This is a genomic window from Corynebacterium gottingense, from assembly GCF_007559235.1.
GTDB classification, from domain to species: Bacteria; Actinomycetota; Actinomycetes; order Mycobacteriales; family Mycobacteriaceae; genus Corynebacterium; species Corynebacterium gottingense.
The window spans coordinates 1-56281 of record NZ_VMHH01000009.1 but is presented as its reverse complement, the minus strand read 5'-3'; the positions used below and the strand labels follow the sequence as shown (position 1 = coordinate 56281).

55 protein-coding genes (1 of these 55 cut by a window edge) are annotated in these 56281 nt (G+C 64.3%); 16 read left to right on the top strand and 39 right to left on the bottom strand.

Translation table 11 applies throughout. The annotated features are described in order from the left end of the window. The 7 genes from rplO to FPH17_RS09795 form a co-directional block, all read right to left on the bottom strand. Nucleotides 1-289: the 5' portion of a 50S ribosomal protein L15 gene (gene rplO / locus FPH17_RS09825; protein ID WP_122084693.1), read on the bottom strand. 161 nt of this gene lie to the left of the window's left edge; the window shows 289 of its 450 coding nt (coding positions 1-289); it begins with the start codon at nucleotides 287-289; its stop codon lies off the left edge, out of view. A 7-nt stretch (nucleotides 290-296) separates the two neighbouring features. Then, nucleotides 297-482 carry a 50S ribosomal protein L30 gene (rpmD, locus tag FPH17_RS09820; protein WP_095277900.1) on the bottom strand — a complete coding sequence of 62 codons (186 nt, stop codon included), beginning with the start codon at nucleotides 480-482 and terminating at the stop codon, nucleotides 297-299. A 5-nt stretch (nucleotides 483-487) separates the two neighbouring features. Further along, the gene (gene rpsE, locus FPH17_RS09815; protein ID WP_095547634.1) at nucleotides 488-1123 is read right to left on the bottom strand and encodes a 30S ribosomal protein S5; all 636 of its coding nucleotides are present in this window, start codon (nucleotides 1121-1123) and stop codon (nucleotides 488-490) included. Between the two features lie 40 nt (nucleotides 1124-1163). Next, a complete protein-coding gene (gene rplR, locus FPH17_RS09810; protein ID WP_154880250.1) occupies nucleotides 1164-1568 on the bottom strand; it encodes a 50S ribosomal protein L18 in 405 nt (134 codons plus the stop codon). Between the two features lie 2 nt (nucleotides 1569-1570). After that, the gene (gene rplF, locus FPH17_RS09805; RefSeq protein ID WP_095535298.1) at nucleotides 1571-2107 is read right to left on the bottom strand and encodes a 50S ribosomal protein L6; all 537 of its coding nucleotides are present in this window, start codon (nucleotides 2105-2107) and stop codon (nucleotides 1571-1573) included. A gap of 18 nt (nucleotides 2108-2125) precedes the next feature. Further along, complete coding sequence (rpsH, locus tag FPH17_RS09800) at nucleotides 2126-2524, bottom strand: 30S ribosomal protein S8 (protein ID WP_095535297.1); 399 nt, start codon at nucleotides 2522-2524, stop codon at nucleotides 2126-2128. Nucleotides 2525-2825: 301 nt separating this feature from the next. Further along, nucleotides 2826-3542 carry a DUF2786 domain-containing protein gene (locus FPH17_RS09795; protein ID WP_154880248.1) on the bottom strand — a complete coding sequence of 239 codons (717 nt, stop codon included), beginning with the start codon at nucleotides 3540-3542 and terminating at the stop codon, nucleotides 2826-2828. Between the two features lie 151 nt (nucleotides 3543-3693). Here FPH17_RS09795 and FPH17_RS12115 point away from each other — a divergent pair, with 151 nt between their 5' ends. From FPH17_RS12115 to FPH17_RS09765, 6 genes are all read left to right on the top strand, one after another. Then, nucleotides 3694-4032: a DUF6457 domain-containing protein gene (locus tag FPH17_RS12115; protein ID WP_238397048.1), complete on the top strand. Its 339-nt coding sequence runs from the start codon at nucleotides 3694-3696 to the stop codon at nucleotides 4030-4032. Continuing rightward, nucleotides 4019-4861, top strand: coding sequence for a formate dehydrogenase accessory sulfurtransferase FdhD (fdhD, locus tag FPH17_RS09785; protein ID WP_154880246.1), 843 nt, complete (start codon nucleotides 4019-4021; stop codon nucleotides 4859-4861). Before FPH17_RS12115 ends, fdhD begins: the two co-directional genes overlap by 14 nt. Nucleotides 4862-4869: 8 nt before the next feature. Then, entirely contained in the window at nucleotides 4870-5334 is a 465-nt protein-coding gene (locus tag FPH17_RS09780; RefSeq protein WP_167496812.1) for a carboxymuconolactone decarboxylase family protein, read from the top strand. Nucleotides 5335-5404: 70 nt separating this feature from the next. Next, nucleotides 5405-7294 (top strand): GTPase family protein, encoded by a 1890-nt coding sequence (locus FPH17_RS09775; protein WP_244288097.1) that lies wholly within the window; start codon nucleotides 5405-5407, stop codon nucleotides 7292-7294. Beyond that, nucleotides 7281-8906: a GTPase gene (locus FPH17_RS09770; RefSeq protein WP_154880243.1), complete on the top strand. Its 1626-nt coding sequence runs from the start codon at nucleotides 7281-7283 to the stop codon at nucleotides 8904-8906. The genes FPH17_RS09775 and FPH17_RS09770 overlap by 14 nt, the downstream gene beginning before the upstream one ends. Nucleotides 8907-9127: 221 nt before the next feature. Continuing rightward, the gene (locus FPH17_RS09765; RefSeq protein ID WP_154880241.1) at nucleotides 9128-10324 is read left to right on the top strand and encodes a hypothetical protein; all 1197 of its coding nucleotides are present in this window, start codon (nucleotides 9128-9130) and stop codon (nucleotides 10322-10324) included. Between the two features lie 71 nt (nucleotides 10325-10395). On the opposite strand, the gene rplE is transcribed toward FPH17_RS09765, so the two are convergent. From rplE to rplN, 3 genes are read right to left on the bottom strand one after another with little or no spacing between them, the layout of a single operon-like run. Then, nucleotides 10396-10974, bottom strand: coding sequence for a 50S ribosomal protein L5 (gene rplE, locus FPH17_RS09760; protein WP_154880239.1), 579 nt, complete (start codon nucleotides 10972-10974; stop codon nucleotides 10396-10398). 1 nt (nucleotide 10975) lies between these two features. Beyond that, nucleotides 10976-11290 carry a 50S ribosomal protein L24 gene (gene rplX / locus FPH17_RS09755; protein ID WP_095277923.1) on the bottom strand — a complete coding sequence of 105 codons (315 nt, stop codon included), beginning with the start codon at nucleotides 11288-11290 and terminating at the stop codon, nucleotides 10976-10978. A 3-nt stretch (nucleotides 11291-11293) separates the two neighbouring features. Beyond that, the gene (rplN, locus tag FPH17_RS09750) at nucleotides 11294-11662 is read right to left on the bottom strand and encodes a 50S ribosomal protein L14 (RefSeq protein ID WP_095277925.1); all 369 of its coding nucleotides are present in this window, start codon (nucleotides 11660-11662) and stop codon (nucleotides 11294-11296) included. Between the two features lie 363 nt (nucleotides 11663-12025). Between rplN and FPH17_RS09745 the strand changes: the two genes are divergently transcribed. Continuing rightward, nucleotides 12026-12841 carry a formate/nitrite transporter family protein gene (locus tag FPH17_RS09745; protein WP_158221603.1) on the top strand — a complete coding sequence of 272 codons (816 nt, stop codon included), beginning with the start codon at nucleotides 12026-12028 and terminating at the stop codon, nucleotides 12839-12841. 42 nt (nucleotides 12842-12883) lie between these two features. On the opposite strand, the gene FPH17_RS09740 is transcribed toward FPH17_RS09745, so the two are convergent. Next, the gene (locus FPH17_RS09740) at nucleotides 12884-13681 is read right to left on the bottom strand and encodes a sulfite exporter TauE/SafE family protein (RefSeq protein WP_154880237.1); all 798 of its coding nucleotides are present in this window, start codon (nucleotides 13679-13681) and stop codon (nucleotides 12884-12886) included. A 19-nt stretch (nucleotides 13682-13700) separates the two neighbouring features. Beyond that, the gene (locus tag FPH17_RS09735) at nucleotides 13701-15002 is read right to left on the bottom strand and encodes a glycoside hydrolase family 32 protein (RefSeq protein WP_154880235.1); all 1302 of its coding nucleotides are present in this window, start codon (nucleotides 15000-15002) and stop codon (nucleotides 13701-13703) included. 24 nt (nucleotides 15003-15026) lie between these two features. Here FPH17_RS09735 and FPH17_RS12240 point away from each other — a divergent pair, with 24 nt between their 5' ends. Continuing rightward, complete coding sequence (locus FPH17_RS12240) at nucleotides 15027-15296, top strand: hypothetical protein (RefSeq protein ID WP_369825014.1); 270 nt, start codon at nucleotides 15027-15029, stop codon at nucleotides 15294-15296. Nucleotides 15297-15305: 9 nt separating this feature from the next. On the opposite strand, the gene glmS is transcribed toward FPH17_RS12240, so the two are convergent. The 15 genes from glmS to rpsJ form a co-directional block, all read right to left on the bottom strand. After that, nucleotides 15306-17174 carry a glutamine--fructose-6-phosphate transaminase (isomerizing) gene (gene glmS / locus FPH17_RS09725; protein WP_095553372.1) on the bottom strand — a complete coding sequence of 623 codons (1869 nt, stop codon included), beginning with the start codon at nucleotides 17172-17174 and terminating at the stop codon, nucleotides 15306-15308. Between the two features lie 48 nt (nucleotides 17175-17222). Then, the gene (gene nirD / locus FPH17_RS09720) at nucleotides 17223-17567 is read right to left on the bottom strand and encodes a nitrite reductase small subunit NirD (protein WP_095553371.1); all 345 of its coding nucleotides are present in this window, start codon (nucleotides 17565-17567) and stop codon (nucleotides 17223-17225) included. A gap of 34 nt (nucleotides 17568-17601) precedes the next feature. After that, complete coding sequence (nirB, locus tag FPH17_RS09715; RefSeq protein WP_154880233.1) at nucleotides 17602-20136, bottom strand: nitrite reductase large subunit NirB; 2535 nt, start codon at nucleotides 20134-20136, stop codon at nucleotides 17602-17604. 120 nt (nucleotides 20137-20256) lie between these two features. Beyond that, nucleotides 20257-21759 carry a SulP family inorganic anion transporter gene (locus tag FPH17_RS09710; protein ID WP_154880231.1) on the bottom strand — a complete coding sequence of 501 codons (1503 nt, stop codon included), beginning with the start codon at nucleotides 21757-21759 and terminating at the stop codon, nucleotides 20257-20259. 159 nt (nucleotides 21760-21918) lie between these two features. Further along, entirely contained in the window at nucleotides 21919-22203 is a 285-nt protein-coding gene (rpsQ, locus tag FPH17_RS09705; RefSeq protein WP_038588273.1) for a 30S ribosomal protein S17, read from the bottom strand. 2 nt (nucleotides 22204-22205) lie between these two features. Then, nucleotides 22206-22436: a 50S ribosomal protein L29 gene (rpmC, locus tag FPH17_RS09700; protein WP_038588270.1), complete on the bottom strand. Its 231-nt coding sequence runs from the start codon at nucleotides 22434-22436 to the stop codon at nucleotides 22206-22208. Further along, complete coding sequence (gene rplP, locus FPH17_RS09695; RefSeq protein WP_095555255.1) at nucleotides 22436-22852, bottom strand: 50S ribosomal protein L16; 417 nt, start codon at nucleotides 22850-22852, stop codon at nucleotides 22436-22438. Before rplP ends, rpmC begins: the two co-directional genes overlap by 1 nt. Before the next feature lie 4 nt (nucleotides 22853-22856). Next, nucleotides 22857-23600, bottom strand: a complete 744-nt coding sequence (gene rpsC, locus FPH17_RS09690) for a 30S ribosomal protein S3 (protein ID WP_095277949.1) — start codon at nucleotides 23598-23600, stop codon at nucleotides 22857-22859. Beyond that, nucleotides 23600-23959: a 50S ribosomal protein L22 gene (rplV, locus tag FPH17_RS09685; RefSeq protein WP_095277951.1), complete on the bottom strand. Its 360-nt coding sequence runs from the start codon at nucleotides 23957-23959 to the stop codon at nucleotides 23600-23602. The genes rpsC and rplV overlap by 1 nt, the downstream gene beginning before the upstream one ends. Nucleotides 23960-23962: 3 nt before the next feature. After that, a complete protein-coding gene (gene rpsS, locus FPH17_RS09680) occupies nucleotides 23963-24238 on the bottom strand; it encodes a 30S ribosomal protein S19 (RefSeq protein ID WP_095277954.1) in 276 nt (91 codons plus the stop codon). A gap of 16 nt (nucleotides 24239-24254) precedes the next feature. After that, nucleotides 24255-25094: a 50S ribosomal protein L2 gene (gene rplB, locus FPH17_RS09675; protein ID WP_095277956.1), complete on the bottom strand. Its 840-nt coding sequence runs from the start codon at nucleotides 25092-25094 to the stop codon at nucleotides 24255-24257. 41 nt (nucleotides 25095-25135) lie between these two features. After that, on the bottom strand, nucleotides 25136-25441 hold the full coding sequence (rplW, locus tag FPH17_RS09670; protein WP_095277958.1) for a 50S ribosomal protein L23: 306 nt from the start codon (nucleotides 25439-25441) through the stop codon (nucleotides 25136-25138). Then, nucleotides 25442-26110, bottom strand: a complete 669-nt coding sequence (gene rplD / locus FPH17_RS09665; RefSeq protein WP_095277960.1) for a 50S ribosomal protein L4 — start codon at nucleotides 26108-26110, stop codon at nucleotides 25442-25444. Further along, nucleotides 26107-26763 carry a 50S ribosomal protein L3 gene (rplC, locus tag FPH17_RS09660; RefSeq protein ID WP_095277962.1) on the bottom strand — a complete coding sequence of 219 codons (657 nt, stop codon included), beginning with the start codon at nucleotides 26761-26763 and terminating at the stop codon, nucleotides 26107-26109. Before rplC ends, rplD begins: the two co-directional genes overlap by 4 nt. 41 nt (nucleotides 26764-26804) lie before the next feature. After that, nucleotides 26805-27110, bottom strand: a complete 306-nt coding sequence (rpsJ, locus tag FPH17_RS09655) for a 30S ribosomal protein S10 (protein WP_038588232.1) — start codon at nucleotides 27108-27110, stop codon at nucleotides 26805-26807. A gap of 658 nt (nucleotides 27111-27768) precedes the next feature. On the opposite strand from rpsJ, the gene FPH17_RS09650 reads away from it, so the two are divergent. The 6 genes from FPH17_RS09650 (at nucleotide 27769) to FPH17_RS09625 (ending at nucleotide 31150) form a co-directional block, all read left to right on the top strand. After that, nucleotides 27769-28281, top strand: a complete 513-nt coding sequence (locus FPH17_RS09650; protein WP_095535286.1) for an Asp23/Gls24 family envelope stress response protein — start codon at nucleotides 27769-27771, stop codon at nucleotides 28279-28281. 2 nt (nucleotides 28282-28283) lie between these two features. Continuing rightward, a complete protein-coding gene (locus FPH17_RS09645) occupies nucleotides 28284-28586 on the top strand; it encodes a hypothetical protein (RefSeq protein ID WP_095537556.1) in 303 nt (100 codons plus the stop codon). Nucleotides 28587-28673: 87 nt separating this feature from the next. Then, complete coding sequence (locus FPH17_RS09640; protein WP_095277968.1) at nucleotides 28674-28874, top strand: hypothetical protein; 201 nt, start codon at nucleotides 28674-28676, stop codon at nucleotides 28872-28874. Further along, the gene (locus FPH17_RS09635) at nucleotides 28874-29857 is read left to right on the top strand and encodes an Asp23/Gls24 family envelope stress response protein (RefSeq protein WP_154880229.1); all 984 of its coding nucleotides are present in this window, start codon (nucleotides 28874-28876) and stop codon (nucleotides 29855-29857) included. The genes FPH17_RS09640 and FPH17_RS09635 overlap by 1 nt, the downstream gene beginning before the upstream one ends. Further along, the gene (locus tag FPH17_RS09630) at nucleotides 29841-30593 is read left to right on the top strand and encodes an Asp23/Gls24 family envelope stress response protein (protein WP_203085457.1); all 753 of its coding nucleotides are present in this window, start codon (nucleotides 29841-29843) and stop codon (nucleotides 30591-30593) included. The genes FPH17_RS09635 and FPH17_RS09630 overlap by 17 nt, the downstream gene beginning before the upstream one ends. After that, nucleotides 30590-31150 (top strand): Asp23/Gls24 family envelope stress response protein, encoded by a 561-nt coding sequence (locus FPH17_RS09625; RefSeq protein WP_095535283.1) that lies wholly within the window; start codon nucleotides 30590-30592, stop codon nucleotides 31148-31150. The genes FPH17_RS09630 and FPH17_RS09625 overlap by 4 nt, the downstream gene beginning before the upstream one ends. A 24-nt stretch (nucleotides 31151-31174) precedes the next feature. Here FPH17_RS09625 and FPH17_RS09620 read toward each other — a convergent pair whose 3' ends face one another. The 5 genes from FPH17_RS09620 to rpsL all read right to left on the bottom strand — a co-directional run bounded on the left by FPH17_RS09620 (nucleotide 31175) and on the right by rpsL (nucleotide 36756). After that, on the bottom strand, nucleotides 31175-31867 hold the full coding sequence (locus tag FPH17_RS09620) for a hypothetical protein (protein WP_095547647.1): 693 nt from the start codon (nucleotides 31865-31867) through the stop codon (nucleotides 31175-31177). A 112-nt stretch (nucleotides 31868-31979) separates the two neighbouring features. Further along, a complete protein-coding gene (tuf, locus tag FPH17_RS09615) occupies nucleotides 31980-33170 on the bottom strand; it encodes an elongation factor Tu (RefSeq protein WP_154880227.1) in 1191 nt (396 codons plus the stop codon). Between the two features lie 363 nt (nucleotides 33171-33533). Beyond that, the gene (gene fusA / locus FPH17_RS09610; RefSeq protein WP_154880225.1) at nucleotides 33534-35654 is read right to left on the bottom strand and encodes an elongation factor G; all 2121 of its coding nucleotides are present in this window, start codon (nucleotides 35652-35654) and stop codon (nucleotides 33534-33536) included. 256 nt (nucleotides 35655-35910) lie between these two features. Beyond that, complete coding sequence (gene rpsG / locus FPH17_RS09605) at nucleotides 35911-36378, bottom strand: 30S ribosomal protein S7 (protein WP_095277982.1); 468 nt, start codon at nucleotides 36376-36378, stop codon at nucleotides 35911-35913. A gap of 6 nt (nucleotides 36379-36384) precedes the next feature. Next, nucleotides 36385-36756, bottom strand: a complete 372-nt coding sequence (gene rpsL / locus FPH17_RS09600; protein ID WP_076598032.1) for a 30S ribosomal protein S12 — start codon at nucleotides 36754-36756, stop codon at nucleotides 36385-36387. Nucleotides 36757-37000: 244 nt separating this feature from the next. On the opposite strand from rpsL, the gene FPH17_RS09595 reads away from it, so the two are divergent. Beyond that, nucleotides 37001-38326: a hypothetical protein gene (locus FPH17_RS09595; protein WP_154880223.1), complete on the top strand. Its 1326-nt coding sequence runs from the start codon at nucleotides 37001-37003 to the stop codon at nucleotides 38324-38326. Here FPH17_RS09595 and FPH17_RS09590 read toward each other — a convergent pair. The 6 genes from FPH17_RS09590 to pgfA form a co-directional block, all read right to left on the bottom strand. Continuing rightward, nucleotides 38266-38958 (bottom strand): hypothetical protein, encoded by a 693-nt coding sequence (locus tag FPH17_RS09590; RefSeq protein ID WP_095277987.1) that lies wholly within the window; start codon nucleotides 38956-38958, stop codon nucleotides 38266-38268. The genes FPH17_RS09595 and FPH17_RS09590 overlap by 61 nt on opposite strands. Further along, nucleotides 38955-39461 (bottom strand): hypothetical protein, encoded by a 507-nt coding sequence (locus tag FPH17_RS09585; protein ID WP_154880220.1) that lies wholly within the window; start codon nucleotides 39459-39461, stop codon nucleotides 38955-38957. Before FPH17_RS09585 ends, FPH17_RS09590 begins: the two co-directional genes overlap by 4 nt. Continuing rightward, on the bottom strand, nucleotides 39458-40102 hold the full coding sequence (locus tag FPH17_RS09580) for a hypothetical protein (RefSeq protein ID WP_154880219.1): 645 nt from the start codon (nucleotides 40100-40102) through the stop codon (nucleotides 39458-39460). Before FPH17_RS09580 ends, FPH17_RS09585 begins: the two co-directional genes overlap by 4 nt. 134 nt (nucleotides 40103-40236) lie before the next feature. Further along, nucleotides 40237-44235, bottom strand: a complete 3999-nt coding sequence (locus FPH17_RS09575; RefSeq protein ID WP_154880217.1) for a DNA-directed RNA polymerase subunit beta' — start codon at nucleotides 44233-44235, stop codon at nucleotides 40237-40239. Between the two features lie 110 nt (nucleotides 44236-44345). Beyond that, nucleotides 44346-47843, bottom strand: a complete 3498-nt coding sequence (rpoB, locus tag FPH17_RS09570; protein WP_095535276.1) for a DNA-directed RNA polymerase subunit beta — start codon at nucleotides 47841-47843, stop codon at nucleotides 44346-44348. Nucleotides 47844-48250: 407 nt separating this feature from the next. Continuing rightward, the gene (pgfA, locus tag FPH17_RS09565; RefSeq protein ID WP_154880215.1) at nucleotides 48251-49189 is read right to left on the bottom strand and encodes a cell envelope lipid trafficking protein PgfA; all 939 of its coding nucleotides are present in this window, start codon (nucleotides 49187-49189) and stop codon (nucleotides 48251-48253) included. A gap of 531 nt (nucleotides 49190-49720) precedes the next feature. Here pgfA and FPH17_RS09560 point away from each other — a divergent pair. Then, the gene (locus FPH17_RS09560; RefSeq protein ID WP_167496811.1) at nucleotides 49721-54910 is read left to right on the top strand and encodes a Rib/alpha-like domain-containing protein; all 5190 of its coding nucleotides are present in this window, start codon (nucleotides 49721-49723) and stop codon (nucleotides 54908-54910) included. A 160-nt stretch (nucleotides 54911-55070) separates the two neighbouring features. Here the strand turns inward: FPH17_RS09560 and FPH17_RS09555 are convergent, their stop codons facing one another. Next, on the bottom strand, nucleotides 55071-55907 hold the full coding sequence (locus tag FPH17_RS09555; RefSeq protein WP_154880211.1) for a hypothetical protein: 837 nt from the start codon (nucleotides 55905-55907) through the stop codon (nucleotides 55071-55073). Nucleotides 55908-56281: the final 374 nt, after the last annotated feature.

The following is a 56281-nucleotide window of genomic DNA, read 5'->3' as shown; positions in this document are numbered from 1 at the left end:
TGGACACGGCACCGCCGTTCGGGAAGGCCTTGGCCAGATCGTTGACGTTCACAACCTGGAACTCAACGCGGTTCGGATTCTTAAAGCCCTTGAGCTTCGGCAGACGCATGTGCAGCGGCATCTGGCCACCCTCAAACGCTGCGGAAACCTGGTAGCGAGCCTTGGTGCCCTTGGTACCGCGGCCGGCGGTCTTGCCGCCCTTGCCAGCTTCACCGCGGCCAACGCGGCGCTTCGCCTTGTTTGCACCCTTTGCCGGGCGCAGATCATGAAGCTTGATGATGTCAGCCATGTGCTATCTACTCCCCTGCAACTTCTTCAACGGTGACAAGGTGACGGACCTTGAGCACCTGGCCGCGGGTAGCGGCGTTGTCCTTCTTGATCACGGACTGGCCGATCTTGCGCAGACCCAGAGCCTCAAGGTTCTGGATGGTCTGCGGCTTCTCGCCGACCTTACCGTGGTGCAGTGTAATCTTCAGTGCCATTGTGCTTACGCCTCCTGTCCTGCGCGTGCGCGCAGCATACGGGCCGGGGCAACGTCCTCGACGTCCTTGCCACGCTTCGCGGCGACCTCTTCGGGGCGCACCAGTTCCTTCAGGCCGGCAACGGTTGCCTGAACGACGTTCAGGGCGTTGTCGGAACCGAGGGACTTGGCCAGGATGTCCTGGACGCCTGCGCACTCGAGCACCGGACGGACAGCGCCGCCGGCGATGACACCGGTACCGGGAGCAGCCGGGCGAAGCATCACGACGCCCGCGGCTTCCTCACCCTGGACCGGGTGCGGGATGGTGCCGCCGATCATCGGGACGCGGAAGAAGTTCTTGCGAGCTTCCTCGGCGCCCTTCTGGATTGCGGCGGGAACTTCCTTCGCCTTGCCGTAGCCGACGCCGACCATGCCCTGGCCGTCGCCGACCACAACGAGTGCGGTGAAGGACATGTTGCGGCCACCCTTAACGGTCTTTGCGACGCGGTTAATGGTGATCACGCGCTCGATGTACTTGTCGCGCTCGTCGTTCTGGTTGCGGCGGTCGTCGCGGCGGCCGCGGCCACCGCGCTCGTTCTTGTTGCCTTTGTTGTTCTGGTTGTCGGCGGAGCGTCCGCCGTCACGCCGTTCACGTTCGGCCATTACGCGATCCTTCCGTTGATGGTGATGGTTGCGGTGATCATTAGAACTTCAGACCACCTTCACGAGCTGCTTCAGCAAGAGCTGCGACGCGGCCGTGGTACTTGTAGCCGCCGCGGTCGAAGACGATCGCTTCGATGCCAGCTGCCTTGGCGCGCTCTGCAACGAGTGCGCCGACCTTGGCTGCCTTGTCCTTCTTGTCCCCGTCCAGGTTGCGGACGTCCGGCTCCATGGAGGAAGCGGCCACGAGGGTGTGGCCAGCCAGATCGTCGATGACCTGCACGTGGATGTGGCGGGACGAGCGGTGCACGACGAGACGCGGGGTCTCCGGGGTGCCACGCAGGGTCTTGCGGATGCGGTTGTGGCGACGTGCGCGAGCCTCGCGACGGCGGGACGAGATGTCCTTGCCAATCGGGGTGCGCTTGGTGTTCTCTGCAGTATTGCTCATGATTACTTACCCGTCTTTCCGACCTTGCGACGTACCTGCTCGCCCGCGTAGCGGATGCCCTTACCCTTGTACGGGTCATCCTTACGCAGACGGCGGATGTTCGCCGCAATCTGGCCAACCTGCTGCTTGTCGGTACCTTCGATCGAGAGCTTGGTGTTGCCGTCGACAGCAAAGGTGATGCCTTCGGGCGCCTCAATCAGGATCGGGTGCGAGTAGCCGAGGGAGAACTCGAGGTCCTTACCCTTCTGCTGCACGCGGTAGCCGACGCCGAAGATCTCCATGTTGATCTTGTAGCCCTCGGTCACGCCGATCACAAGGTTGTTGATCAGCGAACGCGACAGGCCGTGCAGCGAGCGGTTCTTGCGGTGGTCGTCCGGGCGGGACACCACAATCTGGTTCTCCTCAACCGCAACGGTGATCGGGGCCGGAACCTCGACGGTCATGGTGCCCTTCGGGCCCTTGACCTCGACGGTCTGGCCGTCGATCTTGGTTTCAACGTTGTTCGGGATTGCGATGGGTGCGTTACCTACACGCGACATAGTCTTTTCAACCTCCCTTTACCAGACGTAAGCGAGGACTTCCCCGCCTACACCCTTCTCTTGGGCCTGACGGTCGGTCAGGAGACCGTAGGACGTGGAGATGATAGCCACGCCCAGGCCTCCGAGGACCTGCGGCAGGTCGGTGGACTTTGCGTACACGCGCAGACCCGGCTTGGAAACGCGGCGCAGACCAGCGATGGAAGCCTCGCGGGTCGGGCCGTACTTGAGGTCAAGGGTGAGTTCCTTGCCCACCTTGGTGTCCTCAACCTTGTAGTCAGCGATGTAGCCTTCCTGCTTCAGAATCTCGGCGATGTTCGCCTTGAGCTTCGAGGACGGCATGGACACGCTGTCGTGCTGCGCATTGTTTGCGTTGCGCACGCGGGACAGCATGTCCGCAATCGGATCAGTCATGGTCATAGTGAGTGACCGGTTCCTTTCTCGTTGCGGTTCCCTAGCCCACCTGACCCTGAAAGGTCGCGTTTGCCGTGTGGTCTGTCGGGGGCTACTTCACGCTCCCCACGCTCAGTAACGTGGGGCGCTCGCCGCCTCCCTTGCACGCGGTCCGCATTCTGGCGGGGGGCCTGCAACAAAGTTGGATGTACAGTTGGTCTTTCGGCTTGCGCTCCTCGCACAAGTCCGACCGATAACCCTATACCTTGCGTCCCTTCCAGGGCAAATCGCTTTTCGACGCCCACTCGCCCGCCACCCAGCCTTCACCTCAAAACGGCAACGCGGGCCGCGCAGCGACGCGCGTCTGCCCAATGTCGGAGGCATCGCCCGCTTGCTGCCCCTGGATGTACGCAGCGGGGTCAAAGGACCGGTTCGATGAGTCGGCGTGGATGTACAGGCCGTGTGCGGCGGCGAATTCCGCCTGGGCGTTGCGGGCCTGCTCGGCATCGTCGATAAGCACCAGTGCGTACTCGCTCGATGACTCGGTGACGCGATGCTCTGCCTCGGCGAGGCGTTGGCCGATACGGATGGCGTATCCCGTCATGTACGAGCGGCGTTTGACCACGATGGATTCCGCAAGACTTGTGGCCCTGAGCTGGCCAGCGCCGTCCAGCATGACTACGCGGAGTATGGAGTACAGCAGACGCACGCGCTCGAGGTGGCTCTCCAACCCGAACACCGTGACCTGGTTGACGCGCGTGGAGTTGTACACGCGCTGATAGAAGCCGACGCAGTGCAGCGCCTGCGCGATACAGAGCAGGAGTTTTGCCTGCATATCGGTGTATGTTCCGGCGATCTTAAAGATTCGATAGGTCGCCGCCTTCCCCACTTCCGGTCGCGACAGGTCGCGCTCGGAGAATCCGTACGCGGCCATCAGGTCAAAGGCCTTCGCGTAAAACGAGTCGCCTTCGGGCGTCCCCTCGCGATCTTTAGCCTGGTTGAGTAGCTTTTGCACACGCTCTTTCACCTTGGTGCTGTCTTGCATTGCCATTGCCTTTCGTTTATTTTGTGAGGTACGGTTATGTTTACTACACTGCGATTAATTCTGCTACCCCGATGGGAAACTGCGGATGGCCGGACCGCGCTCCACATTTGACGCAACGCGTTATCCTGGCTCAACACCGAAAGGAGAACTCATGGCGAAGGACGATGCACTGCACACCACCCACGAATGGCTCGCCGCCGTGGCGAAAAAACTCGGCGTCGCGCCCGAGGCGGCGCGCTCGCTGGTGGGCGACGTACTGGACCTCACCGCCGCTGTGGCCCACAACGGGCCGTCGCGCCCGGCGGCGCCCACCACGGCATTTCTTGTCGGGCTCGCGGCGGGGCAACAGCTGGGCCCTGACGCCACGCCGGACGCGACGGAGTCGGCGACCCGCAAACTCATTGAGGCGACCACGCAGCTGCTCGAGCGCTACGACAACAGCGACAAGCACGAAAACGACGGGAGTGGCGCGAGCGATGAGCAGGATTAACCAGCGCTTCGCCGTCACCAAGGTCACCCTCGGCGACGGCGAGCAGGCGGGGCGGGTGTTCACGAACACCCGCGCGGATACCGTCACCACCGAGGAGCCGTTGGAGATCCGCGCCGGCGGGGAGACGCTCACCACCACGATGCGCACCCCGGGCCACGACGTGGAGCTCGCGCACGGCTGGTGCTACGCGGAAGGCCTGATTACCGCGCCGCAGGATGTGCGCACGGCCCGCTACTGTGCAGGCGCCGTCGGATCCGGCGGTGAGAACACCTATAACCTGCTCGACTTGGAGCTCGCCGAGACGGCAAAGCCGGTCACGCCGGAGTTCATCCGTCTCACCCCCACTACCAGCGCGTGCGGTGTCTGCGGCACGCAGTCCATTAGCGAGCTGCTGCACAAAGTCCGCATGCCCATCACCCCGATCGAGCTGGACCCGGAGCTCGTGGTGAAGCTGCCTGACGCGTTGCGCGCGGAGCAGAAGCAGTTTAGAAAGACGGGCGGGATCCACGCCGCGGGCGCGTTCGACCTTGATGGCAACCCGATCGTCGTGCGCGAGGACATCGGCCGCCACAACGCCGCGGACAAGGTCATCGGGCACCTGCTGCTGGAGGGCCGCCTCCCCGCGGACGACATGGTGCTGGTGATGAGCTCGCGTGCCTCGTTCGAGCTCGTCCAAAAGGCGGCCATGGCGGGATTCCCCGCGCTGGTGGCGGTTTCCGCCGCGTCGTCGCTGGCAGTGGAGCTGGCGCGCGAGACCAACATGGCGCTCGCAGGCTTTGTCAGGGACCGCCACTTTAACCTGTACGCCGGCACCCTCGCTTCGGTATGATCCCCAGCATGACCGCGCGCGAAATCCCCCAAGAGATCATCGACATGTTCTACCCGCCCATGCAGTATATGCGGGAGAAACTCGACCCCGATTACGGGCACCTCGCCGCCGTCCGCGCCACCGCCATCAACGGCTGCACGGTCTGCACGGCCATCCACCGTCGCAATGCCCGCGAGCACGGTTGGAGCGAGGACTACATCCTCAAGGTCGAGCAGTGGACCCGCCACGCCAGCGAGTTCAGCGAAACCGAGGCGCTCATCCTCGAGCTCGCCGATACGATCACCGAGCTCGATGACGCCCCCGATTCCCTCCCGAATGACCTGTGGAACCGCGCGCTGGACACCCTTGGAGAGGAAGTCACCCGCGCGCTCATCGTGGGAATTGTGGGCGTGAACAGCTACAACCGCCTCGGCATCGCCTTCAAGCAGGACCCCCGCGACGTCGCGCGCGTCACCGACTTCGACCTTCAGTAGCCCAACAGCACCAGCAGCGCACCCGGGCAAGCACCCGGCGTTTTACCAAGGTTGTGCCAAGATAGTGGGCGTGAATACACCCCACTCCCCCGCTCCCACCGACGGGACGGATGCCGCCGCCCTGCTCGGCGCCGTCCGTGACCTCCGCGATGCGGTCGCCGACACCGACGTCCCCACCGACAGCGCTGCGGCCGCCGACGCCCGCGCCGTGGTCAACCAGTTCGACGATTACATCCTGCCCCGCCTGAGCAATCTCGACGCGCCGCTGCTGGCCGTCATCGGCGGCTCTACCGGATCCGGCAAGTCCACGCTGGTCAACGGGGTCCTGCAGGAGCACGTCTCCAACCCGGGCGTGATCCGCCCGACCACCCGCCAGCCGATCCTGGTGGCCAACCCCGCCAACGCGGACTGGTTCAACTCCCCGGAGGTCCTGCCCGGCCTCGCCCGCTCCCACGGCGCCGGCGACGAGCAGTCCACCACGCTGCGCATCGTCCGCACCGAGCGGATCCCCGAGGGCCTCGCGCTTGTCGACGCCCCCGATTTCGACTCCATCGACGACCACAACAGGGCCCTGGCCTCCCAGCTCTTGGCGGCCGCGGACCTGTGGATCTTCGTCACCACACCCGCACGCTACGCGGACCAGCTGGTGTGGAACTTCCTCAACGACGCCGCCGGCCGCGGCATCGAGGTCGTCGTGGTGCTCAACCGCCTCGACGAGTCCTCCGCCGAGACCGTCCCCGCGGACCTACGCCGCATGATGGACCAGGCCGGGTTGTCGGGCGCGACGGTGTTCACCGTCCCCTTCATCACCGGCACGGACGAGTTCCTGCCCAACGAGGTGGTCGCCCCGCTGCGCGACTACCTGTCCACCCTGGCCAACGACACCGCGGCGCGCCGCGAGGTGGCCGGCAAGACGGTCGCGGGTGCGCTGGCGGGGGCGCTCGGGCGCGTCGACAAGCTCACTGCTGCCCGCGAGCAACAGGAGGCGTTTGCGAACCAGCTGGACGCGGCGATTTCAGAGCAGTACCGCGCCGCCAGCCAGCACGTCATCGAGGCGACCAGCGACGGCAAGCTCCTGCGCACCGAGGTCATGGACCGCTGGCAGGACGTCGTGGGCACCTCGGACGTCTTCCGCGGCGTCGAGCGCTGGTTCTCCCAGGCAGTAGACAAGGTGGGCAGCTTCTTCACGGGCCAACCCGCCCCGCTGCGCGAGGTGGAAACGGAGATTGAAACCGGGCTGCACGCAGTGCTTATCGACGCCGCCGAGACCGCCGCCGCACGCTCCTGGTCCCACGTCGGCACGGTCGCCCCGGAGCTGCGCGCCCAGGCGGACCCCTCGCTGGCCCGCGCCAGCGCCACCGTCTCCGACGACGCGGCCCGCCTCGTCCGCGACTGGCAGCAGGCCATGCTGGAGCGAATCCAGGACACCGCCGGCCAGAAACGCCAGCGGGCCCGCGCGATGTCGCTGGGCCTCAACGTCCTCACCGTCGCGCTGATGCTCGTCGTGTTCGCCTCTACCGCGGGACTCACCGGCGGCGAGGTCGCCATCGCCGGCGGCTCCGCAGTGGTGGGCCAGAAGATGCTGGAAACCATCTTCGGCGAGGACACGGTGCGCCGCATGGCCGCCGAGGCGAAGGCCGACCTCAACGAGCGCCTCGAGGCACTCATGGAGGCCGAGCGCAACCGCTACCGCGACGTCACCGCCCCGCTGCACCGTGGCGCCACCGCGGACCAGCTGCGCGAGGCGGCAGGCCAGGCCCGTGCACAGGCCAGCGTCCGCTTCCCGGAGGCCCTGCCCGCCCCGGCGAACCTTCCGGCGGTTGCGGGCGGTGAGGGTGGCGTCGATAAGCAACAAAGCTCCGGCGAAGCCGACTCGAAGCTGCGCGGCCTCCTGGACCAGCTGCGCGGCTCGTTCACCCGCCCGGACGCGCAGGACGGGGGCACCGATGGCGCTGTTTAGCTCGAAGGCACCGCTCGGCGAGCGGCTCGACGCGCTCGGGCAGGCCGCGGAGATCGGCCACCCCTACCTCTCCCCCGCGCAGCGCGAGCGCCTCGAAAAGGTCGCCCGCGCCGGCGCTGAACGACGCGCCCTGTCCGCCGAACACACCGTCGTCGGCTTCTTCGGCGCGACCGGCTCGGGCAAGACCTCGCTGTTCAACGCCATTGTCGGCGAGGACCTGGGCAAGGCCGCCGCGCGCCGCCCCACCACCTCCTCGCCGCTCGCCGCGGTGTGGGAGCCCGCCGGTTCCGAGGAGCTGCTCGACTGGCTCGGCGTGGAAGACCGCCGCGCCCGCAGCGGCGAGTTCGCCCCCGGCGCGGGCCCGCTGATCCTGCTCGACCTGCCCGATTTCGACTCCGTTGAGGCCTCCAACCGGGAAATCGCAGAGCGGCTCGCCGGCCAGGTCGACGTCCTCGTCTGGGTCTCCGACCCCGAAAAGTACGCCGACAGCGTCATCCACGAGCAATTCATCCGCCCGCACGCGGACCACGCCGCGGTGACCCTCGCGGTGCTGAACAAGTCGGACCTGCTGGCCGAGGGCGACATCCCCACCGTCAGCGCCTCCTTCAAGGGCCTCTTGCTTGACGACGGCCTCTCCAACGCCCACGTCATCCCCACCTCCACCCGGACCGGCGCTGGCCTCGCCGACTTACGCGACGCCATCACCCGCGTCGCCCGCGCCCACACGGCGCAGTCAGCCCGCATCGAGGCCGACATCCACTCCGTCACCGCGGACCTGATCCCGGCCGCCTCCGGCAAGCAGCTGGCCAAGCAGGAGAAGAAGACGCGGCCGGACAAGCACGCGAAGCGCGACATGGAAGCGACACTCGCCGAGGCGGCGGGCGCCGACCGCATCGCCGACAAGGCCGCCGCCGCGTACCGCAAGCGGCTGCGCGAGCGCACCGGGTGGCTCCTGACCTCCTGGATCACCCGCTTCCGGCCCGACCCGCTCAAGCGCATGGGCGTGCGTGACCAGTCCGACGAACTCGGGGTACACCGGTCTTCTATGCCGGAGCTGGACGCCGCGTCCAAGGCGGTGGCCAACCGGGGCGTGCGCGACTACGCCGAGGCGATCGCGGCGGGGCTGCCCAACCAGTGGGCAGCGGCAGTGACCGACCGCGCGGGGCAGGCGGCCGAGCAAGTCCCCGACGCGCTCGACCGGGCCATCGCACGCACCCGCGTGCCGGCCCAGCCGTCCAATGCCTGGTCGTTGCTGACCGTCGTGCAGTGGCTCGCCCTGGTTGCCGCGCTCATCGGTGTGCTGTGGTACCTGGTAGTCGCGTTCGTCCCCGGGATTCTCACCCCGCTGCTTGGCAGCGACCTGGTCCCGGATGTCGAGGGCTGGCCCGTCCCCACCCTGCTCATCATGGCGGGGCTGCTCACCGGGCTGGTGATCGGCCTGATCAGCGCGGTCTTCGGCGGGGTGCTCGGTTCCGGGGTGCGCAGGCGCACGAAGGCGGCGCTGCGGCGAGAGATCGCGGTCGTGTCCGAGGAAACCGTGGTTGCCCCGCTCGGCGAAATCCGCGAGGACTACGCGCGCTTTGCGCAGCGCCTCGCTTTCGCGCGCGGGTAGGCGTTTCGAGAGGCGTGAATTTTCCCGCAGCGCGATTTCGCCGGGGCGCGGCGAACCGGGCAAATGCAATATAGTTAGCCTATCTATGCGCAATTTTTCACGGCCCGCACCGATGTCCTCATGCTATACGCACGGTGGGCGCAAAACGTCTCCCGTGTGCCATACACCCAGTGGTAGGGTGGGCCGCACTTGGCAAGAAACCGAGGAGGCCAACGGCAGGAATGTTTTACGACGAAGCGCTTCAACAGGCCGGTTCCGCCACCACTAGAGCCCTCGGCGCCCTCCAGACCGCGAAAGTGTTGCTCCACGGTTTCGCCCGCCCTTGCACGGCAAGGTGGCCGGAAGTCACCGCCATTATTAACAGCATCGAGTTCGATGAGGCGACAAAGGATTTCTCGCTTCCCGAAGCAGCCCAGGAGCGCATGGACGATTGCTATGAACAGCTCGACAAGGCGGCAGATGATGCATGGCCCGAAGACCCAAATCCGTCTGATCTCACCGCCACAAATGCGTTGGATGCCGTCGCAAATCTCGCTTCGAACACGGTGAAGTATTGGGAGCAGTTAGGGGTGGCATTGTCGCCCGATAAAGACGACCACCTCCACTTCATTCGCCTGCTCGCCGCCGCACGCAGCCGGGTCACCGGGGAAACGCTCCACTTCGCTGAGATCGACGACATGGGCAACGTGTTTGTCTTCGAAGAGTTCCTTCCCCCGGCATTGGCGGAGACGGTAGGGGGCAGGAGCGCGACGTCGACAAGCACGCGCTTGGCCGACGTGATGATCAAGCGCGCAGGCATAGATGCAACCACCATCACTGTCGCCGCTGAGCCGGGAGTGGTCTCCATCGTCGGAGACGTCAACACGGCGCGGGCCATCTACGACGCAAACTTGGAAGCAGAGGCAGCAACACGCTCCAAACCCCCTGTTCAACCTGCCGAAGAGCGCGCGAACTACGAACCACTCGTCGACTTCACTACCGACCCCCCGTTGAGTTTCACGGACGTATTACACGCGATGGGCAATCCTGCGCCGAAGCCCATCATCGACAGCATGAATTGGAACACATTCCTCGGAAACGGATACCGGGCGAGCGTAACCGTCTGCGGACACAAGTTTGCCGCCAGTGCAACCGAAAAGGAAGGTGTGGTCACTGAGATAGAGATCAGCCCGCAAAACAACGCAAGTTTCCTCGGAATCCCGTTCCATATCCCCACGTCGAGGTTTACCGAAAAACTCGACGCCCTCGGCATACCGTGGGCCGACGATGGGCGATCAGGAATTGTCCTTTACGAGCACTGGGTAACGCTCTACAACGACGAGGGCCGGATCGAATCCATATTGTGGTATAACCCGGCAACATTCACCGATATTGAAATGCTCGATATCGCGTTTCCGCCCGACTCGCAGAAAAGCTAGGTAGGCCGCAGACGCGAAAATGCCCCCGGCTTGGAGCCGGGGGCATCGTCGTCAAGCGATCAAGCAAGCGCTTAAGCCCGCTTCATCTTACCGTCCTTGTCGGCGAACGGGAAGCCGAGGTGCGTCAGCAGGGCGCGACCCTCTTCGTCGTTCGTCGCGGTGGTGACGACGGTGATGTCCATGCCGCGGACGCGATCGATCTTGTCAATGTCGATCTCGTAGAACATGGTCTGCTCGGTCAGGCCGAAGGTGTAGTTACCTGCACCGTCGAACTGCTTGTCGTTCAGGCCGCGGAAGTCGCGGATACGCGGAAGCGCGACCGTCAGGAGACGGTCCAGGAACTCCCACATGCGGTCGCCGCGGAGGGTGACCTTCGCGCCGATCGGCATGCCTTCACGGAGCTTGAAGTTAGCGATGGACTTCTTCGCGCGACGGATCTGCGGCTTCTGGCCGGTGATCGCGGTGAGGTCCTCGAGTGCGCCGTTGATGACCTTGGAGTCTCGTGCGGCGTCGCCAACACCCATGTTGACAACAATCTTGGTCAGGCCCGGGATCTGCATGACATTGTCGTAGCTGAACTTCTCGTTCAACTGGTTGCGGATCTCGTCCTGGTAGCGGGTCTTCAGACGCGGGGTGTAGTTCTCGCTCATGCTAGATGTCCTTCCCGTTCGACTTGGCTACGCGGACCTTGTTGCCGTCCTCGTCAAAACGGTAGCCGACGCGAGTCGGGTTGCCGTCGGAATCCAGGACCATCACGTTGGACACGTGGATCGGTGCTTCCTGGGTGACGATGCCGCCGGACTCGGCGCCGCGCTCGTTGTACGAGTTTGCAACGTGCTTCTTCACACGGTTCACGCCCTCGACGAGGACCTTGTCACGCTTCGGGTAGGCCTCGATGACCTTGCCCTGCGCGCCCTTGTCCTTGCCAGAGATGACCTGGACCATATCGCCCTTCTTGATCTTCATAAGTTAGATCACCTCCGGTGCGAGAGAAACAATCTTCATGAACTTCTTGTCGCGCAGCTCGCGAGCAACGGGGCCGAAGATACGGGTACCGCGCGGCTCGGTGTCGTTCTTGATCAGAACGGCAGCGTTCTCGTCGAAGGAGATGTAGGAGCCGTCCGGACGACGGGTCTCCTTGGTGGCGCGGACGATGACGGCCTTGACAACCTCACCCTCCTTGACGTTGCCACCCGGGGTAGCTTCCTTCACAGAGGCGACGATCGTGTCGCCGATACCGGCGAAGCGTCGAACAGAACCGCCGAGAACGCGGATGCACAGCAGTTCGCGTGCACCAGTGTTGTCGGCGACCTTCAGACGCGATTCTTGCTGAATCACAGTTGGTCTCCTGACCTGGATCGATGTGCGTCAGATTTCCGTCCTGTACGCACGTGGTCATGTGCTTACTTGCATGCCTTCGCTTATCGACGAACACCGCCCCGGCCCTTGAGCCGCAAGCTGGTGCCGAAGGGTCTCGGATTTTCAGCTCGGAAACGCGCTTACAACCCGACCAGCGAGAGACAACTGCAGTATTAAAGCACGATATGCGCCCGAAATCCAAATCCGGTACCATTGTCGCGGCGCCGATCCTCCCGGTTCTCGGCCATGCCCGCAACGGGGGGGCAATAGCGGGGGCACGGTGGCGAGGATCACCTGCGCAGAATTAGCATTGCGCAGCTTAAACCACGTATGGTGTTACCTATGAACTTCGACAGCACATTGGCCGAATCAATCGGCTTTAAGGCGTACCTTTTCACCCACGAACTCCCCAAGTTCGCCGTACGTTCCATGCTCGCCGGCATGTTCCTCACTATCATCACCGCGTTCGCCGCTGTCGCAGCGACCTCGGTCGAGGCCCAGCTCCCCGGCTTCGGTAAGTATGTCTTCGCCCCGATCTTCGCAACCGCCCTCTACATCATCATCGTCCTCGGTGCCGAGCTGGCCACCGGCAATATGATGTACGCCACCTACGGCACCATCACCGGTCGCGTCCCCGGGTTCAAAGCGTTCTTCGCCGTCGTCGTGTGCACGCTGTTCAACCTGCTCGGCGTCCTGATCACCGCGTACTTCATCACCAAGACGACCGCGTTCGACACCGTCACCGCAGAGAACTTCCTCTACGGCGCCACCGCGGGCAAGCTGGCCAAGGACCCGGCGCACCTCTTCCTGGAGGGCATCTTCGCGAACGCCGTGGTGAACATCGGCATCCTCATGGCAGTCCAGGCCGGAAAGGACTTTAGCGCGAAGCTCATCGCCATCGTGCTGGTCATCCCGTCCTTCGCAGCGATGGGCTACGAGCACTCCATCGCGTCCTTCGTCATCTTCTCCCTCTCCGGCTACGGCATCGGCCCGGAGCACTTCGAGGGCTTCACCCTGGCCAACGGCCTGTCCAACTGGCTGTTCGTCTGGCTGGGCAACTACGTCGGCGGCGGCCTCATCATGGGCGGCGTCTACGCCTGGCTGAACCGCGGCGTCTCCCCGCTGCGCAGCTTCCCAATCGGCCACAAGACGGTCTAATTACTCTCCCCCGGGGCGCGGATGCGCCCTTTTCCCAAGCGCCTACACAAACTGCCGCACAAGCGCCACCAACGCCACCACGACGATGATGCCGCGCAGTACGGAGTTTGGAAGGCGCTTTGCTATTTGCGATCCACCCACGCCGCCGATCAGGCCGCCCGCGGCGACGATGAGCACCCCGAGCCACACAATCTCCGCCCCGAAGAACGCCCACGCAACGAGGTAGACCAGCGCCGCGGTGATGTTGACAAACAGGGACAAGAAGTTCTTCACCGGGTTGACGTCCTTGAGCGAACGCCCCGTCGCCACGGACATAATGGCCATGTACAAGATCCCCTGCGCGGCGGTGAAGTAGCCCCCATAGACCGCGGCGGCCCCCATCGGCGCGATCAGCTGGGGGCGCTTCCACGCCTGGCCAACAGCACCGCCCGGCTCTCCCGGCACCCCCGCCGCAGCTCTCTGCCCGAGCCACGCGGTGAGCTTCGGCTGGAAAATCACCATGAGCAGCGCCACCACGATGAGCACCGGCACGACAAAGTCCAGCGTGCTCGACGGCGACGACAACAACAGCAACGAGCCCGTACCGGACGCCAAAATGGTCACCACGATCATCGGCCCCAGGTACGGGAGTTCCCGTTTGATCTCCTTCCGGTACCCCAGCACCGAGCCGAACGACGCGAGCACCATGCCCGTCGTATTCGTGCGCACCGCCACCCCGGGCGGCAACCCCAGCGCCATGAGCACCGGAAGCGTGAGCAGCGAGCCGGAGCCCACCGCGGAATTGATCGCCCCCGCCATCATCGCCATCACAAACAACAGCAGCGCGCTCAGCGGCTCCATTTCGTCCTCCTCTGTTGATCTACATCGCTGATTCTCCGGCCCGGAAGCCGGCCCACTCGTTCGCGTCAGGTGCGAACACAGCCGAGGAGAACGCTACCTCCCCGCCACCGCCGGTGACTTCAAGCGCCGCCCCGTCCGCGGTGCACACCAGCTCACCTGCGGCGCAGTCCGCCCAGCGCATGAAACCGTCGACGGTGACGGACAGCGTGCCGCGGACCGCACCAGTGGGCCCGGCCGGATGGGGCGCCCAGGCGACGGTCGCGCCGACGTAGCCGTCCACGTCGACGAGCTCCACCGAGCGCGGCTCGGCACCGAGTTCGCTGCGCCACACGACCATCTCGCCTTCGTTGTGGGGGAGGCGGAGGGTGGTGTGGACGGTGGCGTCGATAAGCGAAAGCTCCCGGGGAAGCGTGAGCTGGTGCACCCACCCCTCCGCGGCGAGCGTGGGCGTGTCATCGCGAGCGGGCAGGCCCATCCAGCCGAGCATGAGTGCGCCGGGACCGAAGCTGATGAGCTGCGGGGCGTAAAACTGGTGGCCGTAGTCCAGCGGGGTAAAGTCCGTGATGACCTCGAAGCGCAGGCCGTCGAGGCGGCCCACGATGTAGCCGCACTCGTCAGAGTCCGCGAACTGAGGGCAGAAGACGAGCACGTCGAGCTCCTCGCCGGTGGACTGATCCGTCATGCTCACCAGGTTCGGGCACTCCCACATGTGGGCGGACGCGGTGTTATAGTCCAGGCCGACAAACTCGATGGGACCGGCGTACTCCCACGACTCCAAATCGTCGGAAGTGTACACCACGACCGCGCCCGTGTTGGACTCGCTGCGCGCGCCGATGAGCATCCGCCACGAGCCGTCCGCGGCCTGCGTCACGTGGGGGTCGCGGAAGTCCGAGGTGAAGCCCTCCGGGAAGCCGTTGATGATCGGATTGTCGGCGCGCCGCAGGTAGGTCCCCCCGAGCGGCCCCTGGATGTCCTCCACCTCCACGACGTTCTGGCTCGTGCGGTGCTCGTGCTCGGCGTCGGCGTCCAGGTTTCCGGTATAGAACAGGCGCATGCGCCCGTCGTGCACCACCGAAGACCCCGAAAAGCAGCCGTCCGCGTCGTACGGAAAATCCGGGTAGAGCGCGTCGGGCAGGTGGTAGTACTCGCCGCTGCCAAGCCTGGTCACCGCGTGGCCCCAACCAGTGCGGCGCCGACCGTGCGGGAAGGCCGGGTCGTGCTGGTAAAACACGTGGAGCTCGTCGCCGATCAGCGTGAGCCCGTTCGGGTCGTTGAGGCGGCCCTGGGGCGGGCTGAGGTGAAACTTGGGGCGGTACGTCATGGTGCATAGTTTAGGGTGAGGGGCATGATTACCGTGTGTGGCGAAGCCCGCGTTGACCTCGTGCCCACCACCACCGACGCGCTCGGGCCGCTCCAGCCTGCGCTTGGTGGCGGCCCGTTCAACGTCGCCCGCGCGCTCGGCCGCGAGGGCCTCCTCGCGCTTCGGGAGGACGAGTGGGCGGACATCTTGTCCTTCGCCGCCCACGCGGGTGCGCTCACCGTCTCGCGCACGGGAGCAGAAACGCCCGCCCTGGAAGACGTTCTTGCCTTCCAGGGCGGGCGTGCGCTGCGCTAGCTTCGGCTGCTACTCCACAGTCACAGACTTGGCCAGGTTGCGCGGCTGATCCACGTTCAGGCCGCGGGCCTCCGCAACGGCGCAGGCGAAGATCTGCAGCGGCACCGTGGACAGGATCGGCTGCATGAGGCCGGCGGACGCCGGAATGCGGATGACCTCGTTGGCGTACTGGTTGACGTCCTCGTCGCCCTCCTCCGCGATCACGATGGTCACGGCGCCGCGGGCGCGGACCTCCTGGATGTTGGAGACGACCTTGGCGTGGAGGTTATTGCGCGAGTGCTTGGAGGGCACGATGATGAACACCGGCTGCCCCTCCTCCACGAGCGCGATCGGGCCGTGCTTGAGCTCGCCGGCGGCGAAGCCCTCCGAGTGCAGGTACGCGACCTCCTTGAGCTTCAGCGCGCCCTCGAGCGCGACCGGGAAGCCCACGTGGCGACCCAGGAACAGCACCGACTTGGCGTTTGCCAGGTCCTTGCCCAGCTGCTTGACCTGGTCCTCGTTGTCCAGGACCTTCTGCAGCTTGTCCGGCATGGCCTGCAGCTCATCCACCACGCCGCGGATCTCGTCCGCGTACTTGTCGCCGCGCACCTGGGACAGGTACAGGGCGAGCAGGTAGGACGCCACAATCTGGGAGATAAACGCCTTGGTGGACGCCACGGCGATCTCCGGGCCGGCGTAGGTGTACAGGACCGCGTCGGACTCGCGCGGAATGGAGGAACCGACGGTGTTGCAGATCGCGATGACCTTCGCGCCCTGCTCACGGGCGTGGCGCACGGCCATCAGGGTGTCCATGGTCTCGCCGGACTGGGACACGGCGACCACAAGGGTCTGCTCGTTGACGATCGGGTCGCGGTAGCGGAACTCGTGCGCGAGCTCCACCTCCGTGGGGATGCGGCACCAGTGCTCGATAGCGTAGCGCGCGACCTGGCCCGCGTAGGAGGCGGTGCCGCAGGCGACGATGATGATCTTGTTGATGGAGCGGAGCAGCGATTCGTCGATACGCAGCTCGTCCAGCGTCAGGGCACCCTCCTCGTTGAAGCGACCGTAGAGCGTGTCGCGGACTGCCGACGGCTGGTCGTGGATCTCCTTCTCCATGAAGGAGTTGTAGCCGCCCTTTTCCGCTGCGGTGACGTCCCACTCAACGCGGAACGGCTTGCCCTCGGCCTGCTCGCCGTCGAAGGAGGTGATCTCGTAATCGTGCGCCGTCAGGGTGACAATCTGGCCGTTGTCCATCTCCACCGCGTCGCGGGTGAACTCGATGAAGCCGGAAACATCGGAACCGAGGAAGTTGCGGTCCTCGCCCAGGCCGATGACCAGCGGGGAATTCAGGCGCGCAGCGACGATGCGGTCCGGGTGATCCGCGTGGATGGCCAGCAGGGTGAAGGCACCCTCGAGGCGGTTCGCGGTGATCTGCATCGCCTTGGTCAGGTCGCCGTCAGCCTCGTTGTCGTAGACATCGAGCAGGACGGTCGCGGCGACCTCAGTATCGGTCTCAGAAATAAAGGTGTGGCCCTTCTCCTCCAGCTCGTGGCGCAGGGAGGCGAAGTTCTCAATGATGCCGTTGTGCACCACCGCGAGGCGGCCGTTGCCCACTACGTGCGGGTGCGCGTTCACGTCCGTCGGGCCGCCGTGCGTGGCCCAGCGGGTGTGGCCAATGCCCAAGTTGGAGCTCGGGAGCGGGGCCTTTTCAATCTCCGCCTCCAGGTCTGCGACCTTGCCCGCCTTCTTGCGGTGCTCGATCGCGTTGCCGCTCATCACGGCGACGCCAGCTGAGTCGTACCCTCGGTACTCCAGCCTGCGCAAACCTTCAATAATCACGCCCAGAGCGTCGTGCTCGCCCGACGCGGGGTCACCAATATATCCAACGATTCCACACATAGCGACCAGAATACACGGGGTACACCATTGCTCCGAGTTCGCGCGCGCTTAATTGGATACGACAACCTTTGCGTTGTCGCCCTCGCCGTCCACCCGGACCGCGTACGTGGTGATGGTGTGGTTGTCTCCCTGCAACGATGCACCGTCGTCAAGAAAAAACTTCTGCTTCAGCAGCGGTGACGCGATCGTGGGACGCCCCTCAACCTCGCCAACGATGCCACGCGAAAGCACGCCGGCGCCGGTGTACGGATCGATATTGTCCACCGCGTACAGCTGCTCGCCATCGGCGGTGTGGAGGCGGAAGACCGCCACCTGCACCTCACCGGGCAGCAGCGCCGCAGCGCCCACGCCCACCGAAAGGTCCTTCAGTGCACAAATCACTGTGTCTGCCATTGGTTTTCTCCCTCTCTCAGGTGATACGCGCGGGCTAGTTCGCCGCGCCGATGGTCGGGGTCATCAGCGGGACCTTGCGGCCACCCTGCGGGTGCTCCTCGAACTGCACCGTCGGGTCCGGCATATCCGGCGCGTTAATAAAGGACACGAAGCGCTTGAGCTTCTCCGGATCGTTGAGCACGTCCTGCCACTCGTCGGAGTAGTTGGCCACGTGGTGGTCCATGAACGCCTCCAGGTCATCGGCGATACCCAACGAGTCATCCACCACCACATCGCGGATGTGGTCCAATCCGCCCTCAACCTCGGCCTGCCAGGCGGCGGTGCGCTGCAGACGATCGGCGTTGCGGATGTAGAAGGCCAGGTAGCGGTCGATGTAGCGGATCAGGGTTTCTTCGGTGAGGTCCTTGGCCAGCAGCTCGGCCTGGCGCGGCGTCGCGCCACCATTACCACCCACGTACAGGTTCCAACCCTGCTCGGTAGCAATCACGCCAATATCCTTGCCACGTGCCTCCGCGCACTCGCGGGCGCAGCCCGAAACGCCCATCTTCAGCTTGTGTGGCGAACGCAGACCGCGGTAGCGCAGCTCCAGGTTAATCGCCATGGCCACCGAATCCTGCTGGCCGTAGCGGCACCAGTCCGTACCCACGCAGGACTTCACCGCGCGCAGGGACTTGCCGTACGCCTGACCGGACTCCATCCCCACGTCGATCAGGCGGCGCCAGATCTCAGGCAGATCTTCGGTGCGCGCGCCGAACATGGCGATACGCTGGGCACCAGTGATTTTGAGGTAGAGACCGAAGTCCTCGGCGATGCGCCCCATCTCCTGCAGCTGCGCCGGGGTCACGTTGCCTGCCGGCTGGCGCGGGATCACGGAATAGGTCCCGTTCTTCTGCATGTTGCCCAACATGCGGTCGTTCGTATCCTGCAGGCCGGCGGTCGCCCCATCGAGCACGTGATTTTCGGTGTGCATGGACGCCACAATGTTTGCGAACGTTGGCTTGCACACCTCGCAACCACCGCCGGTGCCGAAGCGCTCAATGAAGGTCGGGAAGTCCGTAATACCGGTGGAGCGGGTGATTTCGAACAGCTCGGCGCGAGATTGCTGGAAGTGGGGGCACACAGCCTTCGATTGCTCAATGCCTTCGGCTTCCAAAATGCCCTTGAGCAGCGGGATACAGGACCCGCACGAAGTACCGGCGCGGGTTGCACTCATGAGCGTTTCTACAGAATGGCACCCCTGGCCAATGGCCGCACGGATTTCACCCTTGGACACGTTGTTGCAGGAACAGATCTGAGTGTCATCCGGCAGATCACCCGCGCCAATCGCGGTGGTGCCCGCCCCGGATTCCGGCGCGATGAGGCTCACCGGGTCGCCCGGCAGCTCGGAGCCAACCATCGGGCGCAGCATGGAGTAGTTTGAGGCCTCGCCAACCAGGATGCCGCCGATGAGGCGCTTGCCCTCCGCATCCAGGATGAGCTTCTTGTACACGCCCGAGACCGGGTCCTGAATGTGCAGTTCCTTATGCCCCTCAGCCGTGGAAAACGCATCGCCGAACGAAGCAACGTCCACCCCCAACAGCTTGAGCTTGGTGGACATATCCGGGTCCTCGAAATCAGGACCTTCCTCCCCCGCCAGGCGTGCGGCCACAATCTCCGCCATGGTGTTGCCGGGCGCGACCAGTCCGTACGTCTTGCCATCCACCGCTGCGCACTCGCCGATGGCGGAGATGTGCTCGATGGAGGTTCGGCACTGGCGGTCGGTGAGGAAGCCGCCGCGCGGCCCCAGTTCCAGGCCAGCGTCCGGGCCCATCGTGTCGCGCGGGCGGATGCCGGCGGAGAAGATCACCAGGTCGGTCTCGATCTGCCCGTCGTCACCCAGGTCCAACACGACGGCCCCGTCGCGCTGCGTCGACGGTTCGATCGAGCGGCTGGTCACGCCTACGTGGACGTCCACGCCCATCTGGCGGATCGCCTGCGAGAGCATCTCGCCGCCTGCGTCATCCACCTGCAACGGCATGAGCCGCGGGGCCATTTCTACAACGTGTGTTTTCGCGCCCATGTGCTGAGCAGCGCCTGCCGCCTCAAGCCCAAGGAGGCCACCGCCAATCACCACGGCGGTCGCTTCGCCGTGCGTGCCCACCACGCCCTCGATCGCCGCGCGGATACCGTCCATGTCGTCGAGCGTGCGGTAGACGTGCACCTGTGGCAGCTCATTGCCCGGGAGGCGTGGCACGAAAGCGCGCGAGCCTGTGGCAAGGACGAGTTCTTCGTAGGCGAACACGCGACCGTCGTCAAGCACGAGCTCCTTGGCTTCTGGCTTAATCGACACCGCGCGCCCCGGCACCACCGTGACATTTTCCGGGAGACGGTCGAGGTAGAGCGCCTCGCGATCCCAGTTGCCCACGTAGCTGGACAGCTGCACGCGGTCGTAGGCGTAATCCTCGGTCTCACGGTTGATCACCATGATCTGCGCGTCCGGACGCCGCGCCGAAAGCTCTTGGGCAAAACGGTGCCCAACCATGCCGAAGCCCACGACCAGAATCTCGGCATGGGTGGTCTGCGTACTCATAAAACCGTCCTTTGCAGTAGGGGCGGCGCGGCTGCGCCAATTACCCCCGATCGTACCGGCTAAAAAGCGGTGCGCGGTGGCTTTCCCCCAACAGCCAGTTCGCCGGCACCTCCGCGTCCCCTACCCCATCACGCCGGTCAATTTCCCGTGGAACGCGCTCGAACGCTCGCCCATCCCCTCGAAGGTCACCGTCTTCCCGTACTGGGCGTAGCGCTGCTCGATGGAATCCAGCGCAGCGATCGTGGACGCATCCCACAGGGTGGCCTCGCTGAGGTCCACCACCACCCGTTCCGGGTCCGCGGAGTACCGAAACAGCGTGGTCAAGTCGTTCGAAGACGCGAACAGGAGCTGGCCGCGCACCGCGTAGCGCGCCTCACCGTCGACCTCCTCGCGGGTGACCTCCACCAGGTGCGCCACGTTACGCACGAACACCACGGACGCCGCGAGCACGCCGACCACCACGCCGATGGCCAGGTTGCCCGTCAGGATCACCACAACCACGGTAAGCGCCATGATGACCGTCTCAGACAGCGGGAGCTTGCGCAGAGTGGACGGGCGCACCGAGTGCCAGTCAAAACTGCCGATGGCCACCATGATCATCACGGCCACGAGCGCTGCCATGGGGATCTGGCCGACCAGCTCATTGAGCAGCAGCATCAGCCCAAGCAGGAACGTGCCGGCGAGGAAGGTGGACACGCGGGTGCGCGCGCCCGACGCCTTGACGTTGATCATGGACTGCCCAATCACCGCGCAGCCGCCCATGCCGCCGAAGAGGCTGGAGACCATGTTCGCGGCCCCCTGCCCGATCCCCTCGCGGGTCTTGTTGGAGTGGGTATCCGTGATCTCATCGATGAGCTTCGCCGTCAGCAGCGACTCCATGAGCCCCACCAGCGCCACCGCCAGCGCATACGGGGCCACCACCTTGAGCGTGTCCAGCTCCCACGGGATCTGCGGCACCACCATGTGCGGCAGGGAGCGCGGCAGCTCGCCGCGGTCCCCCACGGTTGGCACGTCGATGCCAAACCCGATCACCACCGCGCTGACCACCACGATGGCCACAAGCGGCGGCGGCACCGCTTCCGTGATGCGCGGCATGGCAATTACGATGAGCAGGCCGAGTGCGACGAGCGGGTAGACGGCGGCGGGGACGCCGAACAGCTCGGGCAGCTGCGCCGAAAAGACCATGATGGCCAGTGAGTTCACAAAGCCCACCATGACGCTGCGCGGGATGAACCGCATCAGTTTGGCCACCCCGAGCAGCGCCAGCACAATCTGGAACACGCCGGCGAGCATGATCGTGGCCAGCAAGTAGTCGTAGCCGTGCGCGCGCACGAGCGGCGCGACGACGAGGGCGACCGCGCCTGTCGACGCCGAGATCATGGCCGGCCTCCCACCCATTATCGCCGTGACCGTCGCCATGATGAACGACGAGTACAGCCCCACCATGGGGTCCACGCCCGCGATCACGGAGAAGCTGATCGCCTCCGGAATCAGCGCCAGGCCCACGACGAGCCCGGCCAGCACCTCCTTGCTCAGGATCCGCGGCGTTCGCAGCGCCTCCCACACTGTTGGCCGGGGCGCGTAGCGCTCGCCGGTCTGGGCGGTCAGCGTTTCCACAGGCATCAGGTCCTCCGGATCTCGGGGTCAGCGACGTTCACACTGTAGTACCGCGCCCGGGCAGATGCTTATCGACGCCTGCGCGCCCGACACGGTGGCGTCGATAAGCATGCAAAAACCGCACCCCCTTGGAGAGGGTGCGGTTGGTGCGGGATCCGCTAGGGACTAGCGAGCCTTCTCGACGATCTCGACGAGACGGAAGTGCTTGTCCTTGGACAGCGGGCGGGTCTCCTCGATGAGGACCAGGTCGCCGACGCCGGCGGTGTTGTCCTCGTCGTGAGCCTTGACGCGGTTGGTCGTGCGGACGATCTTGCCGTAGAGGGCGTGGGACTTGCGGTCCTCGACCTCAACGACGATGGTCTTGTCCATCTTGTCGGACACGACGTAGCCGCGGCGGCGCTTCTGCACTGCCTTCTGGGTGTTCTGTTCAGTCACGTTTGCCTCACTCATGATTAAGCCTCAGCTCCCGGGACGACGGACAGGCCGAGCTCTCGCTCGCGCAGCACGGTGTAGATGCGTGCGATGTCGCGCTTCACGGTGGAGATGCGGCGGTTGTTGGTCAGCTGGCCGGTCGCGAGCTGGAAGCGCAGGTTGAACAGCTCTTCCTTCGCGTCGGACAGACGGCTCTTCAGCTCTTCATCGGTGAGTTCGCGGAACTCAGATGCGGGGGTACCGTTCGCCATTAGTACTGGTCCTCCTTCTTGATGATGCGAGTCTTGCACGGAAGCTTCGCAGCTGCACGACGCAGAGCCTCGATGGCAACCTCGTCGCTCGGGTAGGACATCTCGAAGAGGATGCGACCCGGCTTCACGTTAGCAACCCACTTCTCCACCGGGCCCTTACCGGAACCCATACGCACGCCGAGCGGCTTCTGGGTCAGCGGGCGGTCCGGGAAGATGTTGATCCAGACCTTGCCGCCACGCTTGACGTGGCGGTTGATGGCAATACGGGATGCCTCAATCTGACGGTTGGTGATGTAGGCCGGCTCGAGTGCCTGCAGGCCCCAGTCACCGAAGTTGATGGTGTTCCCGCCCTTGGACACGCCACGACGGTTCGGGCGGTGCTGGCGGCGGTACTTCACGCGCTTAGGGATAAGCATGTGTTTAGCCCTCCTGCTTCTTCTCGGCGCGCTGGCGGCGCTGGCCGCCGCGACGCGGGCGACGGTCGCCGCGGCCACGGCGCTCGTTGGACGGAGCGTTGAGCTCGGACTCGCGGACACCGCCAACAACGTCGCCCTTGTAGATCCAGACCTTGACGCCGATGACGCCGAAGGTGGTGTGGGCTTCTGCGGTGCCGTAGTCGATCTCCGCACGCAGGGTGTGCAGCGGCACACGGCCTTCGTGGTAGCGCTCGACGCGGGACATTTCAGCGCCACCCAGACGGCCAGAGGTCATCACCTTGATGCCCTTGACCTGCGGGTTGCGCATTGCGGACTGGATAGCCTTGCGCATTGCGCGACGGAACGCGACGCGGTTGACCAGCTGCTCAGCGATGGACTGTGCAACGAGGGTCGCGTTGGCGTCAACGTTCTTGACCTCGAGGATGTTGAGGGCGACCATCTTGCCGGTGAGCTTCTCCAGCTCGCGGCGGATGCGGTCAGCCTCAGCACCGCGGCGGCCAATCACGATGCCCGGGCGGGCGGTGTGAATGTCGACGCGGACGCGGTCGCGGGTGCGCTCGATGTTGACGTCGGCGATGCCGGCGCGCTCGAGGCCCTTGGACAGGAATTCGCGGATCTTGATGTCCTCGTGGACGTAGTCTGCGTAGTTCTTGTCGGCGTACCAGTGGGACTTGTAGTCAGCGGTGATACCCAGGCGCAGGCCGTGTGGGTGAATTTTCTGGCCCATTACTTAGCCCCTTCCTTGGACTCGACAACGACGGTGATGTGGGACGTGCGCTTCCGGATCTGGAAGGCGCGGCCCTGGGCGCGCGGCTGGTAGCGACGCATGGTGGGGCCTTCGTTGGCCCAGCACTCGGACACGACGAGCGTGCGCGGGTCCAGACCGAAGTTGTTCTCGGCGTTGGCAGCTGCGGAAGCAACAACCTTCGCAACATCCTTGGACGCTGCCTGCGGCGCGTACTTCAGGATGGCGAGTGCCTCAGATACGGACTTACCGCGGACGAGGGCCAGCACGCGGCGGGCCTTCATCGGGGAAGTGCGGACGAACTTGGCCGTCGCGGATGCAGTGGTGATTGTGTCAGCCATTGCTTATCGACGTCCCTTCTCTACCTTGACGTGACCCTTGAAGGTCTTGGTTGGTGCAAACTCGCCGAGCTTGTGACCGACCATGGACTCGTCGACGAACACCGGGACGTGCTTACGGCCGTCGTGGACGGCAAAGGTGTGTCCGATGAAATCGGGGAGAATGGTCGAGCGGCGGGACCAGGTCTTGATGACCTGCTTGGTGCCGGCCTCGTTCTGAGCATCCACCTTGTTGAGGAGGTGCTCATCGACGAACGGGCCCTTCTTCAGGCTGCGTGGCATGTCTGTTTACCTCCTCTTAGCGCTTCTTGTTCTTCGAGCGACGACGACGCACGATCATGTTGTTGGAGTAACGGTTCGGGTTGCGGGTACGGCCTTCCTTCTGGCCCCACGGGGAAACCGGGTGACGGCCACCGGAAGTCTTACCCTCACCACCACCGTGCGGGTGGTCGACCGGGTTCATGACAACACCGCGGACAGTGGGCCTCCAGCCCTTCCAGCGCATACGGCCGGCCTTGCCCCAACGGATGTTGATCTGGTCGGCGTTGCCAACCTCGCCCACCGTTGCGCGGCAGCGGATGTCCACGCGACGGATCTCGGAGGACGGCATGCGCAGCACGGCGTAGGAGCCTTCCTTACCCAGCAGCTGGATCGAAGAACCAGCGGAACGGGCAAGCTTGGCGCCAGCACCGGGCTTGAGCTCCACAGCGTGGATGGTGGTACCGGTCGGGATGTTGCGCAGCGGAAGGTTGTTGCCAACCTTGATGTCCGCGTTAGCGCCCGACTCGATCACGGTGCCCTGCTTCAGGCCCTTCGGCGCAATGATGTAGCGCTTCTCACCGTCGTAGTAGTGGAGCAGTGCAATGTTTGCGGTGCGGTTCGGGTCGTACTCGATGTGAGCGACCTTTGCCAGCACGCCGTCCTTGTCGGAACGGCGGAAGTCGATGACGCGGTAGCGACGCTTGTGGCCGCCGCCGCGGTGACGAGTGGTGATGTGGCCGTGGGTGTTACGGCCACCCTTCTTCGGGAGCGGGCGCAGCAGCGACTTTTCCGGGGTCGAGCGAGTGATCTCGTCGAACTCGGAAACGGAGCTGGCACGGCGACCCGGAGTTGTCGGCTTGTATTTACGAATAGCCATAGTGTGTCCTTTTCTATCGGTGTCTTCTGCAGCAGCCGCTGTTAGGCGGTTGCACCGCCGAAGATGTCGATGGAGTCGCTGCCCTCGCGGAGAGTGACGTAGGCGCGCTTGGTGTCCTTGCGCTTGCCGTAGCCGGTGCGGGTGCGCTTGCGCTTGCCCTCACGGTTGGCGGTGTTCACCGAAGCGACGTCGACGCCGAAGATCTCTTCCACGGCGATCTTGATCTGGGTCTTGTTAGCAGACGGGCTGACATAGAACGTGTAGGTGTTCTGCTCCATCAGCGCGTAGGTCTTCTCGGAGAGGACCGGGGCGATGATGATGTCGCGCGGGTTAACAGTCTTAGCCATTTACTTCTCCTCCTCCGCAGCGGTGGCGGTAGCCTGTGCCGCGTCGCGGTTGATGAAGGTGTGCAGTGCCTCGACCGAGAAGACCACGTCGTCTGCGTTGAGCACGTCGTAGGTGTTCAGCTGACCCGGCTCGATGATGTGGACGCCCGGCAGGTTCCTTGCGGAAAGACGGGAGTTGTTGTCATCGCGGCCAATCACCAGCAGAACGGACTTACGGTCGGTCAGGCGCTCCAGGAAGGTGCGTGCAGACTTGGTCGAGGGCTTCTGGCCCGGGACCAGGTCCTCAACGACGTGGATGCGTGCGTTACGCGCGCGGTCGGTGAGGGCACCTACGAGAGCTGCCTTAATCATTTTCTTGGGGGTGCGCTGCGCGTAGGAACGCGGCTGCGGACCGTGAACGGTGCCGCCGCCGGTGAACTGCGGAGCGCGGATGGAACCCTGGCGGGCACGGCCGGTGCCCTTCTGGCGGAACGGCTTCTTACCACCGCCGCGCACGTCGGCGCGGGTCTTGGTGGCGTGGGTTCCCTGACGAGCTGCTGCGAGCTGTGCGGTGACAACCTGGTGCAGCAGCGGGATGGAAGCTTCGCGGTCAAAAAGTTCTGCCGGAAGCTCTACGGAACCGTTGGTCTTTCCGTCAGCGGTGTGGACGTCAAGCGTCAGGTTCGTCATGCGTGAGCACCGCCCTTCACTGCGGTCTTGACGGTAACAACGCTGCCCTTGGCGCCCGGGATTGCACCCTTGACCAGGATCAGATTGTTGTCGCCGTCGATGCGTTGGATCTTCAGGTTCTGGGTGGTAACGCGGTTACCGCCCATGCGGCCAGCCATGCGCTTGCCCTTGAAGACACGGCCCGGGGTAGCACAGCCACCGATGCCGCCGACGCGGCGGTGGGAGGCCTGGTTACCGTGTGCGGCACCCTGGCCGGCAAAGCCGTGGCGCTTCATCGCGCCGGCAAAGCCCTTGCCCTTGGTGGTGCCGACGACGTCGACGAACACGTCGCCGTCGAAGATGGTGGCGTTGTATTCCTGGCCGACCTCGTACTCGGAGGTATCGTCCATGCGGATCTCCGCAACAACGCGACGCGGCGTCACGCCAGCCTTCTTGAAGTGGCCAGCCTGCGGCTTCTTGGACTTACGGGGGTCAATGTCGCCGTAAGCAATCTGGATGGCGTCGTAGCCATCGGTCTCTTTGGTACGGATCTGGGTGACCACACACGGCCCAGCCTCGACGACGGTCACCGGGATTACGCGGTTCTCATCGTCGAAGACCTGGGTCATGCCGAGCTTCTTACCCAGAATGCCCTTGATCTGGTTCTCAGACATGTATTAGTTCTCCACTACTGAACGTTTTGGGGATCTCTTGCTTACTGGATGTTCACGTCGACGCTTGCCGGAAGGTCGATGCGCATGAGCGCGTCAACGGTCTTCGGCGTCGGATCGAGAATGTCGATGAGGCGCTTGTGAGTGCGCATCTCGAAGTGCTCGCGAGAGTCCTTGTACTTGTGGGGAGAACGAATAACGGCGTACACGTTCTTTTCGGTGGGCAACGGCACCGGTCCAACGACGCGGGCACCCGTGCGGGTGACCGTAGCAACGATCTTCTTCGCAGATGCGTCGATCGCCTCGTGGTCGTAGGCCTTGAGCCTGATGCGGATCTTCTGTCCCGCCACGCTTACCTCTTCCTCGCATCCCCACTTTCAATTCCCGCCTCGCTCGTAGTTGAACGAGGCAAAGACGAAGCGGTGGGGTTTGTAGCTTCTAGTTTCTCTATAACGTTGTCCGGGCTGGGCCCATGGCTCAACGCCAGTGTCGTTTCATTGACTTCTTGACACTTCCGGAAGGTGACAAGGCGCTAGCAAATAACTGCGCGCTGCAAGTCAGTGCTTCCGCCTCGGCGCGTGCCGGGGTGCAAGACTCGGAAGGGTGCGTGACCCTTGCGTACTGCCGCTGTTTATTTGCCATGGCGCCTTCTCCGGTCCTGCCCGCATTTCGAGGCAGGTCCTTCAACCGAAGGTGTCATGTTCACCGGACCATCGCGCTTGCGCGCCATGTTTCGGCAACCCGAGTATTAAAACACGTCCTCCCCATTTACGCAAGCCCGAGCTTTTTCGCTTCTCGACGCCCCCACCTCCCCCCCCCATCCCGCCACCCCAAAGATTGCAACTTAATACCAATTCGTGCCGGGTCTCCTCAACGCCCGGAGCCGCGGCGCGGAAAATGTGTACCCTTGTTTGCTGAGCCCGGTTATCCATCAGTTCATCGCTTTTACGCAGGTGGAACGGGCCGATTTTGCTACAGCTACAAAACGCAGTGAAGGAAGGACCAGTCATGGCCGATCACACTCTGAACGAGAACACCCCTGCCCCCACCGACTCCACCTCGACCGCCGTGGACGCCGAGCAGACCCGTCCGCGCAACGAGAACCTGGAGTCCGACTCCGGCTCCACCGTCATCGATGACAACGTCGTGGGCAAGATCGCCGGCATCGCTGCACGCGAGGTCTCCGGCGTGTACAACCTGGGCGGCGGCGCTGCCCGTATGTGGGGCGCGGTCCGCGAGTCCCTGACCTCCTCCACCAACGTCCAGCAGGGCGTCAACGTGGCTGTCGAGGACGGTCACACCTCCGTCGCCGTGGCGATCATCGCTGAGTACGGCGTGGCTATCCACGAGCTGGCGAACGCGATCCGCGAGAACGTCACCGTCGCGCTGACCCGCATGACCGGCCTGATCGTTGACCGCGTCGACGTCACCGTGCACGACGTGCACCTGCCGGAGCAGGAGGACGAGTCCGACAACGAGGACGCTGCATTCCAGTCCAACAACCAGGCGCTGGGTCAGTAGTTATGGCGCGGACCCCCATCACCCTTGAGGTCGGGGAAGCCGTCCGCGACAGTGCGCTCGGTGTTCCCGGCGTCGCCGCTCTGGACAATGGCCGCGTCGGCGAGGTGGCGCTCCTGCTGCCTAAGGCCCGTATCGACGGCTTGCGCCAGGTCGCCCGCAACGACGACCGCGGCATCGAAGTGCACATCGTCTTCGACACGGCGTCGGGGCGCGACATTCAGTCAGTAGCCGAGGATGTCCGCTCCGCCGTACTCGGCGCGACGGACCTCCCGTTCGTTGACGTCGTCGTGGCCGACGCACGGTAGGCACCCGGATCTCGTCTCTTGCGGCTGAGCGCCGCCCCGCCACCCGCGGGGGCGCACGGCCACCAATCCCCGAAAAGTGGTATTGATATGAATCTTTCTTCCAATAAAACGCTGGCCGGCGTGATCATCGGCGTGGTCATCGCATTCTTCGTCATGTTCGGCGGATGGCTGGGCCTGCTTTGGCTGCTGCTGTTCACCATCGTCGGTGGCGTCATCGGCGCGCAGCTCGACGGCCGCCTCGACATCGCCGAGATCCTGAGCACGAGCTCCGGTAAAGGCCGCAGCTAATGGGTACGACGTTCTACCACATCAGCGAGCGCTCAGTTGAGCGCGTCGCCGAGGTGGCGGCTTCGTCGGTGCCCGGCACCCTCGCGGTGGATGCGAAGCTCGCCGGACTGGCCGGCCGCAGCTTCCCCAGAATTGATGTCCACCTCGACCGACAATCGGGTGTCGCGGCAATCGAAGCCGAGATCGCTACCGCCTACCCCGCGCCGATCGCCGCCATCACGGACGCCGTGCGCGCCACCGTGATCTCCCACGTGCGCACCCTCACCGGTCTGGACGTCTCGCGCGTCAACGTGTCCGTTTCCAGCGTGGAGGCGCAGGACCTGAACTCGCGCGTGACGTGGGACGACGTGGCAAGCCACTCCGCGTTTGCCATCCCGACGCCGATCAAAGTCAACCAGCTCAAGGTGACCTCTCCTGTGACGCGGGAGCGCCAGCCGCTGAAGGCCATCCACGCGCGTTCCCTCGTGGACGACATGTGGGAATTCAACGCGCCGCGCCCGACGAAGGTCGCGTCGGTGCACGCGCCAGCCGCACCAACCGCGAGGTCCATCCGCGCGCCGAAACCGATGGACGTGCAGACGAAGGGCTTTGTGGCCGCGGGGCCGGGGCTCAGGGTCGTCGATAAGCCTGCTCCTGCGCAGCCGTGGTCCCCGCGCACCCCGGAGCCGCGCGTGCCAGCACCGTTCACCGTGAACTCCACGCAGCTCAAGCGCGTGCGGGTGCCGGAGCCCGCAGCGGTGCGCCGCACCGAGGTGCCGCCTCGCCGCAGGCTCACCGAGATCACCGCCGCCCCGCTGCGCCTGCGGAAGGTGGAGACGCGGCCGGCGCGCCCGCTGCGCAAGGTCACGGTCAACGCCACGCCGCTGCGCGAGCCTCAGGTCCCGACGCCGCAGCGCGTCGTCCGCCCGCGAGCGCCGCGCCCGCAACCGCTGAAACAGATCTCTATTACACCGGTGGTGAATAAGTATGACCGCACCCGATAGCACCTCCGCGCCGGCTTACGACGCCACAGCACCGGTCGACCAGCCGCACACCCAGACCGTGCAGCCCACCGCACACCCGGCGGGCCCGCACCCGGGCGACGAGCCGCGGGCAAACCCCGCTGTCCGCTGGCTCACCCTGCTGATCGGTTTGATCCTGCTTGCGCTCGCCGCGGTGGTCGGCCGCGACCTGTGGTACTTCTTCCAAAACAGCAATTCCGACGATTCGTGGCTGCGCCCGGTCTTCGAGTTTGTCGGCCGCGCCACCATGGACGTCACCGCCGTGACGGTGGGCATCATCATCGCCGTCATCGGTCTCGTGCTCATCGTCTACGCCTTCGTGCCCAGGGGACGCACGCACGTGCGTGTTGATTCGCCGGCGTCCATCTGGACCCGCCCGGTGGACATCGCGCGCAAGGCGACCCACACCACGCGCGCCGAGGTCGGCAACGCGCGCATCCAGTCCCGCGCGGACCGCAAGAAGCTGCGCGTGCAGGTCGAGGACGACGGCTCCGGTGCCGGTGCCGCGCTCCAGGAGCGCCTGACCTCGGTGCTGTCCGGCGAATTCCAGCGGCTCACCACCCCGCCCGCCATCAGCGTCAAGGTCACGCCGAAGCAGCAGAGCGCCTCGACCAGCACGGCGAGTGCGGGCAACCAGACCGGCAGCGCTGCCGACGCGTACGCCACGCCGGAATCAGCCGCAGAGATTTCCCAGCAGACCCAGGGGGTTCAGCGATGAGCAAGACACTGTCCTTCTTCGACCGACTCGTTGTGTTCCTCGTCGGCCTGCTCCTGCTGGTCGCGGGGCTCATCCCCGTGGCCTACTACTGGGAAATCCCCTACGTGAGCGAGTACCTCAACCGCTTCGACCGCGAATCGCTGGGCACAACGCCCGACGAGTCCTGGTACCGCACGGCGCTGATCATCGCGTTCGTCGCTCTGCTGATTCTTGGCGCATGGTTCGTCCTGGCCAACATCCGCAGCCGCGCGTTCAGCACCCGCGAGATCATGTCCGCGGACTCGCAGCACGGCGACAGCACAATCAACGTTGCCCGTGTCGCCGACGCCGCCTGCGCGTTCCTGGAAAAGTCCGAGATGGTTACCGAGGCCCGCAGCAAGGTCTCCGTTGTGGGCAACCGCCCCACGGCGCGCTTCACCGTCACTGCGTCCCCGAGCTATTCGCTTGACGACGTCACGCGGTTCCTCGAAGCCGCCGACGAGGACTTCCGTCTGGCCAACCACACCATGGAGATTGACACGGTGTGGCAGCTGCACCTGGATAGGATCGTCGCGTAGCGCCCCGTGCCGCTGGACCGGCTCCTACACCTCCAGCAGCACGATCTGCGTCACTCGCCCCAGCGAGGCCGGCCCCGCGCCGCCTCCTGGGGCGATTTGCATGTCCTCCCCCACTGCACACCGCAGGATCCGCGACCACCGCAATTCCTCGCGAGCCGTCGCGCGGCGCCCCTCGGGCCGCCACACACGCAGACGCTGACCCAGCACGGCACGTGCACCGTCCTCGAGCGCAACGAACCACCGGGCACCCCCAATGTCCCCGCGCTCCAGCCCCGCAAGTTCCGGCGCGTCCTGCGCGTCCAGCACCGTCACGAGCCTCACCACCCCAAGACGGTGCTGGAACCCTTCCGTGTCCTCGACGACGAGCGGCCTGCCCGGCCCCACGGGCCGAAACGCCGCGTACTTCCACACGCTGGGCATCTGATCCGGGTTCGCGCTTGAGCGCACCACCACGGTGCTGCCGTCCATGCTCACTTCATGTGCGGGTTCCTCGGTGGTGATCAGCACGGGTTGTTCCGGGAGCTCGCGCAGCAGCGCGGGGTGTTCGGCTTCGAGTTCGCGGAGCAGCCCCAGGAGTTCCTCGTCCGTGGTGCCGTAGGAGGCTCCCCGGTTTTGCAGCACGCCGATCAGCGCGGAGAGCGACAAGTCGGGTTGGCCCTCCCACGTGTCTCGGAGCGCGTCGAGGAGGGTGGGGATGCGGGTTGGGTCGTTGTGCACATTTGCAGAGTCTAATCAGGCGCTGATTTCGGGCGCGCGAAAAGGGCCACCTCCCCTCGCGGGGTGGTGGCCCTTTGCTTATGCTCTGGTGTTTACCAGATCAGCGACTGAATTAGTCGAGGATCTTGGTAACGCGGCCAGCGCCGACGGTGCGGGAGCCCTCGCGGATAGCGAAGCGCAGGCCCTCGTCCATAGCGACCGGCTGGATGAGCTCGACGGACATGTCGACGTTGTCGCCCGGCATGACCATCTCGGTGCCCTCCGGCAGCTTCACAACACCGGTGACGTCGGTGGTGCGGAAGTAGAACTGCGGACGGTAGTTGTCGAAGAACGGGGTGTGGCGGCCGCCCTCGTCCTTGGACAGGACGTAGACGGAACCCTCGAACTTGGAGTGCGGGGTGTAAGCGCCCGGTGCGATGACAACCTGGCCACGCTCAACGTCCTCGCGCTTCAGACCACGGAGCAGCAGTGCTGCGTTGTCGCCAGCTTCAGCGGTGTCGAGGAGCTTGTTGAACATCTCGATGGAGGTGACGGTGGTCTTGGTGGCCTTGTCACGGATGCCGATGATCTCGACCTCGTCGTTGATGTTCAGGATGCCACGCTCAACACGGCCGGTCACAACGGTACCGCGGCCGGAGATGGTGAAGATGTCCTCTACCGGCATCAGGAACGGCTTGTCGGTCTCGCGCTCCGGATCCGGGATGGAGTTGTCGCAGGCTTCCATCAGATCGATGATGGACTGGACCCACTTTTCGTCGCCCTCGAGAGCCTTCAGAGCGGAGATCTGGACGATCGGAGCTTCCTCGTCGAACTCCTGCTCGGCCAGCAGCTCGCGGACCTCCATCTCGACGAGCTCGATGATCTCTTCGTCGTCAACCATGTCGCACTTGTTCAGTGCAACGAGGATGTACGGAACGCCAACCTGGCGAGCGAGCAGCACGTGCTCACGGGTCTGCGGCATCGGGCCGTCGGTAGCAGCGACGACGAGGATAGCGCCATCCATCTGAGCAGCGCCGGTAATCATGTTCTTGATGTAGTCGGCGTGGCCCGGGGCGTCAACGTGTGCGTAGTGACGCTTCGGGGTGTTGTACTCCACGTGGGAGATGTTGATGGTGATGCCGCGCTCGCGCTCCTCCGGAGCCTTGTCAATCGCGTCGAACGCGAAGGCCTTGTTCTCCTCCGGGTAAGCGTCAGCGAGCACCTTGGTGATTGCGGCGGTGGTGGTGGTCTTGCCGTGGTCGACGTGACCAATGGTGCCGATGTTCACGTGCGGCTTGCTGCGCTCGAACTTTTCCTTTGCCACTGTATGTCCTCCTGGACTTCATGGTGGCTACGACCTTCGCAGCCACGTAGTTTACATTTGCCCTGCCCCGGCCCCGTTCACACGATGCCGAAGGCAATGACCATTTCACAATGTGCCAGTTACATGATCCTAGATATTTGGTGACCGTTTTTCAAACCGGTCGACCCGAAAAACCCGGATCTACCAAGTGAGTAACGGCCGACTCAGACACCCACAGTCTGCGGACGACCCTCGACGGATCTTTCCGAGCTGTGCGGTGGCTCAGCCCAGCCGTTACCCCTTTGGCGGGAGCGCCTCCCCCATCAGCCGGTAACTCCGCTGGCACGCGGAGCTACCGTCCGAGGAAGGTGCCGGGGCGATCGACTAGTTGCCGTTGCGCTCGTCGATGATCTCCTGTGCGACGGACTGCGGAACCTCAGCGTAGGAGTCGAACACCATCGTGAAGTTCGCGCGGCCGGCGGTGGAGGAGCGCAGGTCGCCGATGTAGCCGAACATCTCGGACAGCGGCACCTTTGCCTTGACGACCTTCGCGCCGGAGCGGTCCTCCATTGCGTAGACCTGGCCACGACGGGAGCTGATGTCACCGTTGACGGTGCCCATGAACTCCTCCGGGGTCACGACCTCGACGGCCATGAGCGGCTCGAGCAGCACCGGCTTCGCCTTCGCAACTGCTTCCTTCAGCACCTGGGAGCCGGCCATCTTGAAGGCCATCTCGGAGGAGTCGACCTCGTGGTAGGCGCCGTCTTCCAGGGTGGCCTTGATGTTCACCAGCGGGAAGCCAGCCAGGTAGCCGTACTGCATCGCGTCCTGGATACCAGCGTCGACGGACGGGATGTACTCCTTCGGAACGCGGCCACCGGTGACGGCGTTCTCGAACTTGTACGTCGCGGACTCGCCCTCCTCCAGGGTCTCCGGGTCCGGATCGTACGGCTCGATGGTGACGATGACCTTTGCAAACTGGCCGGAACCACCGGTCTGCTTCTTGTGGGTGTAGTCCAGGGACTCGACCTTCTTGCGGATGGTCTCGCGGTAGGCAACCTGCGGGTTACCAATGTTTGCCTCGACCTTGAACTCGCGCTTCATACGGTCAACCAGGACGTCGAGGTGCAGCTCGCCCATGCCGCCGATGACGGTCTGGCCGGTCTCCTCGTCGAGCTTGACGGTGAAGGTCGGGTCCTCTTCCGCCAGCTTCTGGATAGCGGTACCCAGCTTCTCCTGGTCGGCCTTGGTCTTCGGCTCAATTGCCACCTGGATAACCGGATCCGGGAAGTCCATGGACTCAAGGATGATCGGGTGATCCGGGTTGCAGAGGGTGTCACCCGTGGTGGTCTGCTTCAGGCCGATGAACGCGTAAATGTTACCGGCGTCGGCGTGCTCGACCGGGTTCTCTTTGTTCGCGTGCATCTGGAAGAGCTTGCCCACACGCTCCTTGTTCTGCTTGGTGGAGTTGAGCATGTTCTCGCCCGGGATAGCCTGGCCGGAGTACACGCGCACGTAGGTGAGCTTGCCAAAGAACGGGTGGACGGCGACCTTGAAGGCCAGTGCGGAGAACGGCTCCTCCACGGACGGCTTACGGGTCATCGGGGTCTCGCCGTCGAGGGCGGTGCCGTGCACCTCGCCCACGTCGAGCGGGCTCGGCAGGTAGTCGACGACAGCGTCGAGCAGCGGCTGGACACCCTTGTTGCGGTAAGCGGTGCCGCACAGGACCGGGTAGATCTCGGAGTTGACCGTCATCTTGCGGATGGCAGCCTTGATCTCGTCCTTGGTCAGCTCCTCGCCGCCGAAGTACTTCTCCATGAGCGCCTCGTCGGACTCAGCAACTGCCTCGAGCAGCTTCTCGCGGTACTCCTCAGCCTTGTCCTTGAGGTCGGCCGGGATCTCCTCGATGGTCGGCTCTGCACCGGTCTCGACCTTGCCGCGCCAGGTGATGGCCTGCATGTCAATCAGGTCGACGATGCCGTCGAAATCGTCCTCAGCGCCGATCGGCAGCTGCATGACCAACGGCTTCGCGCCGAGGCGGTCGATGATGGTCTGCACGGTGAAGTAGAAGTCAGCGCCCAGCTTGTCCATCTTGTTGACGAAGCAGATACGCGGCACGTCGTACTTAGCAGCCTGGCGCCAGACCTGCTCGGACTGCGGCTCAACGCCCTCCTTGCCGTCGAACACGGCAACAGCGCCGTCGAGCACGCGCAGGGAGCGCTCCACCTCAACGGTGAAGTCCACGTGGCCCGGGGTGTCGATGATGTTGATCTGGTTGGAGTCCCAGAAACAGGTCACGGCAGCGGACGTAATGGTGATGCCGCGCTCCTTCTCCTGCTCCATCCAGTCGGTGGTGGAAGCACCGTCGTGGGTCTCGCCGACCTTACGGTTGATGCCGGTGTAGAAGAGGATGCGCTCGGTCGTGGTGGTCTTACCAGCATCGATGTGAGCCATGATGCCGATGTTGCGAACCTTGTGCAGGTCCTTAAGCACTTCTTGTGCCACGTTATTACCCCAACTTAAAAGTCGTCGACGCTCTGCAGACTCGAGGGAATCTCCAGCGTGCGCCTATGGCGAATAATTTCCTTTGTCAATTCTGCCACCTTTTTCATCAAATGGCAGGGTGAGTCGCGTCGGTCATTCCAAAAAACACCCGGACGCAACTGCACAACAACGATGCACGAAGCAGATATTCAATTTGCTTCTACGCAGTTGCGGCAGCTGACATCCGGGTGTCATAGAAAACCGTGCGCGCCGGTCATTACCAGCGGTAGTGGGCGAAGGCGCGGTTGGCCTCGGCCATCTTGTGCATGTCCTCGCGACGCTTCACCGAAGCACCGAGACCGTTGGATGCATCCAGGATCTCGTTAGCGAGGCGCTCGACCATCGTGTTCTCACGACGCTGGCGGGTGAAGGTCACCATCCAGCGCAGTGCGAGGGTGTTGGAACGGCCGGGCTTGACCTCAACCGGGACCTGGTAGGTCGCGCCACCAACACGGCGGGAACGAACCTCGAGGTCCGGGCGGATGTTGCCCAGGGCCTTCTCCAGGGTGCCAACCGGGTCGGTGCCGGTCTTCTCGCGGCACGCCTCGAGTGCGCCGTAGACGATGCGCTCGGCGGTGGACTTCTTGCCGTCCTGCAGCACCTTGTTCACCAGCTGGGTAACAAGTTCGGACTGGTAAACCGGGTCCTTGACTACGGGACGCTTCGGAGCTTGCTGTTTACGCATTTCTGATTACTGTCCCTTCTTTGCGCCGTAACGGGAACGAGCCTGCTTACGGTCCTTGACGCCCTGGGTATCCAGTGCGCCGCGGATGATCTTGTAGCGGACACCCGGGAGGTCCTTCACACGACCACCACGCACGAGCACCATGGAGTGCTCCTGCAGGTTGTGGCCCTCACCCGGGATGTATGCGGAAACCTCGATGCCGGAGGTCAGGCGCACACGGGCGACCTTACGCAGTGCCGAGTTCGGCTTCTTCGGAGTGGTGGTGTACACGCGGGTGCACACGCCGCGACGCTGGGGCGAGCCCTTCAGCGCAGCGGTAGCCACCTTCTTGCTCTTATCGTGGCGGCCCTTGCGGACCAGCTGCTGAATAGTAGGCATTCACGCTCTTTCTGTTAAGCGGTGCGCGCTAAGGTGGCCGTACATGCAAAAATGGGGGCTCTTTTCGGGGCCCTGCCGTGTGCATGAACTACCTGACCGCGAGTGCGCAGCCGCACGGAGTTCGTATCTTTCCGCCACGCGAATTATCGCGAGCGAAACCTCATTCAAGCTACATCACCCCGCGTCACAAGAGCAAATCGCTTATCGACGAGCCACCCGACGCCTCCTCATTTACACTGCAAGCATGTCGACCACGACCTCACCGCCGGGTGAGTTCTCCCAGTCTGCGCGCGAGATCGCAGCCGAGTCCGTCATCATTCCCGTACGCGCCGCCGGTCTCCTCCTCCGGCACCTCCCGCAGCTCATCACGTGTGTCTGCCTGGGCCTGACGGGACGCCAAGCCGTGATCTGGCTCGCAGTGTGGATTTCCAACTTCAGCAAGGTCGGGGCCAGCCTGGTGATGCCGCTTGCTCCGCTCTCCGTCATGGTCGCACTGATCTACGCCCTTTGGTACCTCCGCCCGTCGCTCCCCTTCCTCTCCCGGGCGATTCCGGGGCGGGAGGAGACGTCGTCACGCACGCGCCTGTTTTCGGCGGGCGGGATGCTGATTTCGTTTCTCACTGTGTACGCCACACACGGCATGCTTAAGGAGGACCTCGCCGCGTTCCGCCGCGCCGCCACGAACGACGAATTCATGAACCAGGGCTTTGCCGCGGACTTTAGCCGGGTGTTCGTCGACGGCACCGCATCCCTGCTCGCCCTCATTGCGGTGACGATCGTGCTGCGCAAGATTATTGGTTACTTCGCGCTGGCAGAACGTGGTCTCGGCCTCACCTATCTTGCCGCCTACCTCGACGTGCTGTGGATGTCCACCGTATCGATATTTGTGACCAACAAGGTCGCAGACGTACAGGATTGGGCGCTGAGCAGGCGGGGAATTGCGCCCGCGTACGACCGCTACGTGGACCTGAGGGACGGCATTGCCGAGCACACAGGCATCCTCGCCAGCGCCTGGGATTGGCTGGCGGAGGCGTTACCGGTGATCAACCAGCTGGTGACCATTCCGGTCGCGTGGCTCACCCTCGGCGCAGTGGTTTTCGGCACGTCGCTGGTTGCCAGCCGGGAGAAGGAAGCGGCGCCGGACGCCGAAGCTGCGGACAGCTCGCAGCGCTTCAGGAGGCGGGCGCGCCACGTGGTTGAAAAGGAGGCCAAGTACGTTGCCAACCAGGCGATGCAGCCTATCGCCGGGCCGCTGAAGACCACGTGGAGCGGCCTTCGCACGTTGGCCAAGGCAGGCATCGTGCCAATGGTGATGTTTTGCATCGTGTTCATGCTCGCCGCCGGAGTCGAGTTGGGCGTGGTCGAGGTGGGTCGCGCCATCGTGGGACCACAGGACGCGCTTGTCAGCGAAGTCATCGCTGCGTACATCCTCATCGTCGCGCGCGCCGCGTACCTGCTGCTCGTGGTGTGCCTGATCGCCTCGGGGCTCGACTTCTTCCTGCGCCGCTCCTACTCGCCCGCCGCAGATCCCGATGCGTCTCTCGCCTTAGACTCCGGGTCGTCCACGTAGTTTTTCGGCTCCGGCAGGTCGAGGGTGACGTAGTCGGGCTCGTTCCACCCGAGGTGGAGCTGCTCCGGCTGCACGCCCTCCGGCATCGCGATGGGGATGAGTTTGCGCCACTCCTCCGGGCGCGGGTCACCCTGGACAACGCGGACCGTAGCGGTGCGGAGGTCTACCGACTCCGTCGCCGGCCCGCCCTCGCCCGGCGGGGTGCAGCTGTGCAGGGCGCTCATGTCACTCACCACTTCGCCGAAGATTTGATCCGTGCGCTGGTAGTCACGCCCGTCCGAGCCTGTCGCCCACATGCGGCAGTGGGACAGCACCGAGTCTTCCGGTGCGCGCCACTGGGTGAGTAGCGCCCAGATGGCAAACCCGTCGGGCGCATCGAGCCCGATCTCTTCCTCGTGTTCGACCCGTTGGAACCCGATCACCTCCACCTCAGCGGTGCGGCGCGGCGGCCCGCTCCCCTCCCCCTCCACGAGGCCATCGATGGGCAGGTCAAACGAGCCCGGGGTGCCGGCCGCGATGCGTTGCTCCTGGGTCCAGGACCACGGCCGATAGATCCCGAAGTACGGCTGCGACGATGCCGCCAGCATGCACCCGATCGCCACCGGGGCGGCAGCCCACCAGGCAAGTTTCATAGCGTGAGCTCCTCCCTGCTGATGTTTCCGGCTTCGACTGGTTCGCCGAGCTCCAGCACCACCCGCGGCGCCATCTGCGTGGCGGACGGGTGCAAGAACAGCCTCGCCCCCGCAATCTGCTCTGCCGGCATTTCGAAGACGAGGGTGCACTGCGTAGGAAGTTGCGGGTACAGGGTGCCACACGACGACGCGAGGTGGTTCGCGGGTCCGTAGAGCGTGCCGTCGGTAGCCTTGATCTGCCCTTCGAGTACCTGGCCAGTATCGGGTGTGTGGGTAAAATCCACGACCAGCCAGCGGGCGTGCGTTGGCACGCCGTTGATCGCATCGGCGGTAATGGTGTGGACTCCATCAACCCGCCCGATCTTCGGTGCCTCGGCGCCGTAGTCAAACGGCGCGAAGGCCCGGTCCTGCGCGTCGGGAAGCTGCTCGCGGATGAGGCCGCCCAGGCTGAGCAGGGCCAGCGCCGCCGCGGTCGCCACTATTCGGCGCGGTACCGTCGTCACCGCAGGCTCACCTCCGCAGCACGGTCCTTGGTCAGCCAGGCCTTCGCCCCGTCCAGGAAGGAGGTACGGTACCCCAGCGACGTGATCACCAGCGTGTCCGCCTCCGCGGCATTCGTGCCGCTCGGGCCTTGGAAGATGAGCGCGACATCCAGCGGCACGCCAGGGTTGGGCGAGATCGCCTCGGATGGCGCAACCTCGGTGAGCGCCTCCGCGCTGTGCTTGCGTACGACCGCGGCTCTCATGTCCGGTTGCTCCTCTGGGCCAAGATGCGAGTCCTCTAGGGCGAACGCCATGAGGAACTGCGGCGCAGGGACAGGCCGCGAGGCGGTGTTGGTGAGTCGCATTTCCACCACGCGTGCGTCGCCAAGCGTATAGGTGCGCCGCACCGAGATCTCGAACGGTGCGGCCGTGAACTCGGCAGGCTGCGCGAGCGCACCGGTGCCCCTCGGCGCCGCGGCCACGGTGAGGCCCTCGGGCGGGGCCGCTTCCAGTCCGCCGCTGACACCGGTGATGCCCACAACCGCGAGCAACGCCGCGAGGGTCGCGTTGGTCCGGGTGCCAAGGTCGGCCGCGACCGATTTGGCCAATCCAGCAAATGGCCGGGGGCCTTTCGCCGCTGGTGTCGACGATACTTCGCTCACACCTGGAATCTAAGCAGAGTTTCCGCAGGCGCGCTCGGCACGCGTGCTTATCGACGCCAACGGCCCGGCCCCTACCGCACAGTTGCGGAGGAGCCGGGCCGGTTGGTGAGCAGACCTAGCTAACAGCCAGAAGGCTAGATCTGGTCGATGCCGTACTCGTCGAGCGGGACGGAGGCGCCGGTGTACTCGCCGTAGCCCTCGTCGCCGTAGATGCCCTCGCCGAAGCTCGGGATGGAGTACGCCGCGGAGCGCGCGGCCTCGGTCGGCTTGACCTGGATGTTGCGGTAGCGGGAAATGCCCGTACCGGCCGGGATCAGCTTACCGATGATCACGTTCTCCTTCAGACCGATGAGCTGGTCGGAGCGCTTGTTGATCGCGGCGTCCGTGAGCACGCGGGTCGTCTCCTGGAAGGAGGCGGCCGACAGCCAGGACTCGGTAGCTAGTGAGGCCTTGGTGATACCCATGATCTCGGAGCGCATCTCCGCCGGCTGGCCCTCGTCCGCCACGGTGGCGGCGTTGACCTGGCGTGCCTCGGAGAGGTCGATCAGCGTGCCCGGCAGGAACTCGGTCGAGCCGGAGTCGATGACCGTGCCGCGGCGCAGCATCTGGCGGATGATGATCTCGATGTGCTTGTCGTGGATGGACACACCCTGGGTGCGGTACACGGCCTGCACCTCGTCGATGAGGTGCTTCTCCACGCCGCGACGGCCGAGGACCTCGAGCACGTCGTGCGGGTCTGCGGCACCGCGGAGCAGGCGCTCGCCCACCTCGACGTGGTCGCCCTCGCGCAGGGAGCGCTCGATCATGGCGTCCGGGTTGGACTCCATCGGGCGGCGCACCTGGGCCAGGCCCTGGCGCTTGGACAGCTTCTCGTACACCACGTCGTCGGAGTCGTCGTCCGGGTGGATGGTGAGGGTCCAGAAGTTGCCCTCGTCCTCCAGGGAGACCGTACCGGCGACCGACGCGATCGGAGCGCAGTTCTTGGGCACGCGGGCCTCGAACAGCTCCTGGACACGCGGCAGACCACCGGTAATGTCGCCGCCGACACCACCCTGGTGGAAGGTACGCATGGTCAGCTGGGTACCCGGCTCACCAATGGACTGTGCAGCGACGATGCCGACGGCCTCGCCGATGTCTACCAGCTGGCCGGACGCCATGGACTTGCCGTAGCACTTGGCGCAGACGCCGGTCGGGGTCTGGCAGGTCAGCACGGAGCGGACCTTGACCTCGGCGACGCCCTTCTGCACGAGCACGTCGATACGCTCCTCAGACAGCTCGGTGCCGGCCTCGAAGACGACGTTGCCCTCGGAATCCTTCGCGTCGGAGGCCAGGACTCGGCCGGACACGGAGGTCTCCACCAGGTCATGGCGGACGAAGGAGTCGCCAGCGGCCTCTGCCACCGGGACCTTGACGCCCTGGTGGGTGCCACAGTCCAGCTCGCGGACGATGACGTCCTGCGCCACGTCCACCAGACGACGGGTGAGGTAGCCGGAGTCCGCGGTACGCAGTGCGGTATCGGCCAGGCCCTTACGGGAACCGTGGGAGTTGTTGAAGTACTCCATCACGGACAGGCCCTCGCGGAAGGAGGTCTTGATCGGGCGGGTGATGTACTCACCGCGCGAGTTCACGACCATGCCCTTCATGCCGGCCAGGGTCCAGATCTGGCGCATGTTACCGGCAGCACCGGACTTCACGATCATCGGAATCGGGTTGTCGTCCGGGTAGAGGTCCTCCACGGCCTGGCCGACCTTGTTAGTGGCGTCCTGCCACAGCTCAACCAGTCGGTCGTAGCGGTTCTCCTCGGTGAGCGCACCCTTCTCCCAGAACTTGCGCTCGATCTCCTCGGCTTCCTTCTCGTAACGCTCGAGGAACTGCGTCTTGTTCGGGAGCACCAGCACGTCAGACATGGTGATGGTCACGCCGGAACGGGTTGCCCAGTAGAAGCCGGCGTCCTTCATCTTGTCCAGCGTCTGCGCGACGGTGATCATGGGGTACTTCTCCACCATGTCCTGGATGATGTCACCCAGCAGCACCTTGCCGGCGCCGCCGCCCTTGCGCACCATGGCGCCTTCCTGGAAGGGGAAGTTGAACGGCAGAAGCTCGTTGAACATGATGCGGCCGAGCGTCGTCTCGGTCATCCATGCCTGGCCCTTGGTCCAGCCGTCCGGGAACTGCTCCTCCTCGACATCAACCGTCGGGCGCAGGTGGTCGATGCGGACCTTGATCGGGGCCTGCAGGCCGAGCACGCCGCGGTCGTACGCCATGATCGCCTCGCGGTAGGAGGAGTAGACGCCTTGTGCCGGACCGTGCTCGTCGGCAGGCGCGTAGGCGCCCTCGCCGCCGATCTCATCGGTGGACTTCAGCATGGTGAGGAAGTACAGGCCGGTCACCATGTCCAGGCGCGGCATTGCAAGCGGCTTGCCGGACGCCGGGGACAGGATGTTGTTGGAGGACAGCATCAGTACGCGGGCCTCCGCCTGTGCCTCTGCGGACAGCGGCAGGTGGACTGCCATCTGGTCGCCGTCGAAGTCAGCGTTGAACGCCTCGCACGCCAGCGGGTGCAGCTGGATGGCCTTGCCCTCGACCAGCTTCGGCTCGAAGGCCTGGATGCCCAGGCGGTGCAGGGTCGGTGCGCGGTTGAGCAGCACCGGGTGCTCGGAAATGGCCTCTTCGAGCACGTCCCACACCTCGGGGCGCTGGCGCTCCACCATGCGCTTCGCGCTCTTGATGTTCTGCGCGTACTGGTTGTCCACCAGGCGCTTCATCACGAACGGCTTGAACAGCTCGAGCGCCATCAGCTTTGGCAGACCGCACTCGTGCAGCTTGAGCTGCGGGCCGACGATAATCACGGAACGACCGGAGTAGTCGACGCGCTTACCCAGCAGGTTCTGGCGGAAGCGGCCCTGCTTGCCCTTGAGCAGGTCGGACAGGGACTTCAGCGGGCGGGAGCCCGGTCCGGTGACCGGACGGCCGCGGCGGCCGTTGTCAAACAGCGCGTCCACGGACTCCTGCAGCATGCGCTTCTCGTTGTTCACGATGATCTCGGGCGCGCCGAGGTCAATCATGCGCTTGAGGCGGTTGTTGCGGTTGATCACGCGACGGTACAGGTCGTTCAGGTCGGAGGTGGCGAAGCGTCCGCCGTCCAGCTGCACCATCGGGCGCAGCTCCGGCGGGATCACCGGGATCGCGTCCAGGATCATGCCGGCTGGGTCGTTGCCGGAGCGCTGGAACGCAGCGACGACCTTGAGGCGCTTGAGCGCGCGGACCTTCTTCTGGCCCTTGCCCTCAGCGATGATGGTGCGCAGCTCCTCGGCCTCGGACTCGAGGTCGAAGTTGCGGATCAGCGTCTGGATTGCCTCAGCGCCCATGCCGCCGGTGAAGTAGTCCTCGTAGCGGTCGACGAGCTCCTCGTAGAGCACCTCGTCGATAATCATCTGCTTCGGGGCGAGCTTCTGGAAGGTCTGCCAGATGTCGTCGAGGCGCTCGACCTCGCGCTCGCCGGCCTCGCGGATGTGCGTCATTTCCTTGTCGGCTGCCTGCTGCACCTTCTTGCGGGCAGCGGCGGTCGCGCCGGAAGCCTCGAGCTCGGCGAGGTCTTCCTCCAGCTTGTGTGCGCGCTCGGCGATCTCGGAGTTTGCGTCCTCCTCGACTTCCTTCTTCTCCAGCAGCATCTCCGCCTCGAGGGTGGACATGTCGTTGTGACGTGCCTCCTCGTCGACGCTGGTGATGATGTTGGCGGCGAAGTAGATGATGCGCTCCAGGTCCTTCGGAGCGAGGTCAAGCAGGTAGCCCAGGCGAGACGGGACGCCCTTGAAGTACCAAATGTGGGTCACGGGAGCGGCGAGCTCGATGTGGCCCATGCGCTCACGGCGCACCTTGGACTTGGTCACCTCGACGCCGCAGCGCTCGCAGATGATGCCCTTGTAACGGACGCGCTTGTACTTACCGCAGGCGCACTCCCAGTCGCGGGTGGGGCCGAAGATGCGCTCGCAGAACAGGCCGTCCTTCTCGGGCTTGAGGGTGCGGTAGTTGATGGTCTCCGGCTTCTTCACTTCGCCGTGGGACCACTTACGAATGTCTTCTGCAGTGGCCAGGCCGATGCGAAGCTCGTTGAAGAGGTTTACGTCAAACACGTAAATTCCCTTTCACCTCCCCCAGCTGGGGAGGATTGCGTGTGGATAGTTTCTTCTCGTTTCATTCAGGGCGCCGCAAGCACAAGTGCTTATCGACGCCCACCTGGCGCCTAGACGGTATCCGCCGCTGACCCCTCGTCGCGCGAGAGGTTGATGCCCAGCGAGGAACCGGCCTGGTCAAACTCATCGTCGTCGCCGTCGAGCTCCATGGCGCTGCCGTCCGTGGAGAGCACCTCAACGTTGAGGCACAGAGACTGCAGCTCCTTGAGCAACACCTTGAAGGACTCCGGGATACCCGGATCCGGGATGTTGTCGCCCTTCACAATCGCCTCGTAGACCTTCACGCGGCCGACCACGTCGTCCGACTTGATGGTCAACAGCTCCTGCAGGGTGTAGGCAGCGCCGTACGCCTGCATTGCCCACACCTCCATCTCGCCGAAGCGCTGGCCACCGAACTGGGCCTTACCGCCCAGCGGCTGCTGCGTAATCATGGAGTACGGACCGGTGGAACGGGCGTGGATCTTCTCGTCCACAAGGTGGTGCAGCTTGAGCATGTACATGTAGCCGACGGAGATCGGGTACTTGTACGGCTCGCCGGAGCGACCGTCGTAGAGGCGGGTCTTGCCCTGGCCGTCGACCATCACGTCACCGTCGCGGTTCGGCTTGGTGTTTGCCAGCAGGCCTGCGATCTCCTCGTTGGACGCGCCGTCGAACACCGGCGTTGCGGTCAGCGACTCCGGCGGGACGTCGTAAAGGTGCTCCGGCAGGGTCTCCAGCAGCGCGGCGTTCTTCGGGTCGTCCGGGTTCACGGTCCAGCCGGCCTTGGCCAGCCAGCCCAGGTGCACCTCGAGGACCTGACCGATGTTCATACGACGCGGCACGCCGTGCGTGTTCAGAATGATGTCCACCGGGGTGCCGTCCTCCATGAACGGCATGTCCTCCGTCGGCAGGATCTTGCCCACAACACCCTTGTTGCCGTGGCGGCCTGCCATCTTGTCGCCGTCCTGGATCTTGCGCTTCTGTGCGACGTAGACGCGGATCATCTCGTTCACGCCTGCGGACAGATCGTCGTCGTCCTCGCGGGAGAAGCGGCGGACTGCGATGACCTTGCCGGTCTCACCGTGCGGCACCTTCAGGGAGGTGTCGCGGACCTCGCGGGCCTTCTCGCCGAAGATGGCGCGCAGCAGGCGCTCCTCCGGGGTCAGCTCGGTCTCGCCCTTCGGGGTGACCTTACCCACGAGGATGTCGCCGTCGCGCACGTCAGCGCCGATGCGGATCACGCCGCGCTCGTCGAGGTCCTTGAGCACGTCCTCCGACACGTTCGGGATCTCGCGGGTGATTTCCTCGGCGCCGAGCTTGGTGTCGCGGGCGTCAATCTCGTGCTCCTCGATGTGCACGGAGGTGAGGATGTCCTCCTCCACCACGCGCTGGTTGAGGATGATTGCGTCCTCGTAGTTGTGGCCTTCCCACGGCATGAAGGCGACGAGCAGGTTGCGGCCGAGTGCCATCTCGCCGTTCTTCGTGCCCGGGCCGTCCGCGATCACCTGGCCAGCCTCGACGCGCTGACCAGCAGACACGATCGGAGTCTGGTTGTAGCAGGTGCCCTGGTTGGTGCGGTGGAAGGTACGCAGCTGCTGGGTGTCGCGAGTGCCGTCGTCGCCCAGCACGGTGATGTAGTCACCGGTCACGGTCTCGATGACACCGGAGAGCGGGGAGATGACGGTATCGCCAGCGTCGTAAGCAGCGCGCTGCTCCATGCCGGTGGCCACGTACGCAGCCTCGGAGCGCAGCAGCGGCACAGCCTGCTTCTGCATGTTCGCACCCATGAGGGCGCGGTTCGCGTCGTCGTGCTCGAGGAACGGAATCATCGCCGTTGCCACGGAGACCATCTGGCGCGGCGAGATGTCGAGGTAGTCAACGCCTTGCGGGCCGACGACGCCGATGTCGCCGTCCTTGAGGCGGACCTCGATGCGCTCGCCGGTCAGCTCGCCGTCCTTGGTCATCGGGGTGGCCGCCTGCGCAATCGCGTAGCGGTCCTCCTCGTCGGCCGTGAGGTAGTCGATCTGGTCCGTGAGCTTGCCGTCGTTGACCTTGCGGTACGGGGTCTCGATGAAGCCGAACGGGTTGACGCGCGCGTAGGACGCGAGCGCGCCGATCAGGCCAATGTTCGGACCCTCAGGGGTCTCAATCGGGCACATGCGGCCGTAGTGGGACGGGTGTACGTCTCGGACCTCGATGCCGGCGCGCTCACGCGACAGGCCGCCCGGGCCCAGCGCGGACAGACGGCGCTTGTGCGTCAGGCCGGACAGGGAGTTGTTCTGGTCCATGAACTGCGACAGCTGCGAGGTACCGAAGAACTCGCGGATCGCGGCGGAGACCGGACGCACGTTAATCAGAGAGGTCGGCGTGATGGACTCCGCATCCTGGGTGGTCATGCGCTCGCGCACGACGCGCTCCATGCGGGAGAGGCCGACGCGGACCTGGTTCTGGATCAGCTCGCCAACGGTCCGCAGGCGACGGTTACCAAAGTGGTCGATGTCGTCGGTGTTGATCGGGATGAGCTCGCCGGACGGGGAGGTCATCTCGGTCTCGCCAGCGTGCAGGCGCACGAGGTACTCGAGCGTGGTGGCGATGTCTTCCTCGGTCAGCGTCATCAGGCCGTCGTGATCGCCGCCGAGACCCAGCTTGCGGTTGACCTTGTAGCGGCCAACGCGGGCCAGGTCGTAGCGCTTGGGGCGGAAGAAGGAGTTCTCCAGCAGGGACTGCGCGAGGTCGCGGGTCGGCTGCTCGCCCGGGCGCTGCTTGCGGTAGATCTCCAGCAAGGCCTCGTCCATGTTGGCCACGCCGTCGTTCTCCAGCGTGGACATCATGAGCTCGGAGAAGCCGAAGCGCTCCTTGATCTGCTCCTCGGTCCAGCCGAGCGCCTTCAGCAGGACGGTCACCGGCTGACGACGCTTACGGTCAATGCGCACACCTACGGTGTCGCGCTTGTCCACGTCGAACTCCAGCCACGCACCACGGGAAGGGATCACCTTCACGGCGTGCAGCGGACGCTCGGTGGACTTATCAATCGTCTCGTCAAAGTAGACGCCCGGGGAGCGCACGAGCTGGGAGACAACGACACGCTCGGTGCCGTTGACAATAAAGGTGCCCTTGTCCGTCATCAGCGGGAAATCGCCAATAAAGACGGTCTGGGACTTAATCTCCTGCGTATCGTTATTAATAAACTCCGCCGTCACGTAGAGCGGCGCGGAGTAGTTAATGTCCTTCTCTTTTGCTTCCTCGATGGTGTACTTCGCATCTTCGAAGCGCGGCTCGGACAGCGTCAGGCTCATGTTGCCGGAGTAGTCCTGGATCGGAGAGATCTCCTCCAGGATGTCCTCCAGGCCGCTGGCCACGCGGGCGTCCTCGCCGCGCAGCTCCTGCTCGCGGGTGCGCCACTCAGGCGTACCGACGAGCCACGCAAAAGATTCAAGCTGTACATCAAGAAGACCCGGGACGGTGATCGGCTCAGCGATCTTGGCGAACGAGTAACGTTCGGGGGCCCCGGGAATATCAGCCATTGACATGGTCTGGTTTGAGACTGCCAAGTTGGGTCCTTCCAGCACCTAGGGCGGACGCCACGCTATTTACTCTGGCTCTGTAAACAACCGGCATTTCCGCTGGGTAAGTTAGCATTTCGGTCTGCTTCGGAAGACCCGCCCCCAGAGATGACAAAATCACCTTGTCAAATCAGCACCCTTCGACATACCCCCTGCTCACACAGGCTTTCCGACGGGCGCCTCATGCAAGGCTCGCGCACTTCACTGGAGACGGCTTCCAGCGCAACGACTTAGCCTATAGCAGAGTGCACGCTTTGTAAAGAGCAGACACACCCCCGTGTCGCCTGCGCGTCGTCGGAGCGAAAGCGGTGCCGTCGATAAGCTTGCTCCTGCACCGGAAACCTCACCGGTGACGTCGCTGCGGGGAAGCCTACCACCAGAGGTTGCTAACTCGGCAACCCCGCGACACCCGGCTAGCGGGCGCGGCCGGGACGGAACGCGCCGACCAGGCCAAACAGGGCGACAAGCGCGCCGAGCGCGATGGTACCCCACGTCACCTTTTGCGATACGGATTGCGGCACCACGCGGGAGAGCTGGGCCACCATCGCCTCGGTATCCTCCGGCGACATCGCGGCGTCGTAGGTAATGACGTTGGTGGGGTGCTCGCCGTTGTCGTCGGCGTAGAAGATGTCGACCTTTTCTTTCATGCCAACCACAAGACCGGTGACCTGGTCGACCTGAATTTCGCGGTCCGCAGCGTAGTTGCGGAAGGTGCGCACGCTGTCAGCATCCTCGCCTTCGCCGACCTCGGCGGTGCTGGCATTCAAGGCGTCGGCGTAGCGCAGCGCTAAGTTCGTCGGCTCGATGTGCTGGGTAAAGGTATACACAGTGCGGCCGCCGATCTCTTCCTCGCCGGCAAACTGCGCGGGCGCACTCCCCCGCAGCTGCGGGTCGAACACGTTGTAGTCCTGCTGCTGCACGTCGGACGGCAGCTTCAGCCAGGGCCCGTCCACGGGCACCTCCGTCGCAGGCATCGCCATCTGACTGGACACCTGCGCAGGCAAGGCCACCTGGCCGGTGGCACGGTCCAGCACCATCGACCAGGTGGACGCGGTAACGAGGTTGTCAAAGTCCGAACCGGCCGTGCCGGCACGCAAGGTATCGCCGATGCGCACGCTCGCCACGTCGTCATTCGAGGGGTCCTGCACCTCCATGTGGAGCTGGCGGGTCACGGGGGCAGGCTCGCCTTCGCGTGTGCCGTCGTCGTCGCGAAGCGTCCAGGTGGTGTGCGCGAGGTCGAGGGGCAGGCGGGCGTCGCCAAGCAGGAAGCGCGGCGCGAGCAGGCCAGCAACCACGAGCGCGATGCCGAGACCCACGAGGAGCGCGGAGAGAATCCTGGATTTAGGCAGCATGGGCCAAAGTGTAGTGGACACAGCTCGGGCTCCCCTGCGGGCGGGCATGACCACGTAACATTCTCAGCAAACGAGGCGTTGCGCCCCCGGTATCTCAGAATGCAAGATTTTTGCACACAGCTTCGGCTCAGCATGTGTAAGGACATTCGCGCGTTTCGCACCCGCTTTGCAACACTTCACGCCCACCCCCCTTCTGCACGGATACAAACACGTACCTCTATACCTTTTGTGGCCAGTAAACCGCCCTTTTCAACCTACCAGTTAGTGTTCGAAAACTATTAAAACTGCCCCAATCACCCCCGCACTACCCGCGGATCGGATATAAGCTTGGACGCATACATAGTGAGTAGGGACACATTTATACCGCCTTTTCGCGTACTGGCGTCGCCGAATCACCCCCAGGCACCCCAAAGCCATTTCCAGCTTCCTGAGACTCACTTAGAATATCGTGCCAAACCGTCAGAAAACGCTAAGGAGAATATGATGGCTTACCCACCTGCCCAACCCCATAAGAGAGGCCGTCGCCGCGGCATGACAATGCTTGCAGCCTCGATGGCCATCGCCGTCGGATCGCAAGCGCTTCCAGTAGTTGGCCCTCACGCAGCAATTGCCAACGTGGCTCACGCCGCCGAGGCACCGAGCGCGAGCGACTGGGACCCCGCCAACATCGTCGAAGCGGATGCCATCACGCCGACTGACAGCGTGAACAAGGGCGTCCTCGACGGAAAACGCAACGTGGTGTGGGGCTACCTCTCCTACGCTGACCGTGGCACCATGGAGGTCGACGATATGCGCAACCCATGGAGCGACACCCCGGTTCCGGAGGGCGCGGACATGTACATGCGCTACGACACCGGTGGCGGGAAGATGTCTCGCATCCACAAGGCGACGACACACACGGATGACTTTGGCAACACGGTCTACGCCTTCGAGTTCAAGGACGGCTCCCCGAAGCTGGCTGCAGGCACCTGGAAGGATGGCTCCGCTGACGTCCAGCTGCTGATCGGCGAGAACAACTCGGCGATCAACCCGCACATCAACGAGCCGTTCTCCGTCGTACGCGCGACCCCGGGTGGCGCATGGTACAGCGGCAGCGTCGAAGATTCCCGCAACCTCAACTGGTCCATCCACCCAGTGGCAGTCAACGACCGTCGCGGCCCCACGTGGGGTGAGACGGTGGTCAAGGTCTACCAGGTCTCCCCCGCGTCGAACACCCTGAAGAGCCAGCTCTCCGAAACCCCGGATAAGGCCGTCAAGCGTACGTACTCCGGCCGGGTATGGAACGACTCTATGAAGGGCACCGACACGGAGAACGTGTGGGCCAAGAACCAGTACAACATCAACGTGGACAATGGTGTGCTTTTCGACGGCACGGACACTCCGGCCGAGGGACACACTGTCTACCAGGCGGTACCGAACGACGAGGCGTACCAGGCGCTGGATGCGATCCGTCGCGATACAAACACCACCGGTAACCGCACGACAGCCGACATCCAGGGCCGTATCAAGCGAACGGCAGACTACGTCCGTGCGCATCCCGAGAACTTCACCGTCTACTCCGCACCGGTGAAGGCGGATGGCACCTACATGCTGCGCTCGTCCTTCGACCAGGCCCGTCACGCGGACTACGTCTACATGTGGGTCGAGGACGCAGACCACAACATCAAGACAAACCTGTCGTCCTGGAACACCTCTGAGTTCCGCGCACCGGTGGGCAATGACGTCTACACCGAGTCGGGCCACGCACAGCGCTCCCTTGCCGACACCGACTGGGCGCATAACGGCCACGTGCCTGGCCAGAAGCACCTGGGCAACAATGCGAACGTTGCCACCGCCCCGCACCGCGACGGTGGCGGCAACTGGACCAACGTGAACTTCGCGTTGGCTACAAACGCTGACGGCTCCAGCCACACGGTCACCCCGGGCCAGCCCGATCGCGAGGCTGATAACGACGCGAACGATCCGACCTATGGCGGCCGCGTCGAAACGCCGCGCGGGACCGACACCGTCATCGACGGCCCGAAGAACACGGACGGCTCCGACCTTCCTGGCGACACCACCTTCGAGCAGCACCCGTCTAAGCCGGTCACCGGCCCGAACGCTGAGCAGCTCCCGGGCTTCCCGGGCAAGGTAACGGTCGACCCGGGTACCGGCAAGGTCACGGTCAACCCGGACAACGGCGCTCGCGAGGGCGACTACGACATTCCGGTCAAGGTCACCTACCCGGACGGCACCACCGATACGGTCGACGTTGAGGTCACCGTCCCGGCCCGCGACAACGCGACCGAGGATCCGGACAAGTCCGATGCGGAGAACTTCGACCCGTACTACCAGCCCGCACAGGGCAAGCCGGGCGTGGGCACGAAGGTTGACCAAACCCAGGACCTGCCGAAGGGCAGCACCTTTACCCCGACCCTGCCGAACGGCTGGACCGCGTCCGAGCCGGATGAAAACGGCGACTTCACCGTCACCCCGGCGAAGAACGCTCGCCCGGGCAAGGTCGACATCCCCGTCCTGGTGACCTACCCGGACGGCTCACAGGACACCGTCACCGCGCCGTTCACCGTCCTGCCGCTGGATAAGGACACGAACGACCCGCGTTACGAAGACACGGAGACCCCGAAGAGCGAGCCCACCGAGATCGATTCGCCGAAGAACCCGGACGGCTCCGAGCTTCCGGAGGACACCACGTTCAAGCCGGGCGAGAACGACTTCCCGGGCAAGGTCGAGGTCGACCCGGGCACCGGTAAGGTCACCGTCACTCCTGACGACGATGCAACCCCGGGCGACTACGAGATCCCAGTTGAGGTCACCTACCCGGATGACTCCGAGGAGACCACCACCGTCACCGTCACCGTCCCCGAAGACCCCAAGAACAACGGCGACGGCGGCGATACCGGCTCCTCCGACCAGGCTGCTGACAACGACCCGAGCTACGGCACCACCGAGGGCGCGGCTGGCAAGGAGACCAAGGTTTCCCAGAACGGCGACCGCGAGCTGCCTAAGGGCACCAAGATCACGGTCGCGGATGCTCCTGAGGGCTGGACCTTCGGAGAGCCCAACGAGGCTGGCGACTTCACCGTCGCCCCGGACCCCGACGCGCTCGATGGCACCCGCGTGACCATCCCGGTCCGCTTCACCTACCCGGACGGCACCATCGACGACACCGAGGCTGTCTTCGTGGTGACCAACGACGCAAGCGGCAACGACCCCTCCTACGAGGACACCGAGGCTCCGCGAGGTGAGGAGACGCTTGTCGACGCCCCCACGAACCCGGACGGCTCCTCGCTGCCGGAGGACACGACCTTCGAGCAGGGCGACTCTGACGATTCGGACTTCCCGGGCAAGGTCACCGTCGACCCGGGCACCGGTGAGGTCACGCTCACGCCTGACGAGGACGCCACCCCGGGCGACTACACCATCCCGGTTGACATCACCTACCCGGACGGCACCGAGGAAACCATCGACCTTCCGGTCCGCATCCCGGATGACACCACCATCACCCCGCCGGACAACGGCGGCAGCGACAACGGTTCCGGTGACGGTTCGGACGATGGCTCCGGCGACGGTTCGGATGACGGTTCCGATGATGGCTCCGGCGACGGATCCGATGATGGCTCCGGCGACGGTTCGGATGACGGTTCCGATGATGGCTCCGGCGACGGTTCGGATGACGGTAAGGACAACGGCTCTACCGACGCTGTAGACAACGATCCGGCGTACTCCCCCGGGTCCGGTCCGGCGGGTACCGCGACCGAGCTGAAGCAGGATGGCGACCGTGAGCTCCCAGAGGGCACCAAGTTCGTCCTGCCGAAGGCACCGGCTGGCTGGACCTTCGGTGAGCCGAACGAGAACGGCGACTTCACGGTCACCCCGCCCGAGTCCGCTCTGCCGGGTACGGCAGTGTCTATTCCGGTCAGCGTGGTCTACCCGGATGGCTCCCGCGAGACCGTCAACGCACCGTTCGAGGTTGTTGGCACTTCCGATGACGCAACGGACAACGAGCCGATGTACGACGGCGACACCAAGGTCGAGCCCGGTGACACCGAGACCGTCGACGCACCGCGTAACCCGGACGGTTCTGCGCTTCCGGATGACACCAAGTTCGAGCACAAGGACGACGATTTCCCTGGCAAGGTCGAGGTCGATCCGGGTACCGGCGAGATCACTGTCACTCCGGACGAGGACGCAAAGCCCGGCAAGCACACTGTCGTCGTGGAGGTGACCTACCCGGACGGCACCACCGACACCGTTGAAGTCCCCGTCGAGGTCATCCCGGCTGACAGCGGAGACGAGGACAAGGACGACGGTAAGGGCGGCGACAACGGTAAGGGCAGCGAGGACTCGACTTCCCAGGCTGACAACAACAACCCTGGCTACGAGAACCAGCGCGGTCTGGCCGAAACCCCGGTCAAGTTCGAGCAGAACGGCGACCGCGAGCTGCCGGAAGGCACGACGTTCGTCTTCCCGAAGTTCCCGTCCGGCTGGACCCTGGATGGTGACGCTGACACCGGTGACTTCACCATTAAGGCGCCTGCGAACACTCCGAACGGCACCGAGGTGACCATCCCGGTCATCGTTTCCTACCCGGATGGTTCCAGTGAGACGCTGTCTCCGATCTTCACCGTCGGTACCACCTCGGGCGGTTCCGATAAGCCCGGCGACGGCGGCAATACCGGCACGACCCCCGGCGGAAACACCGGCGGCAACGACACCGATGGCAAGGACCCGCAGGATAGCGACGCGCACGATCCCACTTACGGTGGCGACCGCACCACGACGCCTCGCGAACAGGACACTGTTATTGAGGGCCCGAAGAACGAGGACGGCTCCGATCTTCCGAAGGACACCACCTTCGCACCCGGTAAGCACACCTTCCCGGGCAAGGTGACCGTCCACCCGGGCACCGGCAAGGTGACGGTAAACCCGGACAAGGACGCCAAGGGCGGAAGCTACGACATCCCCGTCGTGGTGACCTACCCGGATGGTTCGAACGAAACGATCACCGTCCCTGTGCAGGTTCCGCCGCAGGTGTCCAACGGTGCGACCGTTGAGGTCAAGCCGGGCGATACCGTCACCGTTGGTGGCGACATCGACCCGAAGGATCTGCAGATCCGCTACCCGGATGGCACCATCAAGGACATCTCCGAGCTCAACCCGGGCAAGGACGCTGACGGCAACATCACCATCACTGTCCCGAAGGACTGGGCCGAAGGCACCTACGTCGTCGAGACCAAGGATGGCGACCGCTTCGTGGTCATCAAGGTTTCCTCGGAGTCGCAGGGCACGACCACTGGTTCCTCGGAACTGAGCGATCGCTGCATCGCCGGTCTCGCGGGCGTCGGCATCCCGCTCCTGCTCCTGATCCCGCTGGGTGTGGCTACCCAGGTGGCTATCCCGGGTCTCGAGGAGTTCCGCGCCGAGGCTGGCAAGGCTATCGAGCAGGTGAACACGCAGATCCAGCAGCAGCTGGGTATCTTCGATGAACAGTTTGCCCAGGCGGCACAGTCCGTGCTTGGACCGAACTTCCCGGCCCGCGAGCTCGGCACCGCAGCCGCGGCTCTGGCGCTCACCGCACTCGGTCTGCTCATCGCTGACCAGATTGCCCAGGCCTGCGCGCCTGAGTACGACGGCCTGAGCTCCAAGATTGGCGGCGGCGAAGGCGCCAAGGGGTCTTCCAGCAAGGAAGACGCGAAGAAGAACGAGGCTGATGAAAACTAGTTCCACCTAGTTGGCCGCGGCCGCCAGCATCAAACCCCCTGCACGATCGTCTAGATAGGCTTCTAGAGGATCAGGCAGGGGGTTTGTCGTGCAGCGCAAACGCCGGCGATCACGCTTCAAGCGCCTCCGCTGCACTGCTTTTGCGCTGCATCACTATTCTTTACCGGCGTTTGAGGTCATCGATGGAGGCCTGCAGCCACATATCACTCATCATTTGCGTATGATGGTGTCGTTCGAGCTGCTCGGTAAGCTGATTCTGCGCGCGACGGGCTTCGGCCAACTGCCTGTTGTGCTTTTCATCCTGCTCGTACAGATTAGCTGCCTGGCTAAAATTCTGGGCCCTGCCTGCTGCAACGTACTCCCCTATTCTGCGAAGTACCGCGGAGGAAAAGTAGACGTCAGGAAATCCAAGGCTGTTATAGCGCTGACGCAGTTCTCCCAGCTGTTGGGCGTACTGTTGCATCTGCGCTTCAGTCGCCCGATTCTTCGCGCGGCGTGAAGCATTCTCTCTTCCAAAAAGCGCGCGGTTCAATGTGTTGAGATTTTTGTTGTAGAGGTACAACGTGCCGAAGATGAGGCCGAAAATGAGGATCCCGCCAATAACTATGAAGAACAGCATTTCTAACACTGATTCGGGAAAATAGAATGGCGGATCCCCAGGCCGAGTGCTGTAGTTGTCGACGATTTCTCGCGCTTCCTCTTCGGAGATGTCATTGAGCGTTGCAACGAAACTGGCTTCAGACTCGGCGTATTCTTCCCACTCTGCCATGGTGCGCTTATAGGTCCGCAGCCTTGCCCAACTTTTATACGCGTGGACGGCCCACAACAACAGTGATACAACAAATGCCCATTTCAGCACGTCGGATGTGATTTGAGGCAGGCTCCTGGGGCGCCTCAACTGGGATTTCAAGGCAGCCCAGCGAGAAAGGTACTGCTCATGTTCTTGCGCTATATTGCTTGCTTCGCGGACCTGCATTGCAAGTTGTCGATTAATCATTGCCTCACTCCCTAGTCTCAAGTCAGCCTCCGCGACGCGGCTGCCACTCGCTAGGCACAATACAAGGCAAAGTGTTGCTGCACTGGTTTAAAGCTAATCGCCCCTGTTGCGAATACTTACGTGAAAGAACCCAGCCCCTCTCTCCCCCCCCCCAATCCCTGTCTCTATTACACAACTCCCAGCCCACGAGACGTAGAGGAAGCTCGGAAGCTACGAGCGCCTGGGACCTAGAGACGACAGAAAAAAAAAGTCAGACGCATACCACCTAACTAAACCAAAGACGAATGCTACATCCGTCCATGCGCAATGCTCTGCACTATGAACGTGACAGACACAAACCATAGCATGCCTCGTGTGAGTCCTCGTCCGTCGAG

Excerpts from the sequence above, each read along its gene's own strand:
- glmS (WP_095553372.1), bottom strand. The coding sequence starts at position 17,174 with ATGTGTGGAATCGTTGGATATATTGGTGACCCCGCGTCGGGCGAGCAC.
- rpmC (WP_038588270.1), bottom strand. The coding sequence starts at position 22,436 with ATGGCGAACGGTACCCCCGCATCTGAGTTCCGCGAACTCACCGATGAA.
- rplW (WP_095277958.1), bottom strand. The coding sequence starts at position 25,441 with ATGGCTAAGACTGTTAACCCGCGCGACATCATCATCGCCCCGGTCCTC.
- rplD (WP_095277960.1), bottom strand. The coding sequence starts at position 26,110 with ATGACGAACCTGACGCTTGACGTCCACACCGCTGACGGAAAGACCAAC.
- FPH17_RS09625 (WP_095535283.1), top strand. The coding sequence starts at position 30,590 with ATGAGCAAGACACTGTCCTTCTTCGACCGACTCGTTGTGTTCCTCGTC.
- rpsS (WP_095277954.1), bottom strand. The coding sequence starts at position 24,238 with ATGCCACGCAGCCTGAAGAAGGGCCCGTTCGTCGATGAGCACCTCCTC.
- rpsG (WP_095277982.1), bottom strand. The coding sequence starts at position 36,378 with ATGCGTAAACAGCAAGCTCCGAAGCGTCCCGTAGTCAAGGACCCGGTT.
- rpsQ (WP_038588273.1), bottom strand. The coding sequence starts at position 22,203 with ATGAGTGAGGCAAACGTGACTGAACAGAACACCCAGAAGGCAGTGCAG.
- FPH17_RS09745 (WP_158221603.1), top strand. The coding sequence starts at position 12,026 with ATGAACTTCGACAGCACATTGGCCGAATCAATCGGCTTTAAGGCGTAC.
- rplX (WP_095277923.1), bottom strand. The coding sequence starts at position 11,290 with ATGAAGATCAAGAAGGGCGATATGGTCCAGGTCATCTCTGGCAAGGAC.
- FPH17_RS09765 (WP_154880241.1), top strand. The coding sequence starts at position 9,128 with ATGTTTTACGACGAAGCGCTTCAACAGGCCGGTTCCGCCACCACTAGA.
- fdhD (WP_154880246.1), top strand. The coding sequence starts at position 4,019 with ATGAGCAGGATTAACCAGCGCTTCGCCGTCACCAAGGTCACCCTCGGC.
- rplP (WP_095555255.1), bottom strand. The coding sequence starts at position 22,852 with ATGCTTATCCCTAAGCGCGTGAAGTACCGCCGCCAGCACCGCCCGAAC.
- rpsL (WP_076598032.1), bottom strand. The coding sequence starts at position 36,756 with ATGCCTACTATTCAGCAGCTGGTCCGCAAGGGCCGCCACGATAAGAGC.
- rplF (WP_095535298.1), bottom strand. The coding sequence starts at position 2,107 with ATGTCGCGTGTAGGTAACGCACCCATCGCAATCCCGAACAACGTTGAA.
- FPH17_RS12115 (WP_238397048.1), top strand. The coding sequence starts at position 3,694 with ATGGCGAAGGACGATGCACTGCACACCACCCACGAATGGCTCGCCGCC.
- rplV (WP_095277951.1), bottom strand. The coding sequence starts at position 23,959 with ATGGCTGACACAATCACCACTGCATCCGCGACGGCCAAGTTCGTCCGC.
- FPH17_RS09780 (WP_167496812.1), top strand. The coding sequence starts at position 4,870 with ATGACCGCGCGCGAAATCCCCCAAGAGATCATCGACATGTTCTACCCG.
- rpsC (WP_095277949.1), bottom strand. The coding sequence starts at position 23,600 with ATGGGCCAGAAAATTCACCCACACGGCCTGCGCCTGGGTATCACCGCT.
- rplE (WP_154880239.1), bottom strand. The coding sequence starts at position 10,974 with ATGAGCGAGAACTACACCCCGCGTCTGAAGACCCGCTACCAGGACGAG.
- nirD (WP_095553371.1), bottom strand. The coding sequence starts at position 17,567 with ATGGCAGACACAGTGATTTGTGCACTGAAGGACCTTTCGGTGGGCGTG.
- FPH17_RS09795 (WP_154880248.1), bottom strand. The coding sequence starts at position 3,542 with ATGCAAGACAGCACCAAGGTGAAAGAGCGTGTGCAAAAGCTACTCAAC.
- FPH17_RS09640 (WP_095277968.1), top strand. The coding sequence starts at position 28,674 with ATGAATCTTTCTTCCAATAAAACGCTGGCCGGCGTGATCATCGGCGTG.
- rpsH (WP_095535297.1), bottom strand. The coding sequence starts at position 2,524 with ATGACCATGACTGATCCGATTGCGGACATGCTGTCCCGCGTGCGCAAC.
- FPH17_RS09710 (WP_154880231.1), bottom strand. The coding sequence starts at position 21,759 with ATGCCTGTGGAAACGCTGACCGCCCAGACCGGCGAGCGCTACGCGCCC.
- FPH17_RS09595 (WP_154880223.1), top strand. The coding sequence starts at position 37,001 with ATGTCGACCACGACCTCACCGCCGGGTGAGTTCTCCCAGTCTGCGCGC.
- FPH17_RS09645 (WP_095537556.1), top strand. The coding sequence starts at position 28,284 with ATGGCGCGGACCCCCATCACCCTTGAGGTCGGGGAAGCCGTCCGCGAC.
- FPH17_RS09770 (WP_154880243.1), top strand. The coding sequence starts at position 7,281 with ATGGCGCTGTTTAGCTCGAAGGCACCGCTCGGCGAGCGGCTCGACGCG.
- FPH17_RS09560 (WP_167496811.1), top strand. The coding sequence starts at position 49,721 with ATGACAATGCTTGCAGCCTCGATGGCCATCGCCGTCGGATCGCAAGCG.
- FPH17_RS09735 (WP_154880235.1), bottom strand. The coding sequence starts at position 15,002 with ATGACGTACCGCCCCAAGTTTCACCTCAGCCCGCCCCAGGGCCGCCTC.
- rplC (WP_095277962.1), bottom strand. The coding sequence starts at position 26,763 with ATGTCTGAGAACCAGATCAAGGGCATTCTGGGTAAGAAGCTCGGCATG.
- FPH17_RS09740 (WP_154880237.1), bottom strand. The coding sequence starts at position 13,681 with ATGGAGCCGCTGAGCGCGCTGCTGTTGTTTGTGATGGCGATGATGGCG.
- FPH17_RS09650 (WP_095535286.1), top strand. The coding sequence starts at position 27,769 with ATGGCCGATCACACTCTGAACGAGAACACCCCTGCCCCCACCGACTCC.
- pgfA (WP_154880215.1), bottom strand. The coding sequence starts at position 49,189 with ATGCTGCCTAAATCCAGGATTCTCTCCGCGCTCCTCGTGGGTCTCGGC.
- FPH17_RS09635 (WP_154880229.1), top strand. The coding sequence starts at position 28,874 with ATGGGTACGACGTTCTACCACATCAGCGAGCGCTCAGTTGAGCGCGTC.
- rpsE (WP_095547634.1), bottom strand. The coding sequence starts at position 1,123 with ATGGCCGAACGTGAACGGCGTGACGGCGGACGCTCCGCCGACAACCAG.
- FPH17_RS09590 (WP_095277987.1), bottom strand. The coding sequence starts at position 38,958 with ATGAAACTTGCCTGGTGGGCTGCCGCCCCGGTGGCGATCGGGTGCATG.
- rplB (WP_095277956.1), bottom strand. The coding sequence starts at position 25,094 with ATGGCTATTCGTAAATACAAGCCGACAACTCCGGGTCGCCGTGCCAGC.
- FPH17_RS09555 (WP_154880211.1), bottom strand. The coding sequence starts at position 55,907 with ATGATTAATCGACAACTTGCAATGCAGGTCCGCGAAGCAAGCAATATA.
- rpmD (WP_095277900.1), bottom strand. The coding sequence starts at position 482 with ATGGCACTGAAGATTACACTGCACCACGGTAAGGTCGGCGAGAAGCCG.
- nirB (WP_154880233.1), bottom strand. The coding sequence starts at position 20,136 with ATGAGTACGCAGACCACCCATGCCGAGATTCTGGTCGTGGGCTTCGGC.
- FPH17_RS12240 (WP_369825014.1), top strand. The coding sequence starts at position 15,027 with ATGATTACCGTGTGTGGCGAAGCCCGCGTTGACCTCGTGCCCACCACC.
- FPH17_RS09630 (WP_203085457.1), top strand. The coding sequence starts at position 29,841 with ATGACCGCACCCGATAGCACCTCCGCGCCGGCTTACGACGCCACAGCA.
- rplR (WP_154880250.1), bottom strand. The coding sequence starts at position 1,568 with ATGAGCAATACTGCAGAGAACACCAAGCGCACCCCGATTGGCAAGGAC.